47 protein-coding genes, 1 tRNA gene, 1 pseudogene and 1 CRISPR repeat array are annotated in these 51,718 nt (G+C 40.2%); of the genes and pseudogenes, 9 read left to right on the plus strand and 40 right to left on the minus strand.

Features of this window, described 5'->3' with window-relative positions:
- Positions 1-429 (plus strand): annotated as a pseudogene (locus WMO28_RS14245) (hypothetical protein); the annotation flags it as partial.
- Positions 430-574: 145 nt separating this feature from the next.
- Positions 575-2,194: a CRISPR direct-repeat array (repeat unit 32 nt; unit sequence ATTTCAACTCACAGCCTCACGAAGAGGCTGAC).
- A 169-nt stretch (positions 2,195-2,363) separates the two neighbouring features.
- On the opposite strand, the gene cas2 reads toward WMO28_RS14245, so the two are convergent.
- From cas2 to guaA, 9 genes are all read right to left on the minus strand, one after another.
- Positions 2,364-2,654 carry a CRISPR-associated endonuclease Cas2 gene (gene cas2, locus WMO28_RS14250; RefSeq protein WP_092072094.1) on the minus strand — a complete coding sequence of 97 codons (291 nt, stop codon included), beginning with the start codon at positions 2,652-2,654 and terminating at the stop codon, positions 2,364-2,366.
- Positions 2,655-2,662: 8 nt separating this feature from the next.
- A complete protein-coding gene (gene cas1c, locus WMO28_RS14255; protein WP_349057421.1) occupies positions 2,663-3,694 on the minus strand; it encodes a type I-C CRISPR-associated endonuclease Cas1c in 1,032 nt (343 codons plus the stop codon).
- The gene (gene cas4, locus WMO28_RS14260) at positions 3,691-4,359 is read right to left on the minus strand and encodes a CRISPR-associated protein Cas4 (protein WP_349057450.1); all 669 of its coding nucleotides are present in this window, start codon (positions 4,357-4,359) and stop codon (positions 3,691-3,693) included. The genes cas1c and cas4 overlap by 4 nt, the downstream gene beginning before the upstream one ends.
- Positions 4,349-5,206 (minus strand): type I-C CRISPR-associated protein Cas7/Csd2, encoded by an 858-nt coding sequence (gene cas7c / locus WMO28_RS14265; RefSeq protein WP_349057422.1) that lies wholly within the window; start codon positions 5,204-5,206, stop codon positions 4,349-4,351. Before cas7c ends, cas4 begins: the two co-directional genes overlap by 11 nt.
- Before the next feature lie 3 nt (positions 5,207-5,209).
- Complete coding sequence (gene cas8c / locus WMO28_RS14270) at positions 5,210-7,123, minus strand: type I-C CRISPR-associated protein Cas8c/Csd1 (protein WP_349057423.1); 1,914 nt, start codon at positions 7,121-7,123, stop codon at positions 5,210-5,212.
- Positions 7,120-7,857, minus strand: coding sequence for a type I-C CRISPR-associated protein Cas5c (gene cas5c, locus WMO28_RS14275; protein WP_173755640.1), 738 nt, complete (start codon positions 7,855-7,857; stop codon positions 7,120-7,122). The genes cas8c and cas5c overlap by 4 nt, the downstream gene beginning before the upstream one ends.
- A 14-nt stretch (positions 7,858-7,871) precedes the next feature.
- Entirely contained in the window at positions 7,872-10,325 is a 2,454-nt protein-coding gene (gene cas3, locus WMO28_RS14280) for a CRISPR-associated helicase Cas3' (RefSeq protein ID WP_349057424.1), read from the minus strand.
- 157 nt (positions 10,326-10,482) lie between these two features.
- Positions 10,483-10,752, minus strand: a complete 270-nt coding sequence (locus WMO28_RS14285) for a DUF3892 domain-containing protein (protein WP_349057425.1) — start codon at positions 10,750-10,752, stop codon at positions 10,483-10,485.
- A gap of 435 nt (positions 10,753-11,187) precedes the next feature.
- Entirely contained in the window at positions 11,188-12,765 is a 1,578-nt protein-coding gene (guaA, locus tag WMO28_RS14290) for a glutamine-hydrolyzing GMP synthase (protein ID WP_349057426.1), read from the minus strand.
- A gap of 171 nt (positions 12,766-12,936) precedes the next feature.
- On the opposite strand from guaA, the gene WMO28_RS14295 reads away from it, so the two are divergent.
- Together WMO28_RS14295 and WMO28_RS14300 are read left to right on the plus strand one after the other, a co-directional pair.
- Positions 12,937-14,106: a PqqD family protein gene (locus WMO28_RS14295; protein WP_349057427.1), complete on the plus strand. Its 1,170-nt coding sequence runs from the start codon at positions 12,937-12,939 to the stop codon at positions 14,104-14,106.
- Positions 14,096-15,865, plus strand: coding sequence for a peptidase domain-containing ABC transporter (locus WMO28_RS14300; protein ID WP_349057428.1), 1,770 nt, complete (start codon positions 14,096-14,098; stop codon positions 15,863-15,865). Before WMO28_RS14295 ends, WMO28_RS14300 begins: the two co-directional genes overlap by 11 nt.
- A gap of 137 nt (positions 15,866-16,002) precedes the next feature.
- Here the strand turns inward: WMO28_RS14300 and WMO28_RS14305 are convergent, their stop codons facing one another.
- Positions 16,003-16,386, minus strand: a complete 384-nt coding sequence (locus WMO28_RS14305) for a hypothetical protein (protein WP_349057429.1) — start codon at positions 16,384-16,386, stop codon at positions 16,003-16,005.
- A gap of 272 nt (positions 16,387-16,658) precedes the next feature.
- Between WMO28_RS14305 and WMO28_RS14310 the strand changes: the two genes are divergently transcribed.
- Positions 16,659-17,123, plus strand: coding sequence for a S24/S26 family peptidase (locus tag WMO28_RS14310; RefSeq protein WP_178773297.1), 465 nt, complete (start codon positions 16,659-16,661; stop codon positions 17,121-17,123).
- A 2-nt stretch (positions 17,124-17,125) separates the two neighbouring features.
- Here WMO28_RS14310 and WMO28_RS14315 read toward each other — a convergent pair whose 3' ends face one another.
- Entirely contained in the window at positions 17,126-17,389 is a 264-nt protein-coding gene (locus WMO28_RS14315) for a PqqD family protein (RefSeq protein ID WP_349057430.1), read from the minus strand.
- Between the two features lie 74 nt (positions 17,390-17,463).
- On the opposite strand from WMO28_RS14315, the gene WMO28_RS14320 reads away from it, so the two are divergent.
- Positions 17,464-18,657 carry a nucleotidyltransferase domain-containing protein gene (locus tag WMO28_RS14320; protein WP_349057431.1) on the plus strand — a complete coding sequence of 398 codons (1,194 nt, stop codon included), beginning with the start codon at positions 17,464-17,466 and terminating at the stop codon, positions 18,655-18,657.
- 25 nt (positions 18,658-18,682) lie between these two features.
- Here the strand turns inward: WMO28_RS14320 and WMO28_RS14325 are convergent, their stop codons facing one another.
- Together WMO28_RS14325 and WMO28_RS14330 are read right to left on the minus strand one after the other, a co-directional pair.
- Entirely contained in the window at positions 18,683-19,768 is a 1,086-nt protein-coding gene (locus WMO28_RS14325; protein ID WP_349057432.1) for a glycosyltransferase family 2 protein, read from the minus strand.
- A complete protein-coding gene (locus WMO28_RS14330; protein WP_349057433.1) occupies positions 19,732-21,225 on the minus strand; it encodes a lipopolysaccharide biosynthesis protein in 1,494 nt (497 codons plus the stop codon). Before WMO28_RS14330 ends, WMO28_RS14325 begins: the two co-directional genes overlap by 37 nt.
- Positions 21,226-21,346: 121 nt before the next feature.
- Between WMO28_RS14330 and WMO28_RS14335 the strand changes: the two genes are divergently transcribed.
- Positions 21,347-22,789 carry a DUF4832 domain-containing protein gene (locus WMO28_RS14335; protein WP_349057434.1) on the plus strand — a complete coding sequence of 481 codons (1,443 nt, stop codon included), beginning with the start codon at positions 21,347-21,349 and terminating at the stop codon, positions 22,787-22,789.
- A gap of 14 nt (positions 22,790-22,803) precedes the next feature.
- Here the strand turns inward: WMO28_RS14335 and WMO28_RS14340 are convergent, their stop codons facing one another.
- The 13 genes from WMO28_RS14340 to WMO28_RS14400 form a co-directional block, all read right to left on the minus strand.
- Positions 22,804-24,108 carry a DUF4832 domain-containing protein gene (locus WMO28_RS14340; RefSeq protein WP_349057435.1) on the minus strand — a complete coding sequence of 435 codons (1,305 nt, stop codon included), beginning with the start codon at positions 24,106-24,108 and terminating at the stop codon, positions 22,804-22,806.
- Positions 24,083-24,868 carry a glycosyltransferase family 2 protein gene (locus WMO28_RS14345; protein WP_148446181.1) on the minus strand — a complete coding sequence of 262 codons (786 nt, stop codon included), beginning with the start codon at positions 24,866-24,868 and terminating at the stop codon, positions 24,083-24,085. Before WMO28_RS14345 ends, WMO28_RS14340 begins: the two co-directional genes overlap by 26 nt.
- 23 nt (positions 24,869-24,891) lie before the next feature.
- A complete protein-coding gene (locus WMO28_RS14350; RefSeq protein ID WP_349057436.1) occupies positions 24,892-26,139 on the minus strand; it encodes a glycosyltransferase in 1,248 nt (415 codons plus the stop codon).
- Positions 26,136-26,507, minus strand: coding sequence for a hypothetical protein (locus tag WMO28_RS14355; RefSeq protein WP_148446185.1), 372 nt, complete (start codon positions 26,505-26,507; stop codon positions 26,136-26,138). Before WMO28_RS14355 ends, WMO28_RS14350 begins: the two co-directional genes overlap by 4 nt.
- A 15-nt stretch (positions 26,508-26,522) precedes the next feature.
- The gene (gene pelG / locus WMO28_RS14360) at positions 26,523-27,968 is read right to left on the minus strand and encodes an exopolysaccharide Pel transporter PelG (RefSeq protein WP_178641675.1); all 1,446 of its coding nucleotides are present in this window, start codon (positions 27,966-27,968) and stop codon (positions 26,523-26,525) included.
- 23 nt (positions 27,969-27,991) lie between these two features.
- Positions 27,992-29,458: a GT4 family glycosyltransferase PelF gene (gene pelF, locus WMO28_RS14365; protein ID WP_173755625.1), complete on the minus strand. Its 1,467-nt coding sequence runs from the start codon at positions 29,456-29,458 to the stop codon at positions 27,992-27,994.
- Between the two features lie 12 nt (positions 29,459-29,470).
- Positions 29,471-31,261, minus strand: coding sequence for a DUF2194 domain-containing protein (locus WMO28_RS14370; protein ID WP_349057437.1), 1,791 nt, complete (start codon positions 31,259-31,261; stop codon positions 29,471-29,473).
- A 40-nt stretch (positions 31,262-31,301) separates the two neighbouring features.
- Positions 31,302-33,632: a hypothetical protein gene (locus tag WMO28_RS14375; protein WP_349057438.1), complete on the minus strand. Its 2,331-nt coding sequence runs from the start codon at positions 33,630-33,632 to the stop codon at positions 31,302-31,304.
- A gap of 26 nt (positions 33,633-33,658) precedes the next feature.
- The gene (locus WMO28_RS14380) at positions 33,659-34,567 is read right to left on the minus strand and encodes a hypothetical protein (RefSeq protein ID WP_349057439.1); all 909 of its coding nucleotides are present in this window, start codon (positions 34,565-34,567) and stop codon (positions 33,659-33,661) included.
- Positions 34,552-36,741 carry an NAD-dependent epimerase/dehydratase family protein gene (locus WMO28_RS14385; RefSeq protein ID WP_349057440.1) on the minus strand — a complete coding sequence of 730 codons (2,190 nt, stop codon included), beginning with the start codon at positions 36,739-36,741 and terminating at the stop codon, positions 34,552-34,554. The genes WMO28_RS14380 and WMO28_RS14385 overlap by 16 nt, the downstream gene beginning before the upstream one ends.
- A gap of 23 nt (positions 36,742-36,764) precedes the next feature.
- A complete protein-coding gene (locus WMO28_RS14390; protein ID WP_178641661.1) occupies positions 36,765-37,796 on the minus strand; it encodes a Stealth CR1 domain-containing protein in 1,032 nt (343 codons plus the stop codon).
- 188 nt (positions 37,797-37,984) lie between these two features.
- Positions 37,985-39,526: an amino acid carrier protein gene (locus WMO28_RS14395; RefSeq protein WP_178641658.1), complete on the minus strand. Its 1,542-nt coding sequence runs from the start codon at positions 39,524-39,526 to the stop codon at positions 37,985-37,987.
- 783 nt (positions 39,527-40,309) lie between these two features.
- On the minus strand, positions 40,310-41,434 hold the full coding sequence (locus WMO28_RS14400; protein WP_349057441.1) for a helix-turn-helix transcriptional regulator: 1,125 nt from the start codon (positions 41,432-41,434) through the stop codon (positions 40,310-40,312).
- Between the two features lie 170 nt (positions 41,435-41,604).
- Between WMO28_RS14400 and WMO28_RS14405 the strand changes: the two genes are divergently transcribed.
- Positions 41,605-41,973, plus strand: a complete 369-nt coding sequence (locus WMO28_RS14405) for a pyridoxamine 5'-phosphate oxidase family protein (RefSeq protein WP_112144476.1) — start codon at positions 41,605-41,607, stop codon at positions 41,971-41,973.
- Between the two features lie 55 nt (positions 41,974-42,028).
- Here the strand turns inward: WMO28_RS14405 and WMO28_RS14410 are convergent, their stop codons facing one another.
- From WMO28_RS14410 to WMO28_RS14420, 3 genes are all read right to left on the minus strand, one after another.
- Complete coding sequence (locus WMO28_RS14410) at positions 42,029-42,592, minus strand: tyrosine-type recombinase/integrase (RefSeq protein WP_349057442.1); 564 nt, start codon at positions 42,590-42,592, stop codon at positions 42,029-42,031.
- A complete protein-coding gene (locus tag WMO28_RS14415; RefSeq protein ID WP_226844567.1) occupies positions 42,589-42,780 on the minus strand; it encodes a hypothetical protein in 192 nt (63 codons plus the stop codon). Before WMO28_RS14415 ends, WMO28_RS14410 begins: the two co-directional genes overlap by 4 nt.
- A gap of 168 nt (positions 42,781-42,948) precedes the next feature.
- Positions 42,949-43,227: a hypothetical protein gene (locus tag WMO28_RS14420; protein ID WP_216419168.1), complete on the minus strand. Its 279-nt coding sequence runs from the start codon at positions 43,225-43,227 to the stop codon at positions 42,949-42,951.
- A gap of 338 nt (positions 43,228-43,565) precedes the next feature.
- On the opposite strand from WMO28_RS14420, the gene WMO28_RS14425 reads away from it, so the two are divergent.
- Positions 43,566-43,793: a helix-turn-helix domain-containing protein gene (locus WMO28_RS14425; protein ID WP_243283221.1), complete on the plus strand. Its 228-nt coding sequence runs from the start codon at positions 43,566-43,568 to the stop codon at positions 43,791-43,793.
- Positions 43,794-44,083: 290 nt separating this feature from the next.
- Here WMO28_RS14425 and WMO28_RS14430 read toward each other — a convergent pair whose 3' ends face one another.
- From WMO28_RS14430 to WMO28_RS14465, 8 genes are all read right to left on the minus strand, one after another.
- Positions 44,084-44,227: a hypothetical protein gene (locus WMO28_RS14430; RefSeq protein WP_195979059.1), complete on the minus strand. Its 144-nt coding sequence runs from the start codon at positions 44,225-44,227 to the stop codon at positions 44,084-44,086.
- On the minus strand, positions 44,224-44,439 hold the full coding sequence (locus tag WMO28_RS14435; RefSeq protein WP_195979061.1) for a hypothetical protein: 216 nt from the start codon (positions 44,437-44,439) through the stop codon (positions 44,224-44,226). The genes WMO28_RS14430 and WMO28_RS14435 overlap by 4 nt, the downstream gene beginning before the upstream one ends.
- Before the next feature lie 223 nt (positions 44,440-44,662).
- Positions 44,663-45,322, minus strand: a complete 660-nt coding sequence (locus WMO28_RS14440; RefSeq protein WP_349057443.1) for a hypothetical protein — start codon at positions 45,320-45,322, stop codon at positions 44,663-44,665.
- Between the two features lie 77 nt (positions 45,323-45,399).
- On the minus strand, positions 45,400-45,588 hold the full coding sequence (locus WMO28_RS14445; RefSeq protein WP_349057444.1) for a hypothetical protein: 189 nt from the start codon (positions 45,586-45,588) through the stop codon (positions 45,400-45,402).
- Positions 45,589-45,610: 22 nt separating this feature from the next.
- Positions 45,611-46,066, minus strand: a complete 456-nt coding sequence (locus WMO28_RS14450) for a hypothetical protein (RefSeq protein ID WP_195979066.1) — start codon at positions 46,064-46,066, stop codon at positions 45,611-45,613.
- A gap of 96 nt (positions 46,067-46,162) precedes the next feature.
- On the minus strand, positions 46,163-46,594 hold the full coding sequence (locus tag WMO28_RS14455; protein WP_349057445.1) for a hypothetical protein: 432 nt from the start codon (positions 46,592-46,594) through the stop codon (positions 46,163-46,165).
- 148 nt (positions 46,595-46,742) lie between these two features.
- Positions 46,743-46,925, minus strand: coding sequence for a hypothetical protein (locus WMO28_RS14460; RefSeq protein WP_349057446.1), 183 nt, complete (start codon positions 46,923-46,925; stop codon positions 46,743-46,745).
- Positions 46,926-47,061: 136 nt separating this feature from the next.
- Complete coding sequence (locus WMO28_RS14465; protein WP_349057447.1) at positions 47,062-47,580, minus strand: hypothetical protein; 519 nt, start codon at positions 47,578-47,580, stop codon at positions 47,062-47,064.
- Between the two features lie 156 nt (positions 47,581-47,736).
- Between WMO28_RS14465 and WMO28_RS14470 the strand changes: the two genes are divergently transcribed.
- Positions 47,737-48,906, plus strand: coding sequence for a tyrosine-type recombinase/integrase (locus WMO28_RS14470; RefSeq protein ID WP_349057448.1), 1,170 nt, complete (start codon positions 47,737-47,739; stop codon positions 48,904-48,906).
- Positions 48,907-49,086: 180 nt separating this feature from the next.
- Here WMO28_RS14470 and WMO28_RS14475 read toward each other — a convergent pair.
- From WMO28_RS14475 to trmB, 3 genes are all read right to left on the minus strand, one after another.
- Positions 49,087-49,159 (minus strand) — tRNA-Lys (locus WMO28_RS14475).
- A 443-nt stretch (positions 49,160-49,602) separates the two neighbouring features.
- On the minus strand, positions 49,603-50,931 hold the full coding sequence (locus WMO28_RS14480) for an MATE family efflux transporter (RefSeq protein WP_178644309.1): 1,329 nt from the start codon (positions 50,929-50,931) through the stop codon (positions 49,603-49,605).
- 9 nt (positions 50,932-50,940) lie between these two features.
- Complete coding sequence (trmB, locus tag WMO28_RS14485; RefSeq protein ID WP_349057449.1) at positions 50,941-51,597, minus strand: tRNA (guanosine(46)-N7)-methyltransferase TrmB; 657 nt, start codon at positions 51,595-51,597, stop codon at positions 50,941-50,943.
- Between the last annotated feature and the right edge of the window lie 121 nt (positions 51,598-51,718).

The raw sequence follows: 51,718 nt of genomic DNA on the forward strand, positions 1-51,718 counted from the left end.
ATGTTTCTATTGTACCATGCTTATGTGTATTTGGAATTTCTCATTTTGGCTTGTACTATTTATATTCTAGCAACAGTCGATCCAATAATTGAGGAAGAATTTGATCCAGATCGAACCATTTTAGTACTTACTTTTGCCCCAAAGAAAAAGCAGAAAAACAAACGTCGAAAAACAAGCGATAAAAAACAAGCGATAAAAACAAGCGATGAAAAGCAAGTAATAAAAACGACTTTTAGAAAATCAACAGCGAAAACCCTCAAACATATGGACAAAATCAGAACATATCTCTCTGAAAATGGGCCTTCTAAAACAAGTGATATTGCACTCTATATAGAATTAAGCCCTCAAAGAACCAGATCTATATTAAATGAAATGCCTGATATATCATATATCGGTTTTAACAGTAACAGGAAATACTTTTTAAAATAATCTGCACGCATGAATCCCCCGGAAGTTTCACCTTTCCAATGATCGCAACCCTAATTATACAAGAGTTACGATCATTTTTTAATACACCTTTTTATTGGACGCTTACGACGAAGGCAGCAAAAGAGTACATATCTTGTAGATACTTATTTCAACTCACAGCCTCACGAAGAGGCTGACCAGATTGCAAATGCAGTTGATTTCAGCGCAGAAATTTCAACTCACAGCCTCACGAAGAGGCTGACTTTCCCAGCCACCGGTTGCTACCAGGTATACCACATTTCAACTCACAGCCTCACGAAGAGGCTGACATATATCGCACCTCAGTAGTGTATTTACTCAAATATTTCAACTCACAGCCTCACGAAGAGGCTGACTGTAAGTCACAGTGAATGCTATCAGTGTCCGCATATTTCAACTCACAACCTCACGAAGAGGCTGACATGTTGGTTACTCTCAGACTTATCGTAATCAGCATTTCAACTCACAGCCTCACGAAGAGGCTGACGTGAAATCTCGCCGGAAGAAATCAAGAACGCAGTATTTCAACTCACAGCCTCACGAAGAGGCTGACCAGTGCAAATTATGTCTGGGGAGCGTACCTCTATATTTCAACTCACAGCCTCACGAAGAGGCTGACGACCTTATGGCAGATACGCCACCAATACTCAAGGTATTTCAACTCACAGCCTCACGAAGAGGCTGACGTGAAATCTCGCCGGAAGAAATCAAGAACGCAGTATTTCAACTCACAGCCTCACGAAGAGGCTGACAATGGTACCCGTCCAGTTACTCCAATATGGATTGGAATTTCAACTCACAGCCTCACGAAGAGGCTGACGAGCCAGTGAATTTAGGTGAACCTGTTCTTAATATTTCAACTCACAGCCTCACGAAGAGGCTGACGGAAAGGCACATCAATTCCAGACATTGCGATAGGTATTTCAACTCACAGCCTCACGAAGAGGCTGACATGCGATGATTCCCTGAATCGCAGCCTGTAAAATTATTTCAACTCACAGCCTCACGAAGAGGCTGACGGAAACTGCCTCTTATATCATACTTATAGGAGGATATTTCAACTCACAGCCTCACGAAGAGGCTGACACGGAGGAAAAGTATGAGCAATTCACTTGTTAACATTTCAACTCACAGCCTCACGAAGAGGCTGACGGCAGTAATGATAGACCGTTAGTTACGTTAGGTATTTCAACTCACAGCCTCACGAAGAGGCTGACGAGAATCCGAACAGGGTTTTTACCAAGGAAGAACTTATTTCAACTCACAGCCTCACGAAGAGGCTGACATTCACTGTCATACTCAGAAGTCCCCGATAATTTATTTCAACTCACAGCCTCACGAAGAGGCTGACGACAATCGACCCGAAGCAACCAGGATATAACACATTTCAACTCACAGCCTCACGAAGAGGCTGACGACGTGCGAATGGTATTTTCCACGAGCTGTTTTTCATTTCAACTCACAGCCTCACGAAGAGGCTGACGTCATTTAATGCTAATGCCAGTTCTGCACAAAAAGATTTCAACTCACAGCCTCACGAAGAGGCTGACGTTATGATTATCAGCAGAACGTTCCGGTTGTGACATTTCAACTCACAGCCTCACGAAGAGGCTGACTGGCAACGTAATGCAGGAATCAAAATTCAATCCATTTCAACTCACAGCCTCACGAAGAGGCTGACGCCGCGATTGCCTGCAATGTCCAACCCTTAAAGTATTTCAACTCACAGCCTCACGAAGAGGCTGACAGCAATTTTAGACAAAAATACATTTATCTAAAATTGTTTTTTACTCTTATTGCACATACCAATCTTGTTTTTTTATTCAAATTATTATATTGTAAATTTTTTTCTGGTAAAATACACACATTTTCTGGTGCGAATGTCCTGAAGTATTTCTGTAAGCTTACCTTTCGCACTATAATATTAAAGTATCTGTAACATCAAATCCAGGCTTTGCACCAATGTGTTCTACTTTATTTTTGTACTTTTCACCCAGATAATAAAATCTCAGGCTGTCCACGTCTTTATCTATAATATTCTCTAGAATATTCTTCACCTGTCTGCATTTTGTTGCATCCATCTGACACTCAAATACTGAATTCTGCACTCTCTGTCCATAATTGGTGCACTCTTTCGCAACTTTACGCAGACGTTTTCTTCCTGCTGCCGTTTGTGTATTCACATCATATGTTATCAAAACCAGCATTATCTCACCTACTTCCAGAAAAATGGCGGATATTCATCCAAATCTCCTCTTAGATATCTCGCCAGCAACATACTTTGAACATACGGAGCCATTCCCCATTCTATCTTTTCATCCAGAAATGGATGTTTAATAGTTTCCTGTTTTTTGGACTGCCAAGCTGACAAAAAGGCTTTTCGACCTTCATCTGTCATAACGACCGCTTCATTTTCCTTTTTTATGAAATATTTTTCCTTCATAATTTTTTTATTGATTAATGTCAAAACAAAACGATCTACCATAACGCTTCTGAATTCTTCCATTAGATCCAGGGCTAATGACATACGTCCTGGTCTGTCTGTATGAAAAAATCCAACATACGGATCAAGGCCCACTGCTTCCAGCGCAGATCCGCACATTCCTGCCAGCAAAGAATATCCAAACGACAGCATGGCATTAACGTTATCCAAAGGCGGTCTCTTATTTCTTCCATAAAAGTAAAAAAATTCCTTTTGCTGTAATATCAGTTCATCAAACACAGAGAAATATACAGAAGCAGCTTCTCCTTCTAGCCCTAATAATTCCTCTTCTCTTTCACATCCTCTTATTTTCCCCATGTTCTGTGCAAGAAACAGAGATTTCTTTTTTATATTTTCTACATCCACACGCATTGCATAGTCTCTCGTAGCTCTTTCCAAAACCCACCTGGAATTATACACTTTTCCGAGAATAAAATTTCTGGCTATATGTATACTTTCTTCCCTGTTGTCACTGATTCGATATTGCTGCTTTCTCAATGTTACATTTCCCTTTACCTCACCAGTAACTCTGGCCAAAAATCTTCCATTTCCGGACATAAAAGAAAGATCTATATTTCTCTGCGCACATGCTCCCATAAGCGCTGGACTGGCCCCCGTGTAGCCAAATGTAATGATTGCCTGAAGATTATGCAAAGGAACTCTGCCGATTTCTTTCTGTTCTTCCAAAACAACTACATTTTCTCCATCCAAAGACAGATACTTATTCCCAGTTGTTACATACAATGTATTCAAAAGCCTTTTCATTCTTTTTCCTCTTCTGCAATTATCCTGTCGATATATCCGGAAACAGACTTCTTTTTATTCAAAGCAGGAATACAAATATCCTTCAATGAACAGGCATTACACTTTTTACTTGTTTTTACCTTCGGTGTGTAGCGCTGCTCATAATATTTATGCATCTCCGAAAATATCTTCCGAACCTTTTCCCGCACTTCGTCTGTAAATTCTACTTTCATGCGATGCCTGGTTTCTCCATAAAAGATATAGCCATAAGATATATCGCAGCATAACATTTCTTCCAAACACATTGCCTGTGCCGCTACCTGAAGAATATCCGAATCATCTGTTTTCGGTCTGCCTCTTTTATATTCTACCGGAACAGCCTTATAAAGCCCTTCTTTCCCTGCCAGTTGAACTCCATCTTTTACTTTATGAAATTCTACTACATCACATTCGCCGCTCACTCCCATTTCCCGGGAGTGAATCGGCATTGCACGTACGATCAAAAGATCTCCTCTTTTTTCTTTCATACTTACATCATGTGCGTTTTCATGAAGAATTTTTCCTTCCACTGTTCTGACATTTTCCTGCCACTGCAACTCTATGTAAGCCAATGCCCACTGTCTTCGGCAGAATACAAAATGTTGAATTCCGGATAACTGAAGAAAATCTTCTTCCTTATACAAAATCAAACTCCTCCGGTTCTTTACATCCGTCTACATGCCATGAAATTTTGTAATCTTTAAATTCTCTTGGATGTTCCTCTTTACGTTTAATATCGAAGCCTCTCTGGATTTTTCCACTGGAAACAGCCGGCGTTTTTTCATCGTGCTGCCACCAGTACATTTTGCAGACTTCCATACTTCCCTCTGGTCTTGCAGAAGAAGCATCATTTTCAAATAAGGTTTTCAATGCCTCTTTCAGTAATTCCGCATCTTCCTGACTGAATCCTGTTTTTTCAGCAAGCTGAACATTTACACTTCCCATTACTTTATATACTGCAAAACCTACTCTATGCTTCGTCCCCATGGTATCTGAGGCCTTGCTTTCTTTTCCGGATTCGCTGTTCACACTCTTAGTAATCTGCATGCTGATGATATCAATTGGCGAAAGACTGATCGCCTGATGAATGGAAACGGGGCCTCTTACTCCAAATGATACAGGAATTCCCTTAAACGCAAAAACCTGACCAAAAGCTCTGACATCCAGCCACTCTTTGCAGGCAATCGCCGCACAGGCATCGCGATTTGCATTTTTCTTATTTCCTATCTGAGCTTTCAGTTCCTCACATCCATCTGCACGGTCTTTCAAACTGGTATAGGGATCATCTGTACGGTCATCTGACTGTACAAAAATTTTCTGTCCAAGATCCTGAAGTCGATTTCTTATCTTTCTTTTAATGCACACGTCCGATATTTCACCATATCCATCCATGTTGATTCTTGGACGGTTTCCATTTAATGGATCTCCATTTGGATTCGCATTATCAGCACTTACAAATAAAGTAAAATCAATTTTTCCTTTTAATTCACTCATCGTTTATTCCTCCTCTTCCTTCTCTTGGGAATCTTCCTTTTTCAGTTTCAGATCATAAGCCTGGCTATGAAAACCAAGAAGATATAAACCATCCAATTTTTTATTATCCTTGAAACTATCTACTTCAAATAATTCATAAATATCATTTAACAGATTTTCATAAAAACGTCTCTCCGCAATCCCCAATTTATTCATATATGGCTGGATATTTTCTTCAATCACCTTCCATGTTTCAAAAGGTCTCTGGGAAAAAGTACTCATGTATCTTTTTGCATTCGTAACCCTTGCTTTATCTCCATCATCATAAGTACGATACTCAATCCGATCTGCCACTGCCAGTAAACGTCCATATAAATAATTTCTGTCTTTTTGATTTTTATCTAATGCCACATTCCATTCCTCCTTTTTTCTTTCTTTTCTATCTTTTTTCACCAGCGAACATGCTAACGTTAAAACCCTTTCCCAATTTTTTCGATCTTTATATGTTAATGGATTGGACGCCTTAAGCACAGCTCTGTTCACATAATCATGCGGGATTTCTGTTCCGTTCCAGATACATGGAATTAATCTTCTCGCAACTTCCGCATACATTTTCTTTCCGTTTGCGTCCGCAATCGCAAGTCCGCCTTTACTTTCTATGCCAAACAGAATCTCTGCTACATCTTTAACGCCAACCATTCCGGAAAACTCTATTCTTTCTTTACCTTTCCATTTCTCATGAATCCAGTTGCAGCTCTCATGCCATTTCTTTATATTCTCCAGATATCGCGCAGAATCCAGCGTCATCTCCTCAACCATGGACAATCTTCCCGGTGTGGCCGCATCAAAACCAAGTAAGATCATTGCGGATGTATTATCTACCTTTTTTCCATATCCTCGAAGTGCTTTGTAAAATTTTTCAGCTGTGACTGCATTTCCATCTGATATGGTTTCTTCTTCAGGTTCTTCATCATCCCAGGCATATTCCGATGTAATCATCTCTGTATCTACATTCCATCTTGGCATACACAGTCGATTAGATTCCCATGTAACAACTGCCAACGTGTCAAAAAACGTTCCCTGTTTCCGAATGATCCACTTCAATGCATTATGAATTTTCTGAGAGGTTTCATTTCCTACTGCAAAAGCCTCTTCCTTACTTACAAACCGTCCCCGATAAGTAAAATTCTGACTGTCATTTGATGAGATCAGCTTTGCTCCGTCACCTTCATTACGGATTTTTTTGGAATGAAGATAAGAAATAGCCTCCATATTTCCGGTAAGATAGCACAAGCCTTTCTCTTTTTCCCGGGACCGCACATAATTTATATAACAATCCTGAAGTGTTCTGTCTTTCCAGCATTCATCTGTTTTTAATTCAAAAAGATCTGAATTTGACGAACGAATAATAAAACGTACAAATGCTTTCGTCTGCACAATTCCCTGAATATTTTCTTTGTCATCAATCTGATTCTGTTCATCCAATTTTATAATCTTTTTATCAACCAGATCAGAGAGCAGAGTATTTTTTTTCAGATATAAATAAATTGCCCGGACCTTCTCATGGCAGTATTCCGATTCTACCCATTCTTTCAGCTGAGAAATATACAGTTCATGACAGATTCCATCATCCTTATAATATTGGGTATAATCTCCTGCAAGATATCTCAGATTATCACACAAAGGATGTGGTTCCTTTCCTGCTGTACGGCTTCCCGATTTTTCTGTAACCGGTATGATTGTTAATTTATCATTAAGATCTACCGGTTCTGCATTCATAAAATTACCATCCTGGTCAATAGTTACTGTTATCTGTGCAGTCACAGTAGTATGAAACGGTGGCAAAAGAACGTATGGCATTTCTCCCCGATACTCAATGACACCTATTTTGTCACTGTTTATCTCATACAGATCAATGAGTTCGTTTACCCAGCTCACTCTCCCACCTCCTCACTGGTAAATTCCTTTAAACCTGTGAAATTATCTTTTCCGAAAATTTTACGTTCCATTTCTCTGATGTGTCTTTTCTGTGTACATTCTTCCGGTCTTATAAATTCTATAATTCCCCCCTTCTTCATAACCGGTTTCCAGAAACGCACTGTCATTTTACCCTTATCTTCTTCCAAAACAGCTTCATCCGCATATGTTATGCCATGATACATAAAACCGTAATCTACTTCTCCGGTCATCGTATCATAAAAGCTTTCTCCCTCGCCAAATGTACAAGGTTCTTCAAAAGCCTGACACTCTCTTGTTCCAAGGAAAATATCTCTGCGTCCGCCTCGCTTCACCATCCGTTTGGCAATATTATGATGTTTATATTCATTTCTGTCTTCTTCCAGTTCCGGATGATTACAATTCATTTCAAAATGCGCACGCACCTGATAACGAACATCTTTCAGATACGTATAGTATGCAAGCTCATTGCCACCATTATATGCAATCGGGCGGATACCTTTTGTTTCTGTCTGAATCGGATTCATTACTCTTACTGCATCTACGATCCACATGATCGTGGGCTTCCAGTAAATGCTTTCCACAATTCCACGTAAGGCCTCATATGTCGGAATATGATAACTTGTCTTTTCTCCACCGACACGCATAACGGGATCAGAAAAAAGTGCATATGGACCATATACTTCAAATTCTATTGTATTTCTATATTTTTTCATGCTTCTCACCACCTTTACATATTGCAAAAATCCATCTTTGGCTCATCCACAACACCCACTTTTTTATCATAATATCCATCACTCAACACCAGAATCCCTTCACTGGTTTCATATATGGCATTTCCCAGTTTATCTTTTCTGATTTCCGAAATCCCGACCGTGTATCTCTGTAATTTTCTCAATATCTTTTTCTTCTCTGTTTCTGTTCGCACTTGTGACAGCTCTTCCAGCAACTGATACGACTCGGCTTCATATGGAACAACAACGCTTACTTTATAAGTATCAGAAATCACTTCAAACTCATGTCCTGCGGTCTGGAAAGCCTGCGAAAGTTTTGTATACATTTTCCCTTCATGTTTTCGTCTATATTGATTCCGACCTGTTTGGTTTTTCCCCAACAGATCCACTAATGTTACAGGCACATTATATACTTCAACCGGAAATTTCGTTTCTGATTTTCTTAACTGTGTATGATACACTGAATAATAAAATTTTATAGCTATTTCTGAATCCAATGCATAATTAAACTTTTTCTTATCATGCTTAAAATCATCAAGCACCTTTTGCAAAGCCGCCTGTGCGTTTCTTATTTCTCTCAAATGTTCCAGTTTTTCTGCCTCCTGGGACATCTGCACAATATAAACTGCCCCCATTCTTCCCAGCTCTTTATGTCGGTTGCATCTTCCTGCTGCCTGAATAACATTGTCAAGACCAGCTTTTGACCGGATCACACATCCAAAAGAAAAATTCACTCCCGCTTCCACAACCTGTGTGCTGACACAAATAATCTTCTTTGCTCTTTCTCTTAATGCATTTCTTATTTCTCTCAAAGTATCCAGTTTATGTTGTGGGCACATATTATTGCTCAGATGGAAAATTTCATATTCTTCCGTACAGCCGTCTTCCAGTTTTTGAAATACTTCAAATGCACATTTTGTAGTATTTACAATTACTAAAGTACTTCTATATTCCTCTGTTTTTTCTAATGCAAAATCTCTTAAATCTTCTGTTTCCATCCCTCCAGAGCATTTTTCCGTTTCATCGATAATCTCAACTCGTTTAAAAGCTTTTGCATATTTTTCAGATTCTCCTGACATCTCCACACACCTGCAGATATTATTTTCTTCAAGAGAAGCCAGTGTCGGCTGTGTAGCAGAACATAATACCACTGTTGTTCCGCAAAACTGAGAAAGAAAATTCACAGCCAGATTAAAAAGTTCTGTGCATTTAACCGGAATTGCCTGCACTTCATCAAATATAATAACGCTGTTGCATAGATTATGCATTCTACGAATACAACTCTTCTGATCAGAAAATAACGTATTTAAAATCTGCACTGCTGTCGTTACAATAATTGGTGAGTCCCAGGTTTCTGTAAGATTTCGATATTTTTCCTCTTCTCCTTCTTCACAAATCACATTACAGTGATGTTCCAATACAACAGAGGGCAATCCCGTTGCTTTTCGAATTTCCTCTGCGTTCTGTTCCAAAATAGATGTGAAGGGGGCTATATAAATAATACGATTTTTTTGTTCTTTCCTTGCATGATAGAGTGCGAATCGAAGACTACTGAGCGTTTTTCCAGCACCAGTTGGCACCGTTAGACGATATAGTTTCTGATTCGTTTCTGCTGCCTTCCGACAGGAGTCAGATATCTCCTGTCGAAAACTGTTCAGCTGATTTCCATTGTCCGGATTATTCTGAATTTCATTTTTCAAATACTGTTCAAAATTATGTATACACTTCTGCCATATTTCCTGAGTCTCTTCCTGCGAAATTCTTTTCGATAAAGGGATATTCTGAAAAAAACATGCTGTATCTGTCCAGTCACCATCAATCAGCAAAGACAACGCAATTCTCAGATACATTCCCAGATAAAAATATCTGCTTCCATATTTTTTTCCGGAAGAATCTTGTTTTTTAACAAATTCATTTATATTATTAAAGATTTTTTGATATGACTGAATTGCCTCCTCTCCGGATTTCTTCAACGTTTTTATATCATAAATCCGGAAAAATTTTTCTTTAATGTATGCATACTCAATTTCTTTTTTCAAACGTCGTTCCTGTAAACTCTGGCCATTTTCCAGATTAATACAATCTTCCATTCCATGATGAAAATAAATCAATGTACTGATAAATTCCGAGACAGGCCATTCCTTTATTAATTCAAGCGCAAGTCTTCCACCGGCAGTAGAATGATCCAGTCCATGTTTATGTACCTTATCACCCAACTTCAGAATATTCTTAAAATCATCCTGATTTTTTGTGCCAAGTTTTCCTGCATCATGAAGAATTCCAGCTAATTCTACAAGGTTTTTCAATTCTGGAAGTTCACAGACATTACTTAAAAAAAGAGCAACATTTCCTGCGTGTTCCTGCATAGATTGGATTCTTTGTGTTTCATAGTCTACATGGGCCAGTGTACACTCTTCCGTTTCCGGAATACTTATTTCTTTATCTTTCATTCAGTACCCCTTGTGTTATATGCCTATTTTTACAGTATTTAATTTCTATTTTTTATACATTTTTACTATATTTTATCATGATTATAGTCTTAACGCAAGACAGATATCGAAAAAATGTTCGATTTATATATCTGCCTTGCTGACAAACCGTTAATCATTATTCCCGTGGTAACATCATCAGATTATCTTTCGATGTACTATTCGCCACAGAACGAACATATTTCTCACCCTGTGAACTTATTGCAGGAATAAGATATGGATATGGTGAAATATTTACGGTAATGGTTTTAGGAAATTTTTGCAGATAGTCGTAAACTTCTGATTTCTTCCAGTATGTACTTGTCTGATCTATATAGACAGAATCAATATCCTGTACATTTCCAGAATTGCCACAGTTACGCTTCATTTTGATTTTAATTGCTTTCATGATAAAAGCCTCCTTATGATATTTTTATTGAATCTGCAGATTCATTGTTGTAATGAAAATATCATAGAAAGGGTTTACAAAAATCGAGAAATAATTTAGAATAGATGTGCCGGATGCTATTCAAATTATTTGGATTGCATTTCCTATGATGAGCTACTTAGTATTACCAGTACTAGGTAGCTCTTTTTCATTACAGCTTTACTATACGCTTATTTTTTTCCTTTGTCAATGTGTCCATATAAACATGCAAAATATTTTTTATCAATACAATGTATAGCCAAATCCAAAAAAGATTTGACTATAACATTACAGTATATCCTTATAAACATGCTTTTCAACTCACAGACTTCCATCTGACACTAAATAAAGGCTGCAGGAATCATTCATTCCTACAGCCTTTATTATAAACTTTTCTATTTTTCAGCCTTTTTGCCTTTACTCAAACTCAATCGTTCCAGGTGGCTTACTGGTAAGATCATAGAATACGCGGTTCACGCCCTTAACCTCGTTGATAATACGGTTCATAACCTTATTAAGCACTGCATAAGGAATCTCAGCAGATTCAGCAGTCATAAAGTCAATAGTCTTAACGGCGCGGAGTGCCACTGCATAATCGTATGTTCTGAAGTCTCCCATTACGCCTACACTTCGCATGTTGGTAAGGGCTGCAAAGTACTGGTTCGGCATCCAGGATGGATCTTCTCCGTGTTCTTTCTTGTAGTCGGCGGCTGCATTGTCGACTTCTTCACGGTAGATGTAGTCTGCATCCTGTACGATGCGTACTTTTTCTTCGGTGACTTCACCGATGATACGGATTCCAAGTCCCGGGCCCGGGAATGGCTGACGGAATACCAGTCTTTCCGGGATACCAAGCTCAAGACCAGCTTTACGAACCTCATCTTTAAAGAGGTCGCGGAGCGGCTCGATGATTTCTTTGAAATCTACGAAATCAGGAAGTCCACCTACGTTGTGATGGGATTTGATCACTGCGGATTCTCCACCAAGACCACTCTCTACAACGTCCGGATAAATGGTTCCCTGTGCAAGGAAATCTACAGCACCGATCTTCTTGGCTTCTTCCTCAAAGATACGGATGAACTCTTCACCGATGATCTTACGTTTCGCCTCAGGCTCTGTAACACCTGCAAGTTTATCGTAATATCTCTGCTGTGCATTGACACGGATAAAGTTCAGATCAAACTGACCGTTCGGTCCGAATACACCTTCAACCTCGTCTCCCTCATCTTTACGGAGAAGACCATGATCTACGAATACGCAGGTCAGCTGTTTACCGATCGCTCTGGAAAGAAGTCCTGCTGCTACAGAGGAATCTACACCGCCCGACAGAGCAAGAAGAACTTTTCCATCGCCTACCTTCTCACGGATCTCTTTGATCGTATGTTCAACGAAAGCATCCATCTTCCAGTCTCCGGCACATTCACAGACACCAAGTACGAAGTTGGACAGCATGGTTTTTCCTTCTACTGTGTGAAGTACCTCCGGATGGAACTGGATCGCATACAGTTTCTTCTCTTCATTCTGAGCAGTTGCTACCGGACAGTCTGCTGTATGTGCAGCGATCTCAAATCCCGGTGCGACCTGAGAAATATAGTCTGTATGGCTCATCCAGCAGATGGTTTTGTCAGATACGTTTTTGAAGATTCTGGAATCTTTTTTGTCGATAAGGAGCTCTGTCTTACCGTATTCACTGACATCTGCTTTTTCAACTTTTCCGCCAAGAACGTGCATCATAAGCTGTGCACCATAACAAAGTCCAAGTACCGGAATACCAAGCTCGAATAATTCTTTCTGGTAAGTCGGTGAATCTGCCTCATAACAGCTGTTCGGGCCGCCGGTGAGGATGATTCCCTTAGGATTCATTGCTTTGATCTTCTCAAGATCTGTCTTGTAAGAATAGATCTCACAGTATACATTGCACTCTCTGACACGTCTCGCAACCAGCTGATTGTACTGACCGCCAAAATCAATGACAATAACTAATTCTCTTTTCAAGGCTTTCCTCCTGTTTTTTATAACATCTTTAGAATCTGTTACTCATTATAAATGAGTCACAGAATTTTTACAATGTCTATTTTCAACTCATCGAAAGATTTTGCTGATTTTTGTGTTATAATCTGTTTTGAAAACTTTGACTTTCAGAAAGAGAAAGGAAACCTTTTTATTATGTTTAGATGTCAACCCGGATATACCCTCCGGAAGATCAAAGATACCTGTTACCTGCTACCATATGGCCAGCAGATCGCAGACCAGAAAAAAAGCTTTATCCTCAATGAGACCAGCTCATTTTTATGGAATATTCTGCAGCACAATGAAGGAGCAGAACCAGAGGAGCTGGTAAAACTGCTTGCCAGGGTTTATCAGCTGGATGAATCTTTTTTCCCTGAACTGCGCAGTGATGTGATGGATTTTCTTACACAGCTTACAGGCCTGGGAATGATCATAGAATATCTCCATCCGATTTCCAAAGAACCTTCCGGCTCTATGGTCATTGCCGGGATCACAATGAATCTATATGGTCCCCGGGAACTGTTTTCCAAATGTTTCGAACCCTTTTATAAAAAGTTTTCTGCGGAACCAGATCAGATACTTGAGCTGATCACTGCACCTCCGGCCAGCCGCTGTTATGAGCAGGTTCTTCTGCAGAATTCCGAAATGACTATCTTCGAAAATTCTGACCGCTACGTTGTTCTTTTTCCTCAGATGCAGAATATTTACGAAGCTCACATGCTCAAGGATGGTTCCTATGTGCGGATCCACTGCCATGCCCAGGCAACTGAGCTTAATACAGACAACCTGTTTCACGCAATACGCCTGTTTTTTCTTTTTATTGCGCAGAAAAACGGGCTCTTTGCCATTCATTCCGCATCCATTCTTTACCATGATAAGGCCTGGCTTTTTTCCGGGCATTCGGGAATGGGAAAATCAACTCATACAGCTTTATGGCATGAGCTTTTTGGCACGCCGTATCTGAACGGGGATCTGAATCTTCTGGGATTCGAAGACGGTCATATCACTGTTTACGGAATTCCCTGGTGCGGAACCTCTGAGATTTTTACTACAGAACAATATGAGCTCGGAGGGATCGTGCTCCTGGGGCAGGACTCGCAGACAGACCGGCTGGAAAAATTACCTCCTTCGGAAAAAATCCTCCGGGTTATGCAGCGTATGATTTCTCCTGCCTGGAAAGAAATTCAGCTTACCAGGAACCTGTCCTTTGCAGAAAAAATCGCGGACTGTGTGCCAGTGCTCCATTTTCTGTGCACAAAAAATCCTTCTGCTGCCTATACTATGAAGAACGCCATTGACCTGCGGAGGAGCTGCAATGAAAGATAAAATATTTCTGGTCTGGAAGCATCTGAAACAGGGCACCTTGAAAAAAATATGGAAACAGACCTTATGGATCTATCAGTACGGCAAACGTTACTGGAAAGCTATGATCCTCTATACTTTGCTTGGAATTACCGGAACCGGCGTTTCCCTGATCTCCAGCCTGATCTCCAAAGATCTGGTCGATATCATCACCGGCCACCAGACCGGAAAACTTCTGAGTACTTTTGCTGCAATGATCGGTTTTTCCGTAGCCAATATCCTGGTTTCACAGGCTTCCGGATATGCCTCCACATTTATTAATTTAAAGGTGGATTCAGAGATCAAAAACGATATTTTTTCCAAAATGCTGGTGACTGACTGGGAATCTCTTACGGATTACCATACCGGCGATCTGGTGACACGGTGGAGCTCCGATGCTTCCAATATTTCCAGCGGAATCCTGAACTGGATACCAAACCTGATCATTTATACGTTCCGTTTTATCAGTGCTCTCGCAATCGTACTTTACTATGATCCTACCTTTGCCTTGTTCGCACTGCTTGGAATGCCGTTCAGCGCACTGCTTTCCAGACCGCTTCTTCGGCGTATGCGGGATAATAACCAGCGAAGTGCTGCCATGAATGCAAAGCTTTACGGATTTAACCAGGAGGCTTTTTCCAATATCCAGACCATCAAAGCTTTTGACCTGATCCATTTTTACACAGACAAACTGAAATCTCTTCAGAAAGACTATATCGATATGAGGCTGGATTTCCAGAAAATGTCCATCCTGACCTCTGTCCTTATGTCCATTATCGGTTTTATCGTATCGTACAGCTGTTATGGCTGGGGAATTTACCGTGTGTGGAGCAATGCGATCAGTTACGGAACCATGACCATGTTTCTTTCTCTTTCCGGCACGCTGACAAGTGCAGTGAATTCCCTGGTCAGCCTGATTCCTTCTGCGATCTCACTGACGATCTCTGCCGGCCGACTGATGGATATCGTGGAAATGCCCCAGGAGGATTACAGCCAGGATTCTGCTGTCCGAAGCTTCGAAAAGCAGTATCGGGAGGAGGGAATCGGCCTGAATATGCAGGATCTCAGCTATACTTATCATAACGGAACTTCTGTTTTTGCCAACGCTTCCATGGAGGCTTATCCTCATGAGATCGTTGCCCTGGTTGGGCCTTCCGGTGAAGGTAAGACAACTATGCTGCGTCTGATTTTGTCCCTTCTGACGCCACAGACCGGTTCTTTCCATGTCTGCGCGGGCAAAAATCACTCGAATATGCTGGATATGTCACCGTCTACCAGAAAGCTGTTTTCCTATGTGCCTCAGGGAAACACCATGTTTTCGGGAACGATTGCTGAAAATATGCGAAATGTGAAGCAGGATGCCACAGATGAAGAAATTATCGAGGCACTGAAACTGGCCTGTGCATGGGATTTCGTGGAAAAGCTTCCGGATGGAATCGAAAGCGTCATTAAAGAACGGGGCGGCGGTTTCTCAGAGGGCCAGGCCCAGAGACTTTCCATTGCCAGGGCACTCCTCAGAAAATCTCCGATCCTTCTGCTGGATGAAGCAACTTCCGCGCTGGATGTGGCCACAGAACGTAAAGTTCTCAGGAATATCATGCAGGATACTTACCCCCGAACCTGTATCGTGACAACTCATCGGCCTACGGTCTTAAATATCTGTACGCGGGTTTATGCAATACGGGATAAAAGATGCGAGGTGCTTGGGGATGGGGAGATTCAGAAGATGGTGAAGGAGTTCTGAGCTGCGATATAATCGGCCTGATTTTTAATCATTAACTTGTCAAATGTATTAAAAAAATCCCCCACAGAAATGGTTGCCTGTTTCTGTGGGGGATTTTTTATATTTGAATTAATCTTGATCTAGATTCACAGATTCAGTTAGTTCACAGAATATGTAAATCCTGTCATCTTCAGATTATCAATACTTGTTCCGTGATTCAGATGAATTCCAATCGTCAGTGGATTACTTGCTGTACTTGCGAATGTAAATGTCGCTGTCTTTCCTGACCAGGAAGTTTGTACAGAAGCATCATCTGTCTCTACCTGATCCACAGTATCATTAAATGTAATATTCAGTGTGATCGTTCCATCAATACCAGACCAGTCGGCCATTGCAAGGCCTTTACCGCCATTGGTTCCCCAACGATCCCATACACCATGATATGTTACATTCAGTGTACCCTTGGCTGCACCGCTTGCCGCATATACGCCTTCTGCCAGTCCGGCATCAACAGTTACTATCGGTTTTTTATACATTTTCATAGTTTATTTTCCTCTCTTATACTATCAAAAACTAGTAATTTATCTGTTTCATCTTTTCTTTTATGATATCTATCAGACCCTTGAAAGTCAAGTATTATTATAAAAAATATCGTGCTGTTTCTGACACGTTTCTGTCAGTTATTGTTGTTCTTTATTTACAGGAATGCTATAATACGCTCTAACTAGGCAAACAAAATCCTCTTCATCGAGCAGATACTTTGCCGGGTACAACCAAACACACCAATATTATACCAAATTTAAGGACGAGCACCATGAACAATACATCCCAAACATCACCGAAAATCGATCTGGAACAGCTTCTCCGTGACGGAAATATCATCCGCATCAAACCACAGGGCTACAGCATGTACCCTCTTTTTATTCCCGGCCGGGATGAAGCCCTGATCCAACAGACATCTTCCACAGACTGCCGCAGAAATGATGTAGTTCTTTACCGCCGTGACCGGAGTATCCTTGTGCTCCACCGCATCGATAAGATCACAGAAGAGGGCTTTTTTATGGTTGGTGATAATCAGTGGGAAATTGAAGGCCCGCTTCGTTCTGATCAGATTATCGGAAAACTTGTAGCTTTTGTACGCAATGGACGGGAGATTTCCGCACAGAATCCTTTTTATCGTTTTCTGTCCTCTGTGTGGCTTTTGATGCTGCCGGTTCGTCCTTTCTGTTTTCGTTTAACTGCATTTTTTCGCCGGATCTGCCGAAAGCCAAACTCATAGGCTCACAGAAGAATTTCTTTTTCCCGGAAGGTTTTTACCGCATTTTTCACATCCTCGTAAACCTCGGATGCTTCTATCCCATATTCGTTTCCAACCATCTGCGCCAGTCCTTCAATATCTTCTGCCTGATCTGCATGGATATAAATAAATCCTGCTGTTTCGCTTAAGGAGATCACCTCATTGACTTCTTCAGTTCTTTTTCCCACCGGAAGCACAATATACTCATCTTCCAGCTCTTTTACAATATATCCTTCTGTCTTTTTCATTTTCCCTTCCCCTTTATTTCCAAATATATTCATGATATACTTATTATTATTTTATACCTTTTCAGGAGATCAACATGGAGCAAATATACAAAACTTATCTGAACATAATAAAAAATATCTGCACAGATTCCAACGATCCTGTTTCTGTCACACTGGAGCAGCTTCCGGCTCTGGCGAACCTGGCACAGGAGCACTGTACCGTTCCCTTCGTACTGCCTTATCTTCGAACAGATTCCATCTACTCGATCATGAAACAACAGGTGAAAAATATGATGCTGAATTATTATCAGATTGAGCACTTTACCCGAATCACAGTATCTCTTCTCAGAGAAAACAATATCGACTGCTACCTTCTGAAAGGTCTGAGTCTTGCTGACTGTTATCCAGTTCCAGAATTCCGTAAGCTTGGAGATCTTGATCTTTATCTGTCAGATCCCGGTACGCTTTCAGAAGCTCAGTCCCTTCTGGAATCCAACGGATACATTCTCCAGGACGAGCTCAGTGATCATCATGTAACTTACTATTATACATTTCCAAAAACCGGACGCCGTTTTATCCTGGAGCTTCATTACAGAGTTGTCGGACAGTACCAGTACAGCCGAACCAATGAGATCGTAGATCTCGTTTATTCACCGACACAGCTGAAGAAATCATCTCAGATGATCCATGGATACAGCTATACAGTCCTGCCGCCAACAGAATACGTTTTTTACATGATCCATCACATGCTGAAACACTATCTGTACAGCGGATTCGGAATCCGGCTTCTCTGCGATTTCACTTTTTATCTGAAACGTCATGAATCCGAAATTGATTTTGACCAGATACATACATGGTGCAGGGAATCGCGGATCAGCCATCTCTATGAGATCATTCTGGAAAGCTGCCGGATATATCTCGGCCTCCCGGATTCCACAGATCCCCAAACCCACTACGATACCTCTGACTGTCAGGATTTTATCACACAGATCCTGAAAGACGGTGACATGGGAACCGATGTTTCACAGACTCTGGTGGGAAGCAGCTCCTACCAGAAAGTCAACCTGTTTACCTATTTCCGTGAAGGTCATGTCCAGATGAAAGTCCGCTTCCCAAAAGCCAGCCACTTCCCGATCCTCTGGCCGGTACTCTGGGTGATCACTTTCGTCTGCTTCATCCGCAACACCTACAAAGTACGGAATACAACCTTCCTGCAGACACTTCGTAATTTCAAAAAAAGCAACCAGAAAACAAAACTTGTCAAAATTTTTGAAAACAGTGATTCCTGAGTGGGAGTCACTGTTTTTGTATTACTTATTCCCTGATCCCGGTATCAGAAAGTCTTTCATCTACTTTCTGCGTAATCAAAATTTTAACACCCACTGACATCAGAAGGTACCATTTTGATTTCATTCCAAAAGAAAAAATCCGTATCATAGCCTTCCACATCCACTGGCTGATCTGAAGTGGCCGTTTTCTATCTGCCAGTTCACAAAAAACTTTCTTTCCCACTGGATGACTGCCGTATTCTTTCAGTATTTTATGGATTGCTCTTAATCTTTTTTTGTGCCGCATATATTCCATTTTAGCATCAAAAAATGCAGCAAAAAAAATCAAATATCTGGTAAGTGATATATATTCCACAGGATCTTTATTCTTCTTCTCAATCCATCCCTTCAGCGCATATGCTATCTTAAACCAGTTCTCTGTGGAATCCGAACGATACTGCCAGGAAACTGATACGTCATTTTTTCTGTAGACATATCCTACATCTTCCAGAAAAACATACTTTGGATTGCAGATATAGCACTGCATATTGAATAATTTATCTTCCGCATAAGAAATCTCTGTAAAAATAATCTGATTCTTCTTCAGAAATTCACTTCTGTAAAGCTTTCCCCATACATACGAAAGTGTTCCCACAGAAAAGAATCCCCGAAACCTGAATTCCTCTGATAAAGGACTGCACAATGCAAATGACTCGTGTTTCGATGCCGGAAGAATCTTATCCTCCCATAATCTTGCATAATTACTTACTACAATATCTGCACCTGTAGGTTCAGCAATACTTATATATTTACGGAATATTTCTGTATGTGGAAGATAATCATCTGCATCCACAAACACAATATAATCACCTTTTGCCAGTTTCAATCCTCTGTTTCTCGCAGGTCCGGGACCTTTTCCAGGGCCTTTGATCATGCGGATTTCCGGATATTTCTTTTCATATTCCCGGATAATATCCGGACTTTTATCCTCCGAACCATTTTCTACCAGAATGATTTCCCAGTTTTTATAGCTTTGATTTATAATACTGTTCAGCGTTTCTCTTATATATTTCTCTGCATTATACACAGGTATGATCACGGAAATTTTACAATTCTTTTCAGTAAACTCCATAATTCTCTCCATTCTACAGTTTTTCTGTAAACCAGCCATAACAGAATATTCGGTACTATCAGACAGATCATCAGCCTTAATACCAAAACAAAAAATGCCTGTCCTGAAATAAACCTGCAGCAATATTCGGTAATTCCCCATACTGCTGCCATCACTCCAAGATATCCGGCATACTTTATGAAAAATCCAGTCACCGGTCTTTCAAGTCTGTATTTATAGATCACATAAGGTTCCACCCATACAGAGGTAAGTACAGTGCTGCAAAATGTTCCCACAAACACTCCTGCCACTCCTAAATGTGTTACCAGCAAAACAGAAATCACCAGATTTAAGACAGCCTCTGCCACAGCTTTATAACGATCATACCAAAACAAGCCCATAGATTCTTTGAAGATCAGTATAGCACGCCTCATTCCATTGATAAAAAAGTTAATACAAAGAATCAGCACGATTTCTCTCGCAAACAGATATTTTTTTCCAAATGCAATCTCCACAAAAGGATTCAGAAGTTCCATAAGACAGATTCCTGCAAATCCGAATAACCAGTATCCAATAAAAAATAGCCTGTCAAAGATCTGCCCTACCTTTTCCTTATCTTCTGTCACGCCAAGGTTTCCCACACTTGCCGTAACCCCCAGCATAGCCTGATCCAATACCTGACGCACAGATCCTATGATCAGAAAATAATTGGAATAAATACCGGCTGTAACAACCCCAACAAAGCTAGATATCAGGAGGTTATCAGTATTATTCACCACTACATTGCCAATCTTGTGCATAAGCATTGCTTTTACATTCTGAAAAATATCCCTTCTTTCATTCTGCGGAAGTTTATCCTTACAAGGCTCCTTCAAGTAAGGAAAAAGTCTGTCCGCTTTTCTGGACATACAAATATTTCCACTTATCGTACACACAACCGCAACAATAAGAAACAGGATAAAATTCCCGGTCAGAAGCAATACAACGATCTGACAGATATCCTGCAATACAAGAAATCCATTATGATACATCACAGTAATATAATTCATCTGGTGAGCATCCACCAATGTCTTCTTGTAAATCAGCAAATAAGACACAACTGAATTCGTAAGATACAGAATATAGATCACGATCAGATGATCCACATCCGGCCTGTCCTTCATCAGAATATCCAGAAACGGAATCAGGCACAGTCCTGCCACCAGAACAAAACCTGCTGTCATTCTGTAAAAAATACGGAACATCCGCATCAGGAGCTGCTGTTTTTTGATATCATTTCTGGCAATTGGACCGTAAAGAGCATATGTAATTGCAGTTCCCACTCCAAGTTCTGATAATGATAATATATTTAATATATCTGTAAACAGACCATTGATTCCTACATAACCTTCACTGAGCGTTCTCGTAAAAACGACCCTTGTAAAAAAGCCCATAAGAATTGCTGTCACTTGTGCAATAAAGGCTACTGTCGTATTCATGACAGAGTATTCGGTCCTGGATTTCTGTTTCAATCTTCACTTATCCTTTCTTTTTGGTTATAATACATTATAGTTAATTCATAATTGCATGTATAGATATTTTTTAAAGGAGCAATTATCCATGAAAAAAAAATTACCGATAATCCTGCATAGTCTTTTTTTTATATTTTGTTTTACATTGGCTGCGCTTATCCTCCATCATTTAATCTCTTCCAGATATCTGAAAATTGAATATACACCTTCCTCAAGCGAAGAATCTTCCCAGGATCTGGATAATCCTTACCGCGGTTTTTATCAAATGGGCGGATACATTCTTTCAGATAAGGAAAAGCCAAAAACAGCTGCAAACTGGTGCAAAAAAAACTGCACCTCAAATCCTTACCCACTGATGCTTCTGGAAATCAATCTGAAAAATTATTCAGATTCTGATATCAGCACAAATGCTCTTACTCAGCTGGATAAAATGCTGACTGTATGTACACAGGCCAAAAAGCAGGTGATCCTGCGTTTTCTCTATGACTGGGATGGAAAGGCTTTATCTGCAGAACCATCCAGCCTTCCGCAGATCAAAAAACATATTTCACGGCTTTCCACTGTTGTCAACAAACATTCTGACTGTGTATATATCCTGCAGGGAACATTTACAGGAAATAATGGTGAGATGAATAATTCCAATTATGGAGATCTCAATCAAATACGTCAGATCATAGAAGAACTTGACAATGATATCTCCCGGGAAATTTATCTGGCAGTCCGTACTCCGGCGCAGTTAAGAGGTATTCTCCGTACCAGTACGCCACTTTCAAGTTCAGAAGCTTACAGCGGCACACTCGCATCCAGATTAAGTCTGTTTAACGACGGTATGCTTGGATCTGTCTATGATCTCGGCACCTACGGAAGTACGCCTCTGAAATCCAGCAGCAAACCTGAGGAACAGGGTACCCGCAGTGATGAACTTCTTTTTCAGTACAAACTCTGTCAATATGTTCCTAATGGTGGAGAGGTTACTGTAGACAACGAATACAATGATCTGGATAATGCCATCTCAGATCTCTCACAAATGCATGTGTCTTATCTGAATTCGGAACATGATGAAGCAGTCCTTAACAAATGGAAAAATTCTACTTACACAGGATCAGATACCGATGTTTTTTCCGGATGCAGCGGATATGATTACATCAGTGCTCATCTGGGCTACCGTTATGTTGTGCAGCAGTCCTCCATTGATTTTCATTCAGTACTCGATGACACTGCCACTTTGTATCTGACAATTGCCAATACCGGATTTTCCTCTGCATATACGAAATATACCACAGATATGATTCTCACCAGCAAAGATACCGGTAAATCAAAAAAAGTCGAAACAGCTATTGATAACCGTTCTATCGCAGGTAATGATTTCTCTGAGTTTAAACTCAGCCTGGATGTCCGTTCCCTTAAAAAGGGAACTTATACAGTTTCTCTTCGTATGAAAGATCCATACACAAAAAACTATATCCATTTTGCCAACAAAGGATATGAAAAAAGCAAAACCGTTCCTGTTGGTACTCTTACTCTTCAGTAATTCAATATTTATGTTTATTTATGCAGGCAGCCAATATAAAGGCTGTCTGCACTGCCTCTATTGACAAACCGAATACTTCGCCCGTCTGATCTTCTCCGGGCTTTCAGAAAAACTTTCCCGTGGGCAGGCTCTGTCACTGCTTTTCCACAGAGAACAGTTCCCGGCAATATTTTCCGCAGATCCATAGAAACCGGAACTTCTTTCTGCTGATCCTCATTCTCGATCATCAGAAATAATTCCGCATCCTGAAACAACTTTCCAAATCCGGTATTTTCAATTTCAATGGTAAATTCTGCTTTTCCACGCCATGTACGTTTCATCTGAACGCTTTTTACTGTCAGGCGATAACCAAGGTGGCTGCCTATATATTCATAAAGGCTTCGCCCCTGCCAGATCCCGGAGCCTGTATAATTTATTTGTTTCCACCGGTTAAGAACCTCCATATCGTAAGTACTGTCCAGATAAGCAAGATGCATGTTCTTCAGTTCACTGATAATGAAATCTGCCTCCCTGACTTTCGCGGCATCTTCTCCTGTACAGGAAGTCACCTCACCGCCACAGGGCAGGCTTTCTGTAAGCCGGCTGATAAAATCCAGCTCTTCTTTTCTGGTCCATGCACCGTTCCATCCTGCCGCCTCTTTTGTCATAGTACCGAATGTTCCAAGATGTGTCAGAGATCCCAGTATACCATCATCAAACAACGACAGCCGGGAGTATTTTTTCTGCAAAAAATCCTCTTCACTTTTCAGGGTTCTCCACTGTGACGGCGTACGCACAGCTAGACAGATATCCGCTCCAAGGTACTCCCTCATACAGCTCCACATCTTATGAAGATGTTCCGGAGATAAATATTCGGAATCGTGCATCTCTCCCCAGCTGCCAACCAGCATTCCCTGAAAAATAAACACAGAATGTTTTACACTTTTCAATATTTCTCCGATCTGTCTCATGTGCTCCAGCACCAGTTTAAAAGCATCCGGCTCGCAGCTTCGTCCATTTCCTTCCCAGTCATATACAGGACGAAGAATCACATCCTTCTTGTATTGCATAAAAAAACTGAGAATGTTCCTGATATTTCCAAGGGCATCTTCATCCAGCAGCTTACTGCGATATGCGTGGATATCAAGCAGTACCAGTGCCATCGACTCCCCCTGTCTCAGACTCCATCTCAGTTCTACCGGATCTATACTTTGTTCAACCATAAAAGTATAGATCCCGTACCATCCTCTGCCGGGATTTTCCGGTTCATCCAGACTCTCTGCAAGTTCTGCCTGCCGGAAATCCCAGCCATTTCTATTTATCATATTTTTCCAGAGCATGTATCTTACCTTCATCCATCTTGAGGATTTTTTCCCTGATCCATACTGCCAGAATGGAAAAAGTCATGCGGAACATATAGAGTATTGGCTTCAGCCCGGAATGCATGCTGATTCCTTCTGTTCTCATATGCATCACTGCCGGAATTTCCCTGACCCGGAATCCCAGAAGCAGCATCTGCATCAGCATATTTGCGTCTGGATATTTATCATCAAAGTTATCATATTTGGAATAAAAAAGAAAAGTTCTCCAGCTCAGCCCCTGCAGGCCTGTAGTCGGATCAGAAATGCTTCTTCCTGTTCCCAGTTTCAGCATTGTCCGAAACCACGCAAATGCAATTTTTTTCGCCGGAGATACCGGGAAATCTGTGCTTCCTTCCATAAATCTTGAACCCAGGACAATATCCGGTAGCTCACCGTTCTCATCTCTGGTCTGCAATGCCTCATAGATTTTCGGAATATTGCATACATCATGCTGTCCGTCTGCATCCATCTGTATCACATAACGGTAATCTTTTCGCACTGCATACTTATATCCAAGCTGCAGGCCACTTCCATATCCAAGATTAAATACATGAGTCACAACATCATGTTTTCTCTTTTTTGTTACATGATTGGTTGCATCTGAGGATGCATCGTTCATGACCAGTACATCTGCGATCTGCGCGATCTCCGGCTGTTCCAGCTTTTCAAGCACTGGAACAATCGTTTTTTCTTCATTATACGCCGGAATAATAATCAAAACTTCTTTTCTGTTTCCCATGGCTTTCTTTCTCTTTTCTTACGCTATATATATCGAACTTTTGTATTCCGCTCTGCTCCATTCCTGTCATTCCTGCTGCAGCAAAACAGTTTCATTTCATCCTCCTGATTATCTGAGATTCGACGAGAGGCATTTTTTCTGTACTGCATACATTTCTCATCATCTTCCAGCAGCTCTTTTATATTTCTGCTGATGTCTTCCGCTGACAGCTGACACAAGGATCCGTCTATTCCATCATTTACCTGTTCCCGGTTTCCGCTGCAGTCCGACACAAGGATCGCACAGCCAAGAACCTGTGCTTCCTGTACTGCAATGCTTTTTCCTTCAAAACGGGTAGCATGCACATACAGATCACACTGCTTATAATAGGGATAGGGATTTTCCTCTGCTCCCAGCAGGATAAAATCTCCGGTAAGCCCAAGACTGTCTATTTTCTGCTGAAGCTGCTCTTTCAGCTCGCCTTCTCCCAACACATACCAGCGCACATTTACGCCCTGATCTTTCAGAAGTTTCATTGCGTCAATAGCTGTTTCATAAGCTTTCTGAACAGTTAATCTTCCTACAGTCAGTATCCTTTTTCCGTTATATGTATCTTCAAAACCACCTGGAAGTTCTGCTTTTCTTATGATTTCCTTCCTGTCGATCAGATTGTGGAAAATAAAGGTTCTGTCTGCACACTCGGGATATATTTTTTCAAAGCTTTCTTTTACTTCACCGGACACCGTAAAGACCCTGTCAAAATCCAGATAGCAGTTTTTATCCAGTTTTCTGCTGTAGCCTGCATACGAATAGTCCACATGCAAAAATGTGAACTTCTGCTTTGCCTTCACATGGTCATGGACAAAATATGTGGAACCGCCTTCCAGATAAGCGATCGCCATATCATACTCCTTATCCAGACTCATTCCGCTGTCTGACATAACACGCCACAGAAGCTTGTCTGCATGAATTTTCTTTTGTTTCAGCATAACTGAGATATTTTTTATCAGATACGGAATGTTTTTAAACAAAGCTCCTCTGGTAAACAGCCGCCTGAAAACCTTTTTATTCAGTTTCTTTTTTCCCTCTCTTGTAAGAACCGATTCTGCTGTATAATCTCTGTTCAGGATATTTACATACTCCGGCACCTGACTGATCAGTTCGCCCTGTTCAAGCAGTACATAAAGATCAGTCTGATACTGCTCCGGCGAAAATCTTTTCAGCAGCTCCAGAAGTGCTTTTTCTGCTCCGGCACCTCCAAGAGTGTTAATGACAAACAATACTTTTTTCATTTTTCTTTTTTCATTTTCTCCAGCTCTTTAAGTATTTTCTCACAGTCGTTGTTTAAAAGTGATATCTGCATGGCCATTTCCTGATTCCGTCTTTTCAGAAGGGATACCTGGATGCTTATAAACCACAGTCCCCATAAAATTCCTGATACAACGATGATAATCAGGATCAGTCCTCTTGTGCTTATGTACCGATCCAGCTGAGACGGATTCAAAAGCACACCGGAAAGAATCATCAGCGCAGATAATAATACCCATGCAAGGCAAAATGGTTCTGTCATTTTTCTTTTTGCAAGTGACAGTACTGCTTTTACAAGCATATATGCTCCTGCCGCAATTACAAATAATCTAAGTATATCTCCTGAAGCCATTTTTTCGTTCCTTTCCTACTGCTCATATCTGTCAAATACTTTTGGCGATGGGCAGTCTCCTTTTTTCTTTTTCAGCAGATGTCCGTTGCAGAATATATGAAAATCCAGATGTTTTTCCATCCACTGAAGCCTCATATAGGCTACTGTCCATCCTGCGAAACTTCCTGCAACAAGTCCTGCACCATACCAGATCTCCGAAAAATGTGTGGAAATCATACTTCCTGCCATCGTGATCAGGCAGAATGCCAGTCCTGTCAGCACACAGCCTTTCATATCATTAAAATAATACATAAAAATAATTTCTGCATACATGAGAAACAGAATAAAATATCCTGCTGCCAGACACGGATAGATCCTCAGTGTCATTCCTCCGAAACCAAGCTGAGGAAGAAAGATCATACAGACCAGAAAGATCACCAGTGTAATAATAAACTGGACTCTTGCAAGGCTCATCAGCTCTTCTGAAAGAGTACGGAACATCCTTTTTTTCGTAATGGCGATATCCGCTCCTCTTCCGCCGATAACTGCCTCTGAATATGCCTTGTATCTGTCGTGAAAATACATCTCCACTCTGCTGATAAAGATAACACTTGCAGAGATATTTGTAAACATCGCAAGGCAGGTTGCCATATCATACGTTGTTACACATACAAAGGATTTTACCACAATCATGTGAAGATCTGTTGTCCAGAAAACAAAATTATGAATATAAAGTCCCAGTGTATACAGAAAATTAGTTACAACCAGCGGCCAGTATTCTCTGAAATATCCCAGAACCTCTCTGTACCTTCCGCTGTTTTCCCTGAAATAGCTTCGCACCACAGACATTTCCATACAGGCGATCAGCCAGAACCCGACAGCCAGTGAAAACAGCATTCCGTAGGTGATACTCCAGTGAAATATTTTTACGAGAAGCAATGACAGAAAGAAAGTAACTGTCATACCTACTGCAAAGAAAAACGAGATTTTTTTGTAATCCTTACAGATAGACAGATACAGCATGGAATAAAACACCAGGACAAGTGCTATATATCCGCAGTATCCTGTAAAAACATAAATGATATCTACCTTTCCCACGATCACCTCGCGAACACAGAATATAATTCCCAACACAGAACTGAGAAGAATATTCATGAACATTCCCACATAATAGCAGGGCAGGATATCCTCATATTTCTCTTCATAGATCACATCCGACATATATTTTGACAGTACAGAGTTAAACGGTGATGCTGTCAGCAATGAGAAAATAAAAATATACAGCACTGTACAGGAAAACAGTTCCCTTGTAATATAAGCTACAGATGAAAAATCCAGAAAGTATTCCATAAGTACAAGTGCACCGATCACAACAAGCATTGGTGCAATGGTAACGACCGTACTGTATCCAACTCCTATGATATCTGTTGTCAGCGTATTCTTTTTATATATGTTTGTCAGTTTTACACCTATTCCAGCCATGTATTCTCTCCGTCCTGAGATTATTATTTTCCTATACTGAAGGGCTCCTCCGTCCACTCAAGTCCCTGTTTATCAGAAAATCCTTTGTAAATGTCCTGATACACTGCTTTCATCTGTTCGATCCGGTAAAACGCATTTACACGTTTATAACCGGCTTCTCCCATACGCAATCTTTCTTCTTCCTGTAAGGACATCGTCACCATGGCATGGGCGATCTCCTCAATATTCATAATATGTGTCAGTATCCCTGCTTCCCCGAAATCATCGTTGCTGCCATAGATCAGCTCCCGGCAGTTTCCTACATCTGTAGCTATGACCGGTTTATGAGCTGCATAGCTCTCAAGGATCGTCAGCGGCTGTCCCTCACTGATACTGGTGAGCAATGTGAAATCCATTTTCCCCAGATAATCTTTTACATTAACTCTTCCTGTAAACTCGATATCTTTTGTTCCCAGGGACTCCACCAGATCATAACATTCCTGAGCGTATTTCACATCCTCGTCTGCAGGTCCCATGATCCAGAGTTTCAGATTTTTGACCCTTTTTTTTGCAAAATCAAATGCCTGTATCATGGTCTTTACGTCTTTAATCGGGGTTACACGGAGAACAGCTCCCGCATTGATAAACTGCTGCTCTTCTTCATTCTTTCCCGGAAGATCTGCCAGTGCTTCTGTGTTGATACCATTGGGTGTTACTTTGATTTTTTCTTCCGGGCAGCCAAGCTCGATCTGAAGCTCCCTTGCATGATCATACAGACAGGTGACAGTGTCAGCTTTCTCATAAGCCAGAAGAGACATCTTCTTAAACTGCTCGATCCAGATATTTTTATATACGCCCCTGACCCAGGCAGCCTTGATCAGCTCCTCCTCACGCTCTCTGGTGTAAATACCATGCTCAGATATCAGAAGAGAGCTTCCATGAAAATGTTTCGCCATACTTCCCAGGATCCCGGAATAACCGGTAGCTACACAGTGATAAAGATCCGCTTTCGGCACATCCATCTTTAATGTCCAGAACATTGGCAGATAGATCGATCTCAGCGTCCAGAGAAAATCCGAAAAATTGATGTTTGAATAATTTCTGTTATAACATTCCCTGGCGATCATAAAAAAGTCCTCGCCCATAAGAAGATCATCTACAGAAAGACGTTTCTTATGAAACAGATCAAAGATCACGCCCCAGTCTGTTTTCCGGTTCAGGACCATGTTCAGAAGTTCATCGTATTCTTTACGGGAAATATGAACTTTTTTTCTTCGTTTTCTCTTTCTGTCTCCGCCTTCCCACTCACTGTCCTCCAGATATACCTCATAAACCTGTGTAAGATTTTCCGGAAGCTCATAGACGAATTTTCCCCGGAAAGAACGGTTGGCTACAATTGCCAGCAATATAAATTCCACATTTGGAAATGACTTTATCAAACTGTTGATCCAGCCGGATACACCTCCGACTACATACGGATAACACCCTTCTGCCACAATACAAACTTTCATCTGTGTCCTCTCTTATTTGCTGTAATGGAGTCCTGCTGTTTTTACCTGGATCTTCACAGTTGTATCCTGTGCCTGGATCAGATAAACATTATCCTCCAGTTTTTTCTGTGTGCCGCCTTCGATTTCTTCGATTTCTTCTCCATGGGTTCTTAAGATAAACCAGCTTCCACTCTCAGATGTTTTCAGAATGATCTCATCATCTGTCCTGGTCTCTGAAAAATCCAGATTCAGGAAGGTTCTTGTTCTGGTATTGCTCTCGGAAAGTGTAGTGCTGTCAAAACCGGTAAAATTTTTCCAGTAAGTGAGAAGATTGCTGGAAAAACGTTTCTGCATGATCTGCCAGCGGTCTTTTTTCCGCTCCGGCCAGAAAATCTTCTGCATATTCAGCATAACATTGGTATAGCCCAGTGAACTCTGAATACTTCTCATACGGATATCATCACTGTAGGTATAATTCATTCCGTCACTTGTGACAGACTGCAAGGTTACAGAATCTGTACAGTAGGATATTACGGGCTCATCCTCTGTGTATTCACATATCAAAGTGCTTACATTCTTCATTAATTCAGTATTCATCAGAGCTTTTACAGTGTCCAGATCCTTTTCTTCTATATAAGCTGCTCCGTATTTATAGCTGCTGTCAGCCTTCCGGAAAAACTCAGCATCCTGATTCAGTTTATCTCTTAATGATTCCGCATTTTTATACTGCATGGACAAACCGACTTCCGCATTCTGTTCTTTCATCTGTTTCAGATAAAATACCAGATCCTTGCTGGTCGGCTCTATTCCATCCTCGTAGTTTGTCTGCGGCTGCATAAAACAGGTCATCTTCAAGCCACCTTTTTCGACAATGGATATAAGTGACGGCCACATGATATCTCTGACCATTCCTGTTATGGACTGACTGTATAACTCCATCATCTGTTCATTATTCTCATCTGCAAATACAGGAAAATTGATCATGGAAAGATTCTGTGCATTAACTACCGGATAAATGTAATATGAAGATGCCTCTGCCACCATGCCATCCAGAAGACCCAGTGCCGTACTGTCTTTCATGTAATCTCCAACTACACAGAAGATGCTTCCGTTCCAGATTCCGTTTCTCCAGATCAGTGTGGGAAGTTCTTCATTTTCTACCGTTTCCTTCTGTTTGGACTGATCCAGGAGTCCGACCATATAGGTCTTGGTTCCGCTGCCCACCTGATACCAGGGTACATCAAGCTGCAGATCCTGACGATCTCTTTCATCTTTATCTTCCGGCGTTTCATAAACTACCTCTCCACCCAGAAGCAGCCCCTCAAAAAGCTTTGCCCCTGTAAGTTCTGTTTTTTTGGAGACGATTTTATAAATTCCCAGAAAGTCCTGAAGTTCCTGATTCTTTTCAATATTCTTCGGATCTTCCAGACATCCGAAGACAATGAGCACACCTTTTTGTTCCAGTTCTTCTATTTTTTTCAGATTATCATCAAGTGCATACTTTTCGGACTCCAAGATCAGCATTCCCGGAAGATTTTTGTCATTCTCTTTAAATTTCTCCATGGAACTGCATTTTGAAATATCCCATTTTGCATAAGTGCACCATCTGCTTACAGCCTCTGCCATATCAGAAGACGAATCACCTACAAAAAGTACATACCTTCTGTCCGTTGTTTCCACAGACGCAGGATCGAGTTCTTCGTTTTTCCAGACATTTTTTCCATCATTCTGTTTTGGTGCAAGATTTGAGTTTACATCATAAGTATTCTGCCTGTCCCTCAGCACCATGGAAAACTGAAACAGAAACAGTAATACGAACATCATGATAGCTATGCTGAAAAATTTTCTTCTGGAAACCATTATGTTAATTATTTTCCTCCTGTGTCTGAACCTGATTATAACCGTAATCTATAGCAAAATTATATTGATGATACATATTCTGAGGCATTACATAACATATAAAATCTTCGGATTCATAGTATACTTTCATATCATTTGGATATTTTTCCATAAATGCCTGTGCCCAGTAATACATTCTGGACATAAGGATCCATCTTCCTTCTCCCTGATACATGGAAATTCCACCTACATTTGGCAGATTCTGACTTGCCCCTTTTTTTGAGATGGACTGTCCACTTCCAGAATACACCACAGAATAATCCAACGGAATTTTTTCTATAAAGAAATATACATTCTTCGTAGGAATAATTACCTTGGTGTCCTTATCCATCTTTTCCAGCTTACGTAAAAAAGTAATTGTCTCATAATGCCATCCATGATCCAGGCCCATCTGAGTTTCATCGTTGGCTGATACAATAGTCCATGTCTTATCTTCATTTTCCCTGATAATATTTGTCAGACAGGTCAATGCTCCATTTGATACATAGCCGGACAAAAAATCTGGTGTTTTGATCAGATTCTGATAAATCATTCCTGCTACAGTTATCACTGTTAGTCCTAAAGCTGCTGCATTTCGAATGACTTTCAAAATCCTGGGCATAAATATCAGGTAAAGGATTCCATCTCCCAATAATGTCAGCGTCGCAACCAGAAGATATGCATAGTAAATACTGCATCTGGCCGAATCCATCAAAACCGGAAGTCCCAGATTTCCCGCACAAAGCAGTAAAGTCAAAATTCCCATGCAAAATCCTGCTGACATCAGCATTTCACCATAAGCAGTCCTGCGAAAAATAATAAACACCAATCCTAGCAGAATCAATACTCCAATTCCCGTCAGCACAGCATACGCACACCATTTCTCCGGTAAATTAATAATAAACTCCCGGAGTCGCTGAGCCATCATATTCCATGTATCTTTTATTTTCCCCGGAATTTCTCCGACTTTTTCCCCAAGTGACGGCTTCGGGGTTTCCGTTACAGTCGGTGTATTTTTTCCCGACTGTACAGACGCTGTACCGGTATTTTCTTTACTTTCCGAAGACCCCTGCAGATTCGCAGCTATTTCCTCAATCGTCATATCCTGCGTAACAGTATTTTCTTCCTCTTCATTATCAGAGTTTCCGCCATTAATAACACTAAGTCCCCAGCCAAGCGAGCCCTGAAGAGGTGTTCCTCCTGCAAAAGCAATCGCCATTGGAAGAACAGCCAGAAATACACTGATAATTCCCGTCATCATAATACGACGAAAATACTCTTTATTCAAGAAGCGGAAAACATATCCAACGGCAATTCCGATGCAGCAGAGTCCCGCAATCATAGTTCCGTAAAAATGAATAGCTAATGTCAACGAAAACGCAATGGCAAAACACCCAAGTGTAAGTTTTGTCTCTTTTGTCTTCAAATTTTCTTTTTCTGTCTGAAAAAACCGGATCAGAAAATATATAGATGGGATTACAAAGATCATACCGAATTCCTGGGGCAATGAAGCACCAAAACGCGAATATGTCTGCCTTGCCCAGAAGCTTCCAAGTATATATACAAGTACTCCTGCATACGGAAAATACAAAGATCTGCACAACATTTTCAGCATTGCAAGAAGAACCACATGAATAAAAAATACCTGTACCAGATAAAACAGACACAAGATCACATAAGTATCCACCCGAAAAACTGTGTGCAGATAATACACCACGCAGTGAAATCCAAAAGGATATACACCACTTACAAAAAGATTTCCCCGGCTCATCTGATTGATCCAGTTAAGATGTACCGGAATATCAGATGCTCGATATCCATAAGTAAGGATCAGCTGTCTGCCGTAAACCCAGAAAAGCGCCGCAACAATTGCACCTGCCAATATCCATTGCAGGGTATTACATACCACTTCGCGATAAAAGAAACAGATTGCATATTTCAGCATTCTGATGAACTTTTGCCATACTCTGTATAAGGCTCCCTTTATTCCCATGCTGCCCTGGAGAAGTTTTCTGCAAGCTTCTGCATTCTTTATGATAAGTTTTCTCAGAGAAATCCGGTTCACTCGACTCCAGATCAGCACACTCAGAACCACAGTAAGCAGTACAAGTGTCTGAAAATTGGAAATATGAAGCAGCTGAACCGCAAATACAATATTTATAATATAGAAATTTCCAAATGTATAACACATCAGAAACTGCTCTGACAATCTTCTTCCTCTCAGTACTCTGCGAAACATAACTGCCGGAAGCAAAACTGTCAGACCTGTATAGGCAGCAAATATACCCACAAATTGTAATATAACCAAAGTTGTCATTGACATATCTGTTCACCCTTTTACTTCTACATAAACGTTCTGATCAGTTCAAGTGTCTCATTATCAATAATAATATCCGAACTTCTTAATTCCTGCATGATCTGGAAAAATTTCTCTTTGTTTCCGCAGGAGAAACAGAGCTTCAGCTGGCAGGTGTAACTGGAAAGAACTCTTGGATACTGTTCCATGGCTCTGTCGCACCACAGTGTACATTTTTCGTAGTCTTTGATTTCCAGCAGACGCTGGCAGACTTTTTCGTAGACTGTGCTGCTGATCCTGATCTTGTCCAGATCCCATGCTTTCTGCAGGACTTCCTGCATCTTATCTGTCATGGATTTCTGCTCAATATCTGTGAGTACCTTCTGTTCCAGGATGGGATTCATATACTCCACAAGATTCACGCAATTTTCAACCTGCTGCTCGTTTTCTTCCTGGCACAGAAGATATTTTTCCTGTACCTGGCTTCGGAAATTATTCAGCACGTCCTGGAGAATGGATGCTGCATAATGAGCAGTCTCAGAATCCTCACTGTTCAATGCCAGGTTAATAGAGGACAGGGAATTCTGGTAATCTCCTCTGATCACATTCAGCATCAGAGTACGAAGACTTTTTTTGTCTGTAACTTCCAGTGCTTCTTCAAGAGATACCATATTTCGTTCCATTTCTTCATCCGGGCGCAGGAAATTCTCTGTTCTGTCCTTACTGAACACAACATCCGAAAGATCCATTCCCTGTGATGAAAACAATTTAAACAGGATAAAAGAAAGCAGCACAAACATAGGCCCGACTACAGGACACAGAAACATCATGACCGCCTTCATCCAGACACTCCGGAGATTTTCTTTTCTCCGGATATGATTCCAGACCAGATAGATCACAATAACAATTAAGTTTATGATCAGCAGAAAAATAAATAATTTCATTCTTTGTGACATACTGCCATCTTCTCCACACATTCTGTTTTATAACCGTTTTTCTCAAATCGTTCCTGTACGATCACAGCACTTTCTCTTGTTGTGTTTGTAAGCAGGATATAGAGATTTCCATCCGGCATGATTCCCAGATAATCGCTGTCTCGCAACTGTCCTGACATATGCTCATCGATCTCACGGTACTGTTCCTTTGGGATATCCACTTTTACAAGCACACATTCCACCAGGTTCTTAATCTCTGCATTCATATAAGCCTGTACCAGGGATTCAAAAGCATCCGGCTCCAGAATTTCAGAATCCCGGCTGTAATGCTGATCTTCCAGTGCCTGCATATATCTCTGTGCACGGAGCATCGCGTTCTGGATCAGATAGCTGACAACAGTTAAAAAATTTGCCTGGCCAAGAGTCATTTTTTCCCAGCTTAATCCCCAGAGCATGATGATCATCTGAACCTCGCCGCCCTCGTAAATTCCTCTGGCCATCAGCGGGTAACGCTCGTCCATATTTTTGTTGATATATACCTTCTGCTCAGTCAGGGCATCGTATATCTCCGTCATTTCCTTATAACGGATAGAGTTTCCAAGACTTCTTGCCTTATCTGAGCTTGCGGAAAAAATACGGGCGTAATCTCTGTTGACTACATTATAAAGAGCTACATCCTTAGTCTGCATCAGCTTCTCCAGCATTTCTACCGCATAGAAAATAACTTCATCGGGCATACGCTGTTCCAGTCCTGCTGTGATGCTGTAAATCTTACCGATACTGTCTTTATGGTCGATCAGCTGCTGTTCCATGATTTCTTTTACACGGACATTACTCTCGTTGATATCGCGGATATCTGCAATCTGCCTGCTCAAATGTTCCTCCAGTTCCTGGCTCTCCAGACGCATGGTACGGATCTGGTCACGCATATATCCTACAACAAGTCCCAGGATAAACAGCTGGGCAATCCACACATAGGTATTGTAATCCACAAGTACCTCAAATCCGCTTCGCGTATACATCTGCCGGAACATATATCCTGCAACCGCCAATATTGCAGAAAAAGTAGCCTGCTGCTGTCCGTACACAATGGCAAAAAGCAGCACATACAAAAGGAACGGATCAAGATTTGCAAAATACTCGCTTCCTACGGTCCGGTTATTCATCATAAAGAACGGAATAAAGCAGACCATGTTTTCGAAAAACGGGAAAAGCACTTTGATCAGCCATCTCCATTTCTCGATAAGAACCTTCCACCAGGGAAGCTTCAGCTCATCTTCATTCAGAAAAACATTTTTATGCCGCTGCATGTAAGCAGCCATATCCTTGATATTTTTTTCCAGATTTCCAAATGCATGAACACCGTATTCCTGTTCAAAACGTCTTCCTGACAAGACGCACCTTCCATTGCTGTCTGAGAACACTGCAATGTTGGATTCTGTCCCCATGGTTTCCTGGACCTTTGCAGCAAGCTCCACCTCACTGATCACATCATTGGAAGAAAGATTGTACCGACTGCGTTCGTGCTTTGTATTTTTTATAAGCTGATAAATATATTCCACTGCATCTTTCTCATAAAGAAGAGAAAAAACATGATCTGCTTTTGCCTTGATATGTCCGTCACGCAGACAGTCCAGACACATCCGGGCGCAGATGTTATTTATGTCTTTTTTCTCTTTGGGAATGCTGTAGAGATGATCCAGGCGCAGGGTCACGATATCCAGCCCCCGGTTTATCCTGAAATTCTCACAGATTTCCTCAGCCTGGGACAAGGCATCTGCCCGGATCCCAATTCCGGAAAATTTTTCTTCCTCTTCTATATCATCCTTATAATTTCCATTATAAATTTCATCTGAAGAAAGAAAGATCAGCCGCTTCTTATTTGCCATAGAATAAGCTACCAGAATATTTACCAGATGAGAAATAAAATGCACGGTTTCTCTTTCTTCCCCATTCCAGCGGTAATTGGTATCAAATGCCCCCATAAGAATGGTCACGTCTGCATTGACACTTTCCAAAATATCGTTGAGATTTTCGCAGTCATAGGCGAAGTCATATCTTTCAAATACTTTCTGATATTTATTATGTCTGTATTTATCTCCGGTCAGCAAAAAAACCCTGTGTCCCTCTTTCCGGAGCTTCAGGATCATGCTGTCCATCAGGCTGCAGGAGCCGCCCACCAACAGAATATTCATCTTTATGCCTCTCTTCCTGCTGTTTATAATTTGCGTTCGAATTCTGATTTTTCCGGAAGAATCTGATCCAGCGCGTTATTGATTTCTTTTTTGGCTTTTTCGAAATCAATTTCGTGATTGCTGTCATTGATGCAGATCATTTTTTTCTTATGCCCGGTAATGGTCTGTATCAGTTTTTCGTTGGTTTCTTCTACATCATAGTATCCACAGAATTTCTGTATATTCTCCGGAAAAAAATCTCCGCTGAGCTTCTGATATTCTCTCAGCACATACTGATTAACATCTTCTTTATGCCGGAATGGATGGCTGCATACATTTCCCAACAGTTCCGGTTCCAGCTGCCACAGTTTTTCATAAGTACTCTTCTTAAGCGGTGACGGGCCATGTACTGTATAGAATCCAGTGAACCGGGGAAAAGCGATCTCCAGCATATTGTAAAAGAAATACATCGGCGGATACCCTATATGAAAATATGCCCCGGGCTGCTTCTTTATATTATCCCGTTTATCGAAATATTTCGCCAGGAGCATGGCGTTATTCAGATAAATATATGGCATGACTTCATCATCTGCATTGGCAACATCCGGTTGAAGAGCCATCATATCTACCGGCCTGCCGTTTCTGAAAAAGGCTTCGGCAGTTATCGGTTTTAATAAAAACATATCATCATTAAAATACACAAAATTTTCTGATAAATCTGGAATTCTATGAAAATTCCATTCAATAGTATGGGAGTTAAATGTAGGGCGGAATTCTCCGGGAATAAAATCTTCGTGTCTGACAATGTTCAGTTTAGGATTCGCTGTATCCAGCCATGCCGGGATATGCCCCCAGGTAACAAAATGGATTTTCCTTACCCACGGTGCATACTTCTCAACTCCTCTGAACCAGTAACGTAAATTATTCCAGTCGCGGTACCGTTCTTTTCGGTCATCTATTTTAGCAGTCCCTTCTGGATTTAATGTTTTCATTTTTTCTTCCTGCCATGCCGGGTCATTTCCGTCGACCCAGGTAACGACAAAATCTATTTTCTGATTTTCATCCGATGTTTTCATACTGTTTCCCCGTGTGTTTACTTTAGGGTTAAGTATACCACATCTTTTCAGCATGTTACAAATAAAAAGCCGGAACACAGAATTTTAACAGATTGCCTGTAAAATGCACAAAAATCCCCTCATTATGGGAAGTGTTCCATAATGAGGGGATCCTAATAAGGGGATTCTGTTCCAAAATTTTATTATGTTTACTGTTTCTTCGCACGTTCATCCCAGTAAACACAATCATTTCTTCCGATCACTTCTGAAGTAAACGGTGTTCCGTCGTTCTTCTTATAATGTCTGGTTGCCCGGAAAACATATTTCGCACCTACATAAACGATCGGCACATTGAAATATACGATCAGAATATTTCCCAGATCCGAGAATGCCCAGAGATTTCCCAGTTCCAGCCCTGCAATATTGCAGAGGATTCCGAATGTAGCAACAATAAGTCCTATACAGCGTACGATATTGATACAAACCCGGTCTTTTCGGATGCGGTTTGCCGCAATCTCCGAAAAGCTGATCATACCCAGCAGACAGGTAAATGCAAACAGACAGAAGCAGAAAGTCACAAGGAATGTAACGATTCCATTCATAGCCGTTCCCGGTGTCAGGACAGCAATAGATTCCGTGTATTTCGGAAGTTTATCCAGCGCCTGCCAGGCTTCCGCATCTGCCCCGGTCCAGCAATGCGCCATAACTACCACAAATCCGGTAAGTGTACAGATCACGATCGTATCCAGAAAAACTCCAAGTGAAGCGATCACGCCCTGTTCACAGGGATGTTTCGCATCTGCTGCTGCCGCAGACATGGTAATGGTTCCCTGCCCTGCCTCATTTGACATCAGACCTCGTTTTACCCCCTGTGCAAGGACAGTTCCGAAAACGCCTCCGAAAAATGCCTCCGGTTTAAATGCGCCTTTAAAAACACTTCCGAAGAAATACGGAATACGGTTAAAATTCAATATAATAAGAAGCAGTACCACAACCATATAGAGGACCGCCATCACCGGAACCATCATATCCGTCCATCTGGAAACTTTTTTGATTCCGCCAAATGCGATTGCTGCTGTGAGAACTACGATCAGTATTCCTACTATATAATAGAAGGCAGATCCACTGGCGATTGTTTTTCCTGTTATGATCTCTGCCATACGTCCTACAGAGGAAACAACATTAAATCCCTGTGCCGGCAGACAACATAGTGCATAGAGAATATACAGCACGGAAAGAAATACTCCGATCCATACTTTATTTCCAAGAAGCTTACTTCCATAAAAGGGAAGTCCGCCTACAAACTCATCATCTTTTTTCTCCTTAAAAATCTGGGCAAGCACACCTTCCATATATGCAACTGCCATTCCGAAAAATGCTGAGATCCACATCCAGAAAAGAGCTCCCGGGCCGCCGACTGCGATAGCTCCTGTCACACCCAGAATATTTCCGGGACCAACGCGCATAGCCGAACTCAGGAAAAAGGATGCCAGCGGGGAAATTCCGGTTTCAACGGTTCGTTTCTCAGTCATACTGCGGATTCCTTTTTTGAAGTAAGTTACCTGCATAAAACCAATCTTAAAGCTGAAAAAAATTCCGGATCCCAGAAGCAATATGATCGCAAAGGATATGTTTCCCAGAATGGGAATGCTGCTGTACCATTCAAAATTTGTAGGAAAATCCCACAGGAAATCAGATAGTGGACCGATAAAGCTGAACACGCCGTTTATTGCTTCAAACACTCTCTCCATAGACAGTTCCTCCCTTTTCACCTGAATATTGCAGAATTGTAGCCTTATTTTTGCGGATATTTTACTACGAAAGTAACTGCCTCTGTTTCAGCTTATCCGACTTTGTTTCCGCCCCAGGCTTTTTATAATATGGTTTATTATACCGTATAAGCAGGAAAATGTCCCTATTGTTTTCATATATTTATAGGTATTTCCAGAATTTTACATAATTAGTTTTTGAAATTGTATTATTAGCAGATTAGTCTGAACAAACCTTATGGAAATTTATAAGATCTTTAGATTTTTCTCACAGATTTTTAAAACGCTTCTCACAGTTCCATCACATTTTGACAGTATATTATTAAGCAAATAAAGCACAACGCTTTTTCATCTTATAGATCATTACTTATTTTTCTTTTCATACTCTGCCGGGTCCAAAAAGACCCGGCCCTCCTTTTTTATTCCCACTCGTCAAAATCACTGTCCTCCCAATATTATTATTCTGTCTTACCAATGCTTTTTTCTTACGCTTCCCTATTACATATATCCCGGGCTTGTCTCAGACACTTTTTTCGCTCTAACGCAACAAAAAAACACCGTCCCCGCAGCTCCTATGTCTGCAAAAACAGTGCTTTTAGTGCGTCTTCAGGGGCTCGAACCCTGGACACCCTGCGGCTTCGCCGCTAAGAAAGGAGGTTTTGGCACATCGCACTGTCCAGTGTATTCAAAGTGTATTCAAACAATAAATAATCATGTTTTAAGTAACAAATAAGCAACTTCATACTAACTTTTAACATCTTTTCATCAACTTTCATACATATTTCTAATCTTATCCAAGTACTCTGTAAATCCCTCAACTACCTTCTGCGGCTTTAAAATCTTCGCCTTATTTCCAAAACCAAGAACCCAACCATAAAACTGGTCGCTGATTTCAACAGGTGCAGTAATGCTGAAATGCTTATCATCTACCACATTATAAAGGATTCCCTTCTTTCCAAACCTATCCACAGCCGCATCCAAAAGAGGATTGATAAACTGTATTGTGATTACCTGCTGTTCTCCACCGAACATAGAAAAAACTCTTTGTGTATAATTTTTGAGATTGATTTTATTAAAGACTTCTTTTCCTTCTCGTTCAATACCAAGCAATTTTACATCTTTCATTCTGTCAATACGATACGTCCGCAAGTCCTTTACATAATCATTATAAGCTAAAAGGTAATAGTTTCCATCATTGATAAGAAGCGCATAGGGGCTGACCTCATACCTGCTGCCATGCCGCCGTTCTACTTGCTGATTTAGATTGCTAATGGAGTATTTCAGATATTTAAAGCTGATTTTTTCAGGAGTGTGTTTATCTTCCATGCTCATTGCAGCATCTATTTTTTCAATATTATTCAAAACACCAGAATTGTTTGTTTTTACTCTATCTGTCAAAATAGCATTGTGGCGAATTTTCTTCTCTTGGAACTCACTGACGAACTCACATAATATCTTTATCAAGCGTTCTGCCTGCGGCTCAGACAGATATTTTGACGCATAGATACTTTCAACCAAAAGTTGAATATCTGTGTAATCATAGTGCCGCTGCTGCATACAGAAGCCTTTTTGGTGCTTATCGAAAATAATATTTTTCAGACTTTCATCATCTTCAATCCACTCAGCAGCTTCTTTTATAGAAATGCCTTCTTCAAAAGCAAGAATCGCTTTATTGATTTCGTCAATATCTCTGTAAATCCCTCTACGTTCCGCGTCTATACCATAAGTCTCAGCCATAGCAAGACAAATATCATCTGCTCTGATAACATGATTTTCGTCTGTATGTCTCATAAGATATTGATATACAAGGAAAGGTTTCATTTTCTGATTATTTTTCTTTCCTCTGGTTGACTTTTTCGGTTCGTCTTCTTCGTCAAATTCTTTTCTCATAAGTATAACCCCAAACATTTTTCTTTTATTCTACCATTCCAAGAGCAAAGAAAAAAGAGTGGATTTCCACTCTTAATCTGAAAAAATTTATATGATGATTTTGTATTTTATGGTATGATAAAATACAATTAATGGATTTATAAATCGAAATTTAACGGAGGAAAAATAAAATGAGTAAAGCATATGAATTTTTGAAAGAATGTGGTGCATTTTTTGTATTGTCTATAAATGGTGACTATCCAGCAGGTAGACCTTTCGGTGCAGTAATGGAAGTTGGAGATGATTTATACTTATCTACAAATGACATGAACGATGCTCACAAACAGATGCGAGAAAATGAGCATATTCAGATTGTCGCAAAGAAAGCAGAATCAAGGGAATGGATTAGAATTACTGGTATAGCAACAGAATGTGATAATCAAGCGTTAAAGCAAAGAATGCTTGAAGAATGTCCTATTTTACAACAGAGATTTGGTGCGGTAGGAATGGAACATTTTATTATGTTCAAAGTAAAAGTAGAGAATGTAGAAATAAAGTAAAATTCCAGTTTGGGAAATTAATTATGTAAAAAGGAAGTCTGAAATGACTTCCTTTTTATAATAGCTGTGCGTGTCCCTCAATGGCTTCTTCAATCCGCTGTGGCTCTATTCCAATATAACGCTGTGTAATGGCAGCAGAACTATGTTGGAGCAACCGTTGGACTAAAGTAATATCATATCCATTATTTTTGTAAATTTCCGTTGCATACCACTTTCTGAAAGAGTGGGTTCCGATTCCCTCAAATCCAAGGTAATCACAGACAAGAGCAAGTTGTTTACTGATTGCACGTTCGGTCAAATCAAAAATCTTTTCATTTTTTTCGATTCCATTTCTCAAACAATAATTTTCAATATACTGCTGAATAACAAGGGGAACTGTAAAAACTCGTTTCTTTTTTGTTTTCTGTTCTGTTATCTCTAATCTGTATCTGTCGCCATCCCTCACAATATCTGAGAGCCGCAGGCTCAGAATATCAGATATTCTAAGCCCAAGATTGCCCTCTAAGACAAGAGCGGTTGCAATTCGTTCATTTGGACGGCAGCCGCAGAATCCTTCTCTCATGGTCTGAATGATTTCCTTGTACTGTTCTGTGGTAAGAACGATTGTTCTCTTATTCATTTTTTATTGTTTCCTTTCATCTTTTCCAATTCTTCAACACAAGTATTGATACGATTGTTTACATCTTCCAAGAGTAAACTGACTGTATTTCCCTCTGGAAAGAAATGTTCATTATCAAGTGCGATACAAGCAACATCAAGAAAGCTGCTGCATCTGTTCAATGTGTCTTGGATTTTACAGAATTTCATTTTGCGGTTCCCCCTTAAAAGTTCTTATTTTGTGAGTGAATAGTTCCATATTTTCTGCAAATTTCTGACAAGCCGCAGAAACAATGGATTTTATTGTTCTTATAATTTATATTTTAGGAACTTTCCTCTCTTGGCTCATTTTCTAAGCCAAGAGAGAAGAAGATTCCGTTACGCACTGATTGAAAAACGTCTTGAACGAGTCTGACGAAGAAAAGCGGTGTAAAGATTCTCATAAACCTTTTTAAATTCCTTAGAATTAAACTTGGAAGTAAGAACCTCTGTCCATCTGACTGTGTAGCGGTCTGTGGAAAGACTTTCCACTTTTCTCTCTGCCATTTCATTTTTGAGGTTATCTTTCAGTCCATCTACGATTCCTTTCACTTCATCCAAAAGTGCCTCATATTCCATGATTTCTTCTACTGTTGCGTTGATTTTTTCGTTTGTCATAATTTGTTATCCCCTTTTCTTTTGATATGTGTGAGAGGTTCAAGTGGTGGTGGGCTGTTTAAGTATTTAGCGTTCTTCTTAGTGCGTCCCAGTCTCCCTTATCCCTTTCCACTCTGACCTTGTATTCTTGGTTTCGGCTGCTGCCTACTTTCGTCTATCCTTGACTTGTTCCTCTCTCTTAACTTGTCTTTATTATAGCACTATATATTAGTGCAGTCTATTGACAAAAGCACCAAAATATAGTGCAATAAAGCACTTGAAATTAGTGCATTATTCACACTGGAAATTAGTGCAAATATATGCTATTATTAAGTAAAATGGAGAAGGAGGACTTTGAAATGGCACTCAGATATAAAATAGATATTATGGCAGAGTTGAAAAAGAACGGTTATACTTCTACAAGAATAAGAGAAGAGAAGTTAATTGGACAATCTTATCTTCAACAGATAAGACACAATGAATTAGTGTCTTGGAAAACTATAGACACGCTTTGTAGGCTCTTAAATTGTCAAGTGGGGGATTTAGTCGAATACGTGGCAGAGGACACGCCAGAAGCCGCAGAATAGCTTTTTAGCACGTTCCAAGAAGAAATGAATGGCGATTGCGGCAGCAGTCGTTTAAAGGGGACAGAATGGCAGCAGGCAGCTATTAACAGGGGGGCGCCCTTTTCGGGAATTGCAACTTTTACAACGATTTTTGCAATATGTAGTGGCTAACTGTCCTAACAAGAGCGATTTTCATTCCAGATCACGAGACTCTTGGCTTTGAACGAAAAAAACTCTGTCGAAAATATCGGCAGAGAAACGCAAAAAAAGGCAAGCTAAAAGGACAACCGTCCTTTCATAGCTTGCCTTTATTACTTCCATTCTTTTAGTATGTCATCAAGAGCCATATCTAAAGCCTCTTTCAGACTGACTTCCATTATGTGAAAAATCTCATTTTCAAGAATAGATTCATCATCTTTCCCCTTTTTCTTCTTCCTTTTTCTTTCCTCACTCATTTTTTGATTTTTACCTCACTTGAAATTTTAATATTAGTAACTGCCTCTTTTGCATCAAGTTGTCTTGCATAATCAAGACTCATTTGATTATGCGCGTCTGCAAGCGCCCACGCAGCTCTATCTTCGTCTGTTGGCTCTTTGCCATTCATAAACGCTTCTCTGAACATCTTTTCTCTTGCAATGTCACGTTCTACTCTTTCAACATTTGTCATAATTAAAAATCTTCCTTTCGTTTTATATTAAGGGATTTTTTATCGTGAGCGCAGCGATACGATAAAAAAGACCGCTAAGGCTCCCCGTCCCTATCTTTCTACTATTATTCAAAAATCTAACTATATGATTAATGTGATTTGTCCAAAGGATTTTTTAAGTCAACCTCTTAACGTTAGAAAAATATATATAAAATATCTCTGCTGTTAATAGAATGACTTAAATTTATTCTGAATACGCTTTCTCAAAACTTTCATTAGTCAATGCTATCAGCTTATGAATTTGCGGCATTTCAATGGCATTCGCTTGTATAATTCCTTGCTTACGTGGAAAACCGCCATATTTCAGTTTGATTCGAGCGCAGACATAACGCAGATTTCCAAGTTCTTTTTTTGTCTGTTCTTTCCACTCCCAATAATCATGCCATGCTTCAAGGTATTCTTCATGCTCAGCAGTTCTATAATTGCCATCACTCGCAAAGTAGTAAATAAACTCTGTATCACTTTTAGAATAGAAATATACATCAAATAGTTTTCGTTCATATCCTGCAATAGTTTGTCTTGAAATATGTTTGCCTTTATCTTCAAGAAGCATCGCTTTTTCTTCATCAGGTTTTGCCATAAATAATTCATCATTTAAACAATAATAATAAAGATTGCGCAGTTTCTCAAAATCTGTGTTCTTATCAAATTTTAAAACGTCCATGCAGAACTCTTGAAAGGGACTGGGAATTTTTTCTATTTTGAAAGTGGTTTTACTTCCTCTACCTTGAATAGAATAGAGAATGTGTCTACGTTCAAGTTTGCGTTTGATGGCTTGGCGCTTAGATGAACCGCCAATAATTGCCGCAAGTTCTGAAATTGAATAAGTTTTTTCTTCTAACATATTATTTAACCTTTCTGAGTCAGCCTATTAACAAAGGAATAATAAACAATAAATATCTCTACTGTTAAATACATGACTTAAAAATCTAAGTACATTTCAATGATTTCTTCATCTGACTTAGGCGCAAGTTCTTCTTCGAGAACATCTTCCCGAAATCCTGCTGCCGCAAAAAAATCAAAGACTATATCTCTGGCAGCTTCTGCAATGCTGCAAGCAAACTCGTTTGCGTATTCTTTTAAATCCTCAAAACGTAAATCTCTGTTCATTTTTATCTCTCCTTACTTAATTTTATGCGCTGACCTTTTCATCTTTTGGAAAGTCCGCAACCTTGTTTTCATCTTTTGGCACAATCTCAAACCCAGGCATTTCAATCATTCCAAAGTTCTTAATTTCTGGATAGTTGTCAAGGAACCAACTTTTGATAACAGGATATCTGCGTCCTTTGCTGTGGCACTGAGAGATAAGAAGCAGTTCGTCAAATTCCATTAACGCATTTACTCTATCTTCCCCTTTTTCATGGCTCATGATGTAGGCTCTCATGTAATCGTAGGTAAGACCTTTATAGGAATCTTTAGCAGCATTCTTTTTAATACTTCTTGTTCTTACTGTGAAAGTTGGATAGTCAGCACGTACTTTCTGAATCTGTGCATATTCTGCTGAAAAAGGATTGCTTGCTTTCTTGGCATAAGCTGCGTTTACTGTGATTGTTGCATTTACGAAGTCGATTGTGATAGGAGATTTCATGATTTATTACCTCTTTCTTTTGGATTTTGTTTTCTGTTCTTTATGATTTTATTATAGTAGATTGCAAATAACTGTGAGTCATTTTAATGCGACATATTAAGCGAATAAAGCTTCAAGTTTTTTCATTTCTCTTTCTTCACGAAGGATTGCTCTCTTTGCAGCAAGTTTTTCATTAAATTCTGTAATCTCTGTAAACTGCTCGAGGAACCAAGCTCTGACTTCGCCATAAGAAGCCTTTTCTGCCAGAGGATTTCTTTTTCCATCAATGCAGCCACGAAGTTCATTAAATTCAGCCATAAGTTCTTCTTTTCGCTCACCTGCTTTCTTTTCAATATAAACTGTCATATAAGCGTAAGTAAGACCTTTCATTGTATCTGTTCTTTTCTTAGATTCTTTTACTACAACTTTGTAACCTGTCTCTGCTTTGGCTTTTGCAAGATTATTGTACATATCAGAGTTGAAAACACCTGCTTCTTTTGCTTCTGCCTTTGTGATTTCGATTGTAGCCATTTCATAATTGATAAACATAATATTTTCCTTTCTTCGCCTCTTGGCGTTTAGCGCTTGGTCGCTGCCCTTATTTTATTTCGTTTTTATTTTCTGAGGTTTTGTTTTCCTCTCTTGATGATATTAGTATAACTCTATATAGATAATAGTGAGTCATTTTAGTGGTACTTTATGAAAGATATATTATAGTAAACATTTCTATAATCATTTCATTTGACCATGAAGCAATTTCTTCACTTCTAAGTATATGTCCATCAGCACAATGCCATATACAATCCTCTGCTGCCATGCCAATACTTTCTGCCATTCCCTCGATGTCATCATCTGTATAATATTCACCATTGTAATACATTGTTTAAATCCTCCTTAAAATACTTTTTTTCGTTTGTCTTGTATTCCTCTCTTTGATGATATTAGTATACCTCTGTGCAGGAAATAATGAGTCATTTTAAAAGCACTTATATTCTTATTAAAAAATGTTATGATTTTTATTTGATTTTGATAATCTCTTTCGTGAAAGTTGGAAGACCATCCTCAAACATTTCTTCGTGGTCAAGTTCTTCTCCGCACTCTGGACAATAATAATGAGCATTGGAATCATATTCATCGAAACGAACAATCAGCTCGCCGCACTCAGGGCAATATCCATTATCTTCAGAAGCTACTGTATTAATGGTAAGTTTTCCATTGCTGTAATCAGCTTTTACAGATTCCTTATAACCACAATCACATGAATCGTAATAACACTCAAGCGTAAAGTCTTCATCTGCTAATTTTGTTGCAACTTCCTTAGCAAGAACGTCAACTCTTCCGATTGCCTGCCAAAGACTGCAACTTTCATCAACTATAATTTCATTTTCTTTTACAGTAATATCTTTTTCAAATGTTGTGAACTCTGTTGGAAATTTAGGTGTTATTGTTTTTAATGCTGCTTTAATAATATTCATTGCCTTATTTGCTGCTTCGCTATTATTAAAATTAATTGTCATAGTTGTGTATGATTCCATTTTTATTTACCTCTTTCTTTCTGTTTGTTTTGTATTCCTCTCTTTGATGATATTAGTATACCTCTATATAGATAATAGTGAGTCATTCTTTTAGTACTTACTGTTGATTTCATAAATAAAAAATGCTAATATTAAAATAAGCGATGTGCCTTGAAAATGAACGATTTAATCAAAGCAGAAATACAGAAAAAGCATCCATATTCTATCGGCAAAGGTAATGGAAAAGACCAACGTTGGAGAACTTACATTCCAGATAAAACGAAAAAATATGGAAGGAAACTCATCGTCAAAGCAACAGAAGAAGAACTTTATGAATGGCTAAATGACTTCTACAAAGAGAAGCTGCTTGACAATCTTTTGGATAAAGTAAACTTGGAAATTTTTTATCACGAATGGTTGAAATATAAGCGACTTCATACAACCGCTTCAACTTATATCACAAGAATCGAAAGTGATTGGAAATCTTTTTACGTTGGAACCCCTATAATAAAAATACCTTTGAAAAAAATCAATAAACTGACATTGGACGTTTGGGCTCACCAACTTATAAAAGATTATGATATGACTCGAAAAAAATATGTAAATGTTCAAGTCATTATGAGACAAGCGCTTGAATATGCAGTTGATTTGGATATTATCGAGAGCAACCCCATGAAGGGGCTTAAAATTGATAAAAAGATTTTCAGAAAAGAGCAAAAGAAGCCTGATGATACACAAGTCTACACCGTTGATGAAAGAAAAATGATGATTCCTCTTGCATGGGAAGATTATAAAAATGCTGTGAAATTCTATGAACTTTCTCCCCTTGCTCTTATGTTTCAATTTCAAACAGGATTAAGAATTGGTGAATTGTGTGCTGTGAAATTTTCTGATATCGAGAATGAAAATTATATTCATATCCAGAGAATGCTCAGACGTGATACTAAAGAAGTTGTTCCGCATACAAAAACAGACTGCGGCGACAGATATGTTTTTTTAACAAAAGAAGCCAAAAAACTTATAGCCATAGCAAAGGAACGTCAAGAAAAATCGAACGGTAAGGCAGCAGGCTATATTTTTTCATTAACAAATGAGCCAATCACTGAACGATGTATCACTTCATTATTGAAAAAATATTGCAGCAAACTCGGAATCTTATACAGAAGCAGTCATAAAGTAAGAAAAACTTATGGTTCTTCTCTCTTGGACGGTGGTGTTAGTCTCAACACCACAAGAATAATGTTAGGTCACTCAGACGAAAAGACAACATTAAAATACTATTGCTTTGACACACATACAGAAATTGAAAAGATGAATCTTATGGAAAATGCTTTAAAGATATCTTGAATACATTGTATTCAAATTAAGATTTTCTTTAGAAGATGTAAAAAAGATGTTAGAAAGTTTTTTTGAGGCATATAACAAAATGATTAAGAGCCCGCAAACCCGCATAAACACTGAGTTTTCCATCAACAAAGAAAAACACCGTCCCCGTAGCTCCTGTGTCTACAAAAACAGTGTTCTTAGTGCGCCTTCAGGGGTTCGAACCCTGGACACCCTGATTAAGAGTCAGGTGCTCTACCAACTGAGCTAAAGACGCTTATTTAATTATCTGTGTCTTTCGTTCGGTGTGTTCCTTTCCTCAAGACATGTTGTATTATACGTCATGCTTATGGTAAAGTCAACACCTTTTTTTAATTTTTTTTATTTTTTTCTTTTTTATTTTTTGTATCTTCATTTGATGCAATTTTATCCAGCATTTTTTCCATTTCTGACAGTGAACTTCTGATGTGGGATGCCTGATTGTTGATGCTGCGGTTTACGCTGTTCAGATTTCTCCTGACTGACTTGAATTTTCTTTTTTTCAAGATCCAAAGTCCCCCTCTATTCTCCTGCTGGTTCTACGATCAGTATATGAAAGCAGGCTGATTCCTGTGCTTACATACATTCACATTTTGCCCGGCAACCCGGACGAAAATAAACGCATCGGCACATAGATTACCAGCCTGCCCTTTTTTCACCACATATAAAAATTTATCTCTATCAGAACTTCTCTTTCTTCCACCAACGCCATACCAGAATCACTGCCAGAACCGCTGTCAGAAAATCCGAGATTGCCTGGGAAGCCAGCACACCGTGATATCCCACTGTATGAAGCGCTATTGTCAACACAATGGCAAAAATCACACCCTGACGGCTCACAGACAGAAGAAAAGCACTCATAGCCTGTCCTGCTGACTGGAATGTGCAGGTACTGATCAGCACGATTCCCATGCACAGCATTCCTGCAAGCTGGAGTCTCAGCATCAACGCACCATTTTCCACAACCGAAGAATCGTTCATAAAGACACGTACCAGCTGCGGGGCAAAAAATCCCAGCACTGCCATCAGTGCAAGAGCCATTCCACCTTCTAACAGATATGCAAATTTCAACGTTCCTTTCAGTCTCTCACGGTTTTTCGCACCATAGTTGTAACCAATCAGCGGCTGGCCTCCAAAAGCAAAACCTACCAGCACAAGTGCCGCGATCATATTGATCTTCATGACGATTCCCATCGCTGCAACCTTATCATCTCCAAAGCCCAGAAGAGCACGGTTCGTCAGTGCAATACCAAGACTTTGCATAAGATTGGTAACAGAAGCCGGAATACCAATGGAAAAAACCGCCCGGATCTCTCTGCCGGAAATATGGAATCCTCTTGGATCCACCGAAAGATTTTTGCTCCTTTTTATAAGAAACCATACAAAGAAAATATCTGTGCACACATTTCCGATCACTGTAGCTGTCGCAGCTCCGGCCGCACCCCAGCCAAGTCCGAAGATCATGACCGGATCCAGAATAATGTTCACGATCGCTCCAAGCACAGAACCAGCCATGGAAGCGGTGGCAAAACCTTCTGTACGAAGCTGGTTGGACGGCGTCAGTGCAACAATGATAAACGGCGCACCCAGCGCGATACAGGTATAATACTGCGATGCATACTCCCAGGTAGCCTCACTAGCGCCCAGAAGTCCCAGCACCGGGCTTCTGAAAATCATCAGAATCGCCGCAACCACAACACCACTGACGATCGCTCCGTAAAAACTGAACACACTGATTCGCTTCGCATCCTCGTATTTCTTTTCCCCGAAAAGCCTGGAAATAAAAGAGCTGCCGCCCAGGCCAAAAATATCTCCAAGGGCAATCATCAGCGTAAAGATCGGTGAACCCAGAGCAACACCCGCTACCAGATCTGTATTGCCGGTTCCTGCAATAAAATAAGTATCTACCATATTATAGACGAGCGAGATCACCATGCTGAACACAACCGGAAATGCCAGTTTAAAATACGCCTTTGGTATGGGATACCTTTCAAAAATTTCTTCCTGCATTTTGTCCCTCTATTTCTGTTTAATTATCATCTTACAGATCGGATTTCCCTTGGAGGAAAATTTCTCTTCATATTCTGTCATTACATTGCCCTCCACCAGCTTCTCATCATGATGCAGATCAAATGTGCAGACTTCAAGGTTCCAGTTGGAATCCTTCACCTCTTCCAGTGAAAACTCAAACAGATCACGGTTATCCGTCTTAAATTCCACAGCACCGTCTTTCTTCAGGACCTTCTCATATCTCGCAAGAAACTCTCTGGAGGTAAGTCTTCTCTTTGCATGGCGCGCCTTCGGCCACGGATCCGAAAAGTTCAGATAAATCCCGTCAACCTCATCCTTCTCAAAGATCTCCGGCAGCAATCTCGCATCCACACGGATAAAAACAAGATTGGAAAAATCCTCTCCCGCATCTTCCACTTCCTCTCTCTTCTGCAGTGCCCGAAGCAGCACACTGTCATACATCTCAATTCCCACAAAATTCCTCTCCGGATGCAGCCGGGCCATATCCATCAGAAAACGCCCCTTACCCATGCCAACCTCAAGAAAAAGCGGTCTCCTCACACCAAAAACCTCATCCCATTTCCCCTTAAATCTCTCCGGCTCATCAATCACCCAGTCACACTCCAAAATAGCATCCTTCGCTCCCGGAATATTACGTAATCTCATAAAAAACCTCCTGTTTTTCTTCTATTAAATAGATAATAATCTTCATAGTCAATCGGATATTCGCAATCCGCTTTCGCTACTTGCTCATAACCGAATAACTGCTCCGCAGTTTATCAGGAGG

Origin of the sequence: Blautia aquisgranensis, from assembly GCF_040096615.1 — a bacterium.
Lineage (GTDB): Bacteria > Bacillota > Clostridia > Lachnospirales > Lachnospiraceae > Blautia_A > Blautia_A aquisgranensis.

What these genes read in the sequence shown, in the direction of transcription:
- cas7c (WP_349057422.1), bottom strand. Translation starts at nt 5,206, where the DNA reads ATGAGTGAATTAAAAGGAAAAATTGATTTTACTTTATTTGTAAGTGCT.
- WMO28_RS14325 (WP_349057432.1), bottom strand. Translation starts at nt 19,768, where the DNA reads ATGGAGTTTACTGAAAAGAATTGTAAAATTTCCGTGATCATACCTGTG.
- WMO28_RS14295 (WP_349057427.1), top strand. Translation starts at nt 12,937, where the DNA reads ATGTTTAGATGTCAACCCGGATATACCCTCCGGAAGATCAAAGATACC.
- WMO28_RS14435 (WP_195979061.1), bottom strand. Translation starts at nt 44,439, where the DNA reads ATGACAAATGTTGAAAGAGTAGAACGTGACATTGCAAGAGAAAAGATG.
- trmB (WP_349057449.1), bottom strand. Translation starts at nt 51,597, where the DNA reads ATGAGATTACGTAATATTCCGGGAGCGAAGGATGCTATTTTGGAGTGT.
- WMO28_RS14315 (WP_349057430.1), bottom strand. Translation starts at nt 17,389, where the DNA reads ATGAAAAAGACAGAAGGATATATTGTAAAAGAGCTGGAAGATGAGTAT.
- WMO28_RS14465 (WP_349057447.1), bottom strand. Translation starts at nt 47,580, where the DNA reads ATGGAATCATACACAACTATGACAATTAATTTTAATAATAGCGAAGCA.
- WMO28_RS14445 (WP_349057444.1), bottom strand. Translation starts at nt 45,588, where the DNA reads ATGAACAGAGATTTACGTTTTGAGGATTTAAAAGAATACGCAAACGAG.
- WMO28_RS14345 (WP_148446181.1), bottom strand. Translation starts at nt 24,868, where the DNA reads ATGGGAAACAGAAAAGAAGTTTTGATTATTATTCCGGCGTATAATGAA.
- WMO28_RS14460 (WP_349057446.1), bottom strand. Translation starts at nt 46,925, where the DNA reads ATGTATTACAATGGTGAATATTATACAGATGATGACATCGAGGGAATG.
- WMO28_RS14410 (WP_349057442.1), bottom strand. Translation starts at nt 42,592, where the DNA reads ATGAATAAGAGAACAATCGTTCTTACCACAGAACAGTACAAGGAAATC.
- WMO28_RS14380 (WP_349057439.1), bottom strand. Translation starts at nt 34,567, where the DNA reads ATGTCACAAAGAATGAAATTATTTATTTTTCTGCTGATCATAAACTTA.
- WMO28_RS14300 (WP_349057428.1), top strand. Translation starts at nt 14,096, where the DNA reads ATGAAAGATAAAATATTTCTGGTCTGGAAGCATCTGAAACAGGGCACC.
- WMO28_RS14320 (WP_349057431.1), top strand. Translation starts at nt 17,464, where the DNA reads ATGGAGCAAATATACAAAACTTATCTGAACATAATAAAAAATATCTGC.
- WMO28_RS14305 (WP_349057429.1), bottom strand. Translation starts at nt 16,386, where the DNA reads ATGAAAATGTATAAAAAACCGATAGTAACTGTTGATGCCGGACTGGCA.
- WMO28_RS14420 (WP_216419168.1), bottom strand. Translation starts at nt 43,227, where the DNA reads ATGACAAACGAAAAAATCAACGCAACAGTAGAAGAAATCATGGAATAT.
- WMO28_RS14330 (WP_349057433.1), bottom strand. Translation starts at nt 21,225, where the DNA reads ATGAATACGACAGTAGCCTTTATTGCACAAGTGACAGCAATTCTTATG.
- WMO28_RS14415 (WP_226844567.1), bottom strand. Translation starts at nt 42,780, where the DNA reads ATGAAATTCTGTAAAATCCAAGACACATTGAACAGATGCAGCAGCTTT.
- WMO28_RS14340 (WP_349057435.1), bottom strand. Translation starts at nt 24,108, where the DNA reads ATGCTCTGGAAAAATATGATAAATAGAAATGGCTGGGATTTCCGGCAG.
- WMO28_RS14370 (WP_349057437.1), bottom strand. Translation starts at nt 31,261, where the DNA reads ATGATGTTCGTATTACTGTTTCTGTTTCAGTTTTCCATGGTGCTGAGG.
- WMO28_RS14440 (WP_349057443.1), bottom strand. Translation starts at nt 45,322, where the DNA reads ATGTTAGAAGAAAAAACTTATTCAATTTCAGAACTTGCGGCAATTATT.
- WMO28_RS14470 (WP_349057448.1), top strand. Translation starts at nt 47,737, where the DNA reads ATGAACGATTTAATCAAAGCAGAAATACAGAAAAAGCATCCATATTCT.
- WMO28_RS14480 (WP_178644309.1), bottom strand. Translation starts at nt 50,931, where the DNA reads ATGCAGGAAGAAATTTTTGAAAGGTATCCCATACCAAAGGCGTATTTT.
- WMO28_RS14400 (WP_349057441.1), bottom strand. Translation starts at nt 41,434, where the DNA reads ATGAGAAAAGAATTTGACGAAGAAGACGAACCGAAAAAGTCAACCAGA.
- WMO28_RS14390 (WP_178641661.1), bottom strand. Translation starts at nt 37,796, where the DNA reads ATGAAAACATCGGATGAAAATCAGAAAATAGATTTTGTCGTTACCTGG.
- WMO28_RS14405 (WP_112144476.1), top strand. Translation starts at nt 41,605, where the DNA reads ATGAGTAAAGCATATGAATTTTTGAAAGAATGTGGTGCATTTTTTGTA.
- pelG (WP_178641675.1), bottom strand. Translation starts at nt 27,968, where the DNA reads ATGGCTGGAATAGGTGTAAAACTGACAAACATATATAAAAAGAATACG.
- cas1c (WP_349057421.1), bottom strand. Translation starts at nt 3,694, where the DNA reads ATGAAAAGGCTTTTGAATACATTGTATGTAACAACTGGGAATAAGTAT.
- cas3 (WP_349057424.1), bottom strand. Translation starts at nt 10,325, where the DNA reads ATGAAAGATAAAGAAATAAGTATTCCGGAAACGGAAGAGTGTACACTG.
- WMO28_RS14335 (WP_349057434.1), top strand. Translation starts at nt 21,347, where the DNA reads ATGAAAAAAAAATTACCGATAATCCTGCATAGTCTTTTTTTTATATTT.
- WMO28_RS14455 (WP_349057445.1), bottom strand. Translation starts at nt 46,594, where the DNA reads ATGTTTATCAATTATGAAATGGCTACAATCGAAATCACAAAGGCAGAA.
- WMO28_RS14375 (WP_349057438.1), bottom strand. Translation starts at nt 33,632, where the DNA reads ATGACAACTTTGGTTATATTACAATTTGTGGGTATATTTGCTGCCTAT.
- WMO28_RS14450 (WP_195979066.1), bottom strand. Translation starts at nt 46,066, where the DNA reads ATGAAATCTCCTATCACAATCGACTTCGTAAATGCAACAATCACAGTA.
- WMO28_RS14355 (WP_148446185.1), bottom strand. Translation starts at nt 26,507, where the DNA reads ATGGCTTCAGGAGATATACTTAGATTATTTGTAATTGCGGCAGGAGCA.
- WMO28_RS14395 (WP_178641658.1), bottom strand. Translation starts at nt 39,526, where the DNA reads ATGGAGAGAGTGTTTGAAGCAATAAACGGCGTGTTCAGCTTTATCGGT.
- cas2 (WP_092072094.1), bottom strand. Translation starts at nt 2,654, where the DNA reads ATGCTGGTTTTGATAACATATGATGTGAATACACAAACGGCAGCAGGA.
- WMO28_RS14285 (WP_349057425.1), bottom strand. Translation starts at nt 10,752, where the DNA reads ATGAAAGCAATTAAAATCAAAATGAAGCGTAACTGTGGCAATTCTGGA.
- pelF (WP_173755625.1), bottom strand. Translation starts at nt 29,458, where the DNA reads ATGAAAGTTTGTATTGTGGCAGAAGGGTGTTATCCGTATGTAGTCGGA.
- WMO28_RS14350 (WP_349057436.1), bottom strand. Translation starts at nt 26,139, where the DNA reads ATGAAAAAAGTATTGTTTGTCATTAACACTCTTGGAGGTGCCGGAGCA.
- WMO28_RS14425 (WP_243283221.1), top strand. Translation starts at nt 43,566, where the DNA reads ATGGCACTCAGATATAAAATAGATATTATGGCAGAGTTGAAAAAGAAC.
- WMO28_RS14385 (WP_349057440.1), bottom strand. Translation starts at nt 36,741, where the DNA reads ATGAATATTCTGTTGGTGGGCGGCTCCTGCAGCCTGATGGACAGCATG.
- WMO28_RS14310 (WP_178773297.1), top strand. Translation starts at nt 16,659, where the DNA reads ATGAACAATACATCCCAAACATCACCGAAAATCGATCTGGAACAGCTT.
- WMO28_RS14430 (WP_195979059.1), bottom strand. Translation starts at nt 44,227, where the DNA reads ATGAGTGAGGAAAGAAAAAGGAAGAAGAAAAAGGGGAAAGATGATGAA.
- cas5c (WP_173755640.1), bottom strand. Translation starts at nt 7,857, where the DNA reads ATGAAAAAATATAGAAATACAATAGAATTTGAAGTATATGGTCCATAT.